The organism is Ammoniphilus soli (assembly GCF_040813775.1).
The window spans coordinates 115,343-173,013 of record NZ_JBEGDL010000010.1; the positions used below are offsets into that span (position 1 = coordinate 115,343).

General features: G+C 44.0%; 53 protein-coding genes and 2 pseudogenes (1 of these 55 cut by a window edge). 38 read left to right on the top strand and 17 right to left on the bottom strand.

The features are described from left to right. Positions 1 to 33 precede the first annotated feature (33 nt). The 6 genes from ABLT31_RS19475 (at position 34) to ABLT31_RS19500 (ending at position 7,534) form a co-directional block, all read left to right on the top strand. Positions 34 to 2,250, top strand: a complete 2,217-nt coding sequence (locus tag ABLT31_RS19475) for a septation ring formation regulator EzrA (protein ID WP_367754701.1) — start codon at positions 34 to 36, stop codon at positions 2,248 to 2,250. Between the two features lie 221 nt (positions 2,251 to 2,471). Further along, the gene (gene aceA, locus ABLT31_RS19480) at positions 2,472 to 3,749 is read left to right on the top strand and encodes an isocitrate lyase (RefSeq protein ID WP_367754703.1); all 1,278 of its coding nucleotides are present in this window, start codon (positions 2,472 to 2,474) and stop codon (positions 3,747 to 3,749) included. A 338-nt stretch (positions 3,750 to 4,087) separates the two neighbouring features. Continuing rightward, the gene (locus ABLT31_RS19485) at positions 4,088 to 4,915 is read left to right on the top strand and encodes an electron transfer flavoprotein subunit beta/FixA family protein (RefSeq protein WP_367754705.1); all 828 of its coding nucleotides are present in this window, start codon (positions 4,088 to 4,090) and stop codon (positions 4,913 to 4,915) included. Next, the gene (locus ABLT31_RS19490) at positions 4,916 to 5,947 is read left to right on the top strand and encodes an electron transfer flavoprotein subunit alpha/FixB family protein (protein WP_367754707.1); all 1,032 of its coding nucleotides are present in this window, start codon (positions 4,916 to 4,918) and stop codon (positions 5,945 to 5,947) included. After that, a complete protein-coding gene (locus tag ABLT31_RS19495; RefSeq protein ID WP_367754709.1) occupies positions 5,940 to 7,238 on the top strand; it encodes an FAD-dependent oxidoreductase in 1,299 nt (432 codons plus the stop codon). Before ABLT31_RS19490 ends, ABLT31_RS19495 begins: the two co-directional genes overlap by 8 nt. Then, positions 7,220 to 7,534: a ferredoxin family protein gene (locus ABLT31_RS19500; RefSeq protein WP_462976514.1), complete on the top strand. Its 315-nt coding sequence runs from the start codon at positions 7,220 to 7,222 to the stop codon at positions 7,532 to 7,534. Before ABLT31_RS19495 ends, ABLT31_RS19500 begins: the two co-directional genes overlap by 19 nt. 546 nt (positions 7,535 to 8,080) lie before the next feature. Here the strand turns inward: ABLT31_RS19500 and ABLT31_RS19505 are convergent. From ABLT31_RS19505 to ABLT31_RS19525, 5 genes and pseudogenes are all read right to left on the bottom strand, one after another. Then, positions 8,081 to 8,299: a helix-turn-helix domain-containing protein gene (locus tag ABLT31_RS19505; protein WP_367754713.1), complete on the bottom strand. Its 219-nt coding sequence runs from the start codon at positions 8,297 to 8,299 to the stop codon at positions 8,081 to 8,083. 356 nt (positions 8,300 to 8,655) lie between these two features. Beyond that, positions 8,656 to 8,847: pseudogene (locus tag ABLT31_RS19510) on the bottom strand (transposase); the annotation flags it as partial. Positions 8,848 to 8,948: 101 nt separating this feature from the next. Then, positions 8,949 to 9,080 carry a hypothetical protein gene (locus tag ABLT31_RS19515; RefSeq protein ID WP_367754715.1) on the bottom strand — a complete coding sequence of 44 codons (132 nt, stop codon included), beginning with the start codon at positions 9,078 to 9,080 and terminating at the stop codon, positions 8,949 to 8,951. A gap of 465 nt (positions 9,081 to 9,545) precedes the next feature. Beyond that, a complete protein-coding gene (locus ABLT31_RS19520; protein ID WP_367754717.1) occupies positions 9,546 to 10,010 on the bottom strand; it encodes a hypothetical protein in 465 nt (154 codons plus the stop codon). 110 nt (positions 10,011 to 10,120) lie between these two features. Beyond that, positions 10,121 to 11,143, bottom strand: a complete 1,023-nt coding sequence (locus ABLT31_RS19525; RefSeq protein ID WP_367754719.1) for a DUF3231 family protein — start codon at positions 11,141 to 11,143, stop codon at positions 10,121 to 10,123. 454 nt (positions 11,144 to 11,597) lie between these two features. Here ABLT31_RS19525 and ABLT31_RS19530 point away from each other — a divergent pair, with 454 nt between their 5' ends. From ABLT31_RS19530 to ABLT31_RS19545, 4 genes and pseudogenes are all read left to right on the top strand, one after another. Then, positions 11,598 to 11,798: a cold-shock protein gene (locus ABLT31_RS19530; protein ID WP_367754721.1), complete on the top strand. Its 201-nt coding sequence runs from the start codon at positions 11,598 to 11,600 to the stop codon at positions 11,796 to 11,798. A 190-nt stretch (positions 11,799 to 11,988) separates the two neighbouring features. Then, positions 11,989 to 12,471, top strand: coding sequence for a CarD family transcriptional regulator (locus ABLT31_RS19535; RefSeq protein WP_367754723.1), 483 nt, complete (start codon positions 11,989 to 11,991; stop codon positions 12,469 to 12,471). Between the two features lie 100 nt (positions 12,472 to 12,571). Beyond that, positions 12,572 to 13,984 carry a DEAD/DEAH box helicase gene (locus tag ABLT31_RS19540; protein ID WP_367754725.1) on the top strand — a complete coding sequence of 471 codons (1,413 nt, stop codon included), beginning with the start codon at positions 12,572 to 12,574 and terminating at the stop codon, positions 13,982 to 13,984. A 303-nt stretch (positions 13,985 to 14,287) separates the two neighbouring features. Further along, positions 14,288 to 14,395: pseudogene (locus ABLT31_RS19545) on the top strand (4Fe-4S ferredoxin); the annotation flags it as partial. A 1,258-nt stretch (positions 14,396 to 15,653) separates the two neighbouring features. Here the strand turns inward: ABLT31_RS19545 and ABLT31_RS19550 are convergent. Beyond that, positions 15,654 to 16,583, bottom strand: a complete 930-nt coding sequence (locus tag ABLT31_RS19550; protein WP_367754727.1) for a stalk domain-containing protein — start codon at positions 16,581 to 16,583, stop codon at positions 15,654 to 15,656. 458 nt (positions 16,584 to 17,041) lie between these two features. Here ABLT31_RS19550 and ABLT31_RS19555 point away from each other — a divergent pair, with 458 nt between their 5' ends. From ABLT31_RS19555 to ABLT31_RS19605, 11 genes are all read left to right on the top strand, one after another. Further along, complete coding sequence (locus ABLT31_RS19555; RefSeq protein ID WP_367754729.1) at positions 17,042 to 17,224, top strand: H-type small acid-soluble spore protein; 183 nt, start codon at positions 17,042 to 17,044, stop codon at positions 17,222 to 17,224. Between the two features lie 184 nt (positions 17,225 to 17,408). Beyond that, entirely contained in the window at positions 17,409 to 18,149 is a 741-nt protein-coding gene (gene fabG / locus ABLT31_RS19560) for a 3-oxoacyl-ACP reductase FabG (protein ID WP_367754732.1), read from the top strand. 94 nt (positions 18,150 to 18,243) lie between these two features. Continuing rightward, positions 18,244 to 18,456, top strand: a complete 213-nt coding sequence (locus ABLT31_RS19565; RefSeq protein ID WP_367754734.1) for a DUF1540 domain-containing protein — start codon at positions 18,244 to 18,246, stop codon at positions 18,454 to 18,456. Between the two features lie 123 nt (positions 18,457 to 18,579). After that, on the top strand, positions 18,580 to 18,939 hold the full coding sequence (locus ABLT31_RS19570; RefSeq protein WP_367754736.1) for a hypothetical protein: 360 nt from the start codon (positions 18,580 to 18,582) through the stop codon (positions 18,937 to 18,939). 220 nt (positions 18,940 to 19,159) lie between these two features. Continuing rightward, a complete protein-coding gene (locus ABLT31_RS19575) occupies positions 19,160 to 19,930 on the top strand; it encodes an ABC transporter ATP-binding protein (RefSeq protein WP_367754738.1) in 771 nt (256 codons plus the stop codon). 54 nt (positions 19,931 to 19,984) lie between these two features. Further along, on the top strand, positions 19,985 to 21,889 hold the full coding sequence (locus tag ABLT31_RS19580) for an AMP-binding protein (RefSeq protein ID WP_367754740.1): 1,905 nt from the start codon (positions 19,985 to 19,987) through the stop codon (positions 21,887 to 21,889). After that, positions 21,889 to 22,773, top strand: a complete 885-nt coding sequence (locus ABLT31_RS19585) for a branched-chain amino acid ABC transporter permease (RefSeq protein WP_367754742.1) — start codon at positions 21,889 to 21,891, stop codon at positions 22,771 to 22,773. Before ABLT31_RS19580 ends, ABLT31_RS19585 begins: the two co-directional genes overlap by 1 nt. A 7-nt stretch (positions 22,774 to 22,780) precedes the next feature. After that, positions 22,781 to 23,851: a branched-chain amino acid ABC transporter permease gene (locus ABLT31_RS19590; protein WP_367754744.1), complete on the top strand. Its 1,071-nt coding sequence runs from the start codon at positions 22,781 to 22,783 to the stop codon at positions 23,849 to 23,851. Between the two features lie 60 nt (positions 23,852 to 23,911). Further along, on the top strand, positions 23,912 to 25,147 hold the full coding sequence (locus ABLT31_RS19595; protein WP_367754746.1) for an ABC transporter substrate-binding protein: 1,236 nt from the start codon (positions 23,912 to 23,914) through the stop codon (positions 25,145 to 25,147). Positions 25,148 to 25,219: 72 nt separating this feature from the next. Continuing rightward, the gene (locus tag ABLT31_RS19600; RefSeq protein ID WP_367754748.1) at positions 25,220 to 26,008 is read left to right on the top strand and encodes an ABC transporter ATP-binding protein; all 789 of its coding nucleotides are present in this window, start codon (positions 25,220 to 25,222) and stop codon (positions 26,006 to 26,008) included. Next, the gene (locus ABLT31_RS19605; protein ID WP_367754750.1) at positions 26,008 to 27,186 is read left to right on the top strand and encodes a phenylacetate--CoA ligase family protein; all 1,179 of its coding nucleotides are present in this window, start codon (positions 26,008 to 26,010) and stop codon (positions 27,184 to 27,186) included. Before ABLT31_RS19600 ends, ABLT31_RS19605 begins: the two co-directional genes overlap by 1 nt. A gap of 293 nt (positions 27,187 to 27,479) precedes the next feature. Here ABLT31_RS19605 and ABLT31_RS19610 read toward each other — a convergent pair whose 3' ends face one another. Beyond that, positions 27,480 to 28,562, bottom strand: coding sequence for a tetraprenyl-beta-curcumene synthase family protein (locus ABLT31_RS19610; protein ID WP_367754752.1), 1,083 nt, complete (start codon positions 28,560 to 28,562; stop codon positions 27,480 to 27,482). 134 nt (positions 28,563 to 28,696) lie between these two features. Here ABLT31_RS19610 and ABLT31_RS19615 point away from each other — a divergent pair, with 134 nt between their 5' ends. Beyond that, positions 28,697 to 29,803: a site-2 protease family protein gene (locus tag ABLT31_RS19615; protein ID WP_367754754.1), complete on the top strand. Its 1,107-nt coding sequence runs from the start codon at positions 28,697 to 28,699 to the stop codon at positions 29,801 to 29,803. Positions 29,804 to 29,843: 40 nt separating this feature from the next. Here ABLT31_RS19615 and ABLT31_RS19620 read toward each other — a convergent pair whose 3' ends face one another. Then, positions 29,844 to 30,992, bottom strand: coding sequence for a CapA family protein (locus ABLT31_RS19620; RefSeq protein WP_367754756.1), 1,149 nt, complete (start codon positions 30,990 to 30,992; stop codon positions 29,844 to 29,846). A 189-nt stretch (positions 30,993 to 31,181) separates the two neighbouring features. Here ABLT31_RS19620 and ABLT31_RS19625 point away from each other — a divergent pair, with 189 nt between their 5' ends. Genes ABLT31_RS19625 through ABLT31_RS19645 form a run of 5 tightly spaced genes read left to right on the top strand, consistent with a single transcriptional unit; the run spans position 31,182 to position 36,827 of the window. Continuing rightward, positions 31,182 to 31,745 (top strand): RNA polymerase sigma factor, encoded by a 564-nt coding sequence (locus ABLT31_RS19625; protein ID WP_462976515.1) that lies wholly within the window; start codon positions 31,182 to 31,184, stop codon positions 31,743 to 31,745. Positions 31,746 to 31,749: 4 nt separating this feature from the next. Further along, positions 31,750 to 32,787, top strand: coding sequence for a TolB family protein (locus ABLT31_RS19630; RefSeq protein ID WP_367754758.1), 1,038 nt, complete (start codon positions 31,750 to 31,752; stop codon positions 32,785 to 32,787). Between the two features lie 29 nt (positions 32,788 to 32,816). After that, positions 32,817 to 35,075 carry a hypothetical protein gene (locus ABLT31_RS19635; protein WP_367754761.1) on the top strand — a complete coding sequence of 753 codons (2,259 nt, stop codon included), beginning with the start codon at positions 32,817 to 32,819 and terminating at the stop codon, positions 35,073 to 35,075. Beyond that, positions 35,068 to 35,994: an ABC transporter ATP-binding protein gene (locus tag ABLT31_RS19640; protein ID WP_367754763.1), complete on the top strand. Its 927-nt coding sequence runs from the start codon at positions 35,068 to 35,070 to the stop codon at positions 35,992 to 35,994. Before ABLT31_RS19635 ends, ABLT31_RS19640 begins: the two co-directional genes overlap by 8 nt. Further along, complete coding sequence (locus ABLT31_RS19645) at positions 35,994 to 36,827, top strand: ABC transporter permease (RefSeq protein WP_367754765.1); 834 nt, start codon at positions 35,994 to 35,996, stop codon at positions 36,825 to 36,827. The genes ABLT31_RS19640 and ABLT31_RS19645 overlap by 1 nt, the downstream gene beginning before the upstream one ends. Positions 36,828 to 36,977: 150 nt before the next feature. On the opposite strand, the gene ABLT31_RS19650 is transcribed toward ABLT31_RS19645, so the two are convergent. Both ABLT31_RS19650 and ABLT31_RS19655 read right to left on the bottom strand, forming a co-directional pair. Beyond that, the gene (locus ABLT31_RS19650; protein ID WP_367754767.1) at positions 36,978 to 38,780 is read right to left on the bottom strand and encodes an L-lactate permease; all 1,803 of its coding nucleotides are present in this window, start codon (positions 38,778 to 38,780) and stop codon (positions 36,978 to 36,980) included. A 212-nt stretch (positions 38,781 to 38,992) separates the two neighbouring features. Next, positions 38,993 to 39,679: a FadR/GntR family transcriptional regulator gene (locus ABLT31_RS19655; protein ID WP_367754769.1), complete on the bottom strand. Its 687-nt coding sequence runs from the start codon at positions 39,677 to 39,679 to the stop codon at positions 38,993 to 38,995. A 122-nt stretch (positions 39,680 to 39,801) separates the two neighbouring features. Between ABLT31_RS19655 and ABLT31_RS19660 the strand changes: the two genes are divergently transcribed. The 6 genes from ABLT31_RS19660 to ABLT31_RS19685 all read left to right on the top strand — a co-directional run bounded on the left by ABLT31_RS19660 (position 39,802) and on the right by ABLT31_RS19685 (position 46,454). Continuing rightward, positions 39,802 to 41,214, top strand: a complete 1,413-nt coding sequence (locus ABLT31_RS19660; protein WP_367754771.1) for an FAD-binding oxidoreductase — start codon at positions 39,802 to 39,804, stop codon at positions 41,212 to 41,214. A gap of 56 nt (positions 41,215 to 41,270) precedes the next feature. Beyond that, complete coding sequence (locus ABLT31_RS19665) at positions 41,271 to 42,563, top strand: (Fe-S)-binding protein (protein ID WP_367754922.1); 1,293 nt, start codon at positions 41,271 to 41,273, stop codon at positions 42,561 to 42,563. Between the two features lie 84 nt (positions 42,564 to 42,647). Then, positions 42,648 to 43,355 carry a FadR/GntR family transcriptional regulator gene (locus tag ABLT31_RS19670; protein WP_367754773.1) on the top strand — a complete coding sequence of 236 codons (708 nt, stop codon included), beginning with the start codon at positions 42,648 to 42,650 and terminating at the stop codon, positions 43,353 to 43,355. Positions 43,356 to 43,499: 144 nt separating this feature from the next. Then, positions 43,500 to 44,234 carry a (Fe-S)-binding protein gene (locus tag ABLT31_RS19675; protein WP_367754775.1) on the top strand — a complete coding sequence of 245 codons (735 nt, stop codon included), beginning with the start codon at positions 43,500 to 43,502 and terminating at the stop codon, positions 44,232 to 44,234. Continuing rightward, the gene (locus ABLT31_RS19680; RefSeq protein WP_367754777.1) at positions 44,231 to 45,739 is read left to right on the top strand and encodes a LutB/LldF family L-lactate oxidation iron-sulfur protein; all 1,509 of its coding nucleotides are present in this window, start codon (positions 44,231 to 44,233) and stop codon (positions 45,737 to 45,739) included. Before ABLT31_RS19675 ends, ABLT31_RS19680 begins: the two co-directional genes overlap by 4 nt. Beyond that, entirely contained in the window at positions 45,732 to 46,454 is a 723-nt protein-coding gene (locus ABLT31_RS19685) for a LutC/YkgG family protein (protein WP_367754779.1), read from the top strand. Before ABLT31_RS19680 ends, ABLT31_RS19685 begins: the two co-directional genes overlap by 8 nt. A 69-nt stretch (positions 46,455 to 46,523) precedes the next feature. Here the strand turns inward: ABLT31_RS19685 and ABLT31_RS19690 are convergent, their stop codons facing one another. Continuing rightward, positions 46,524 to 47,711 (bottom strand): LysM peptidoglycan-binding domain-containing protein, encoded by a 1,188-nt coding sequence (locus tag ABLT31_RS19690; protein WP_367754781.1) that lies wholly within the window; start codon positions 47,709 to 47,711, stop codon positions 46,524 to 46,526. Positions 47,712 to 47,877: 166 nt separating this feature from the next. After that, entirely contained in the window at positions 47,878 to 48,027 is a 150-nt protein-coding gene (locus tag ABLT31_RS19695) for a hypothetical protein (RefSeq protein WP_367754784.1), read from the bottom strand. A 273-nt stretch (positions 48,028 to 48,300) separates the two neighbouring features. On the opposite strand from ABLT31_RS19695, the gene ABLT31_RS19700 reads away from it, so the two are divergent. Together ABLT31_RS19700 and thiI are read left to right on the top strand one after the other, a co-directional pair. Beyond that, positions 48,301 to 49,446, top strand: a complete 1,146-nt coding sequence (locus ABLT31_RS19700; protein ID WP_367754786.1) for a cysteine desulfurase family protein — start codon at positions 48,301 to 48,303, stop codon at positions 49,444 to 49,446. 10 nt (positions 49,447 to 49,456) lie between these two features. Continuing rightward, on the top strand, positions 49,457 to 50,668 hold the full coding sequence (gene thiI / locus ABLT31_RS19705; protein WP_367754788.1) for a tRNA uracil 4-sulfurtransferase ThiI: 1,212 nt from the start codon (positions 49,457 to 49,459) through the stop codon (positions 50,666 to 50,668). A 131-nt stretch (positions 50,669 to 50,799) separates the two neighbouring features. Here thiI and phaC read toward each other — a convergent pair whose 3' ends face one another. The 3 genes from phaC to ABLT31_RS19720 form a co-directional block, all read right to left on the bottom strand. Beyond that, positions 50,800 to 51,885 carry a class III poly(R)-hydroxyalkanoic acid synthase subunit PhaC gene (gene phaC, locus ABLT31_RS19710; RefSeq protein WP_367754924.1) on the bottom strand — a complete coding sequence of 362 codons (1,086 nt, stop codon included), beginning with the start codon at positions 51,883 to 51,885 and terminating at the stop codon, positions 50,800 to 50,802. A gap of 48 nt (positions 51,886 to 51,933) precedes the next feature. Further along, the gene (gene fabG, locus ABLT31_RS19715) at positions 51,934 to 52,677 is read right to left on the bottom strand and encodes a 3-oxoacyl-[acyl-carrier-protein] reductase (RefSeq protein ID WP_367754790.1); all 744 of its coding nucleotides are present in this window, start codon (positions 52,675 to 52,677) and stop codon (positions 51,934 to 51,936) included. A gap of 64 nt (positions 52,678 to 52,741) precedes the next feature. Further along, entirely contained in the window at positions 52,742 to 53,200 is a 459-nt protein-coding gene (locus tag ABLT31_RS19720; RefSeq protein ID WP_367754792.1) for a poly(R)-hydroxyalkanoic acid synthase subunit PhaE, read from the bottom strand. A 468-nt stretch (positions 53,201 to 53,668) separates the two neighbouring features. Between ABLT31_RS19720 and phaQ the strand changes: the two genes are divergently transcribed. Beyond that, entirely contained in the window at positions 53,669 to 54,112 is a 444-nt protein-coding gene (phaQ, locus tag ABLT31_RS19725) for a poly-beta-hydroxybutyrate-responsive repressor (RefSeq protein ID WP_367754794.1), read from the top strand. 58 nt (positions 54,113 to 54,170) lie between these two features. Beyond that, positions 54,171 to 54,722 (top strand): hypothetical protein, encoded by a 552-nt coding sequence (locus ABLT31_RS19730; protein ID WP_367754796.1) that lies wholly within the window; start codon positions 54,171 to 54,173, stop codon positions 54,720 to 54,722. A gap of 47 nt (positions 54,723 to 54,769) precedes the next feature. Here ABLT31_RS19730 and ABLT31_RS19735 read toward each other — a convergent pair whose 3' ends face one another. Together ABLT31_RS19735 and ABLT31_RS19740 are read right to left on the bottom strand one after the other, a co-directional pair. Continuing rightward, positions 54,770 to 55,609 (bottom strand): metal ABC transporter permease, encoded by an 840-nt coding sequence (locus tag ABLT31_RS19735; RefSeq protein WP_367754798.1) that lies wholly within the window; start codon positions 55,607 to 55,609, stop codon positions 54,770 to 54,772. A gap of 17 nt (positions 55,610 to 55,626) precedes the next feature. After that, entirely contained in the window at positions 55,627 to 56,379 is a 753-nt protein-coding gene (locus ABLT31_RS19740; RefSeq protein WP_367754800.1) for a metal ABC transporter ATP-binding protein, read from the bottom strand. Positions 56,380 to 56,587: 208 nt separating this feature from the next. Here ABLT31_RS19740 and ABLT31_RS19745 point away from each other — a divergent pair, with 208 nt between their 5' ends. Further along, on the top strand, positions 56,588 to 57,671 hold the 5' portion of the coding sequence (locus tag ABLT31_RS19745; RefSeq protein ID WP_367754802.1) for a sensor histidine kinase. Its footprint extends 35 nt past the window's final position; the window shows 1,084 of its 1,119 coding nt (coding positions 1–1,084); its start codon is at positions 56,588 to 56,590; its stop codon lies off the right edge, out of view.

Consider the following 57,671-nt stretch of genomic DNA (forward strand, 5'->3'; position numbering starts at 1 on the left):
GAATTATTTACTTTGATTTAAGGAGAAATACCGATGGTTTCCATAATGCGCAGATCTCTAATTCTTCTATATACGAGTTTCGTTTTATTTACCTCTGCCGTAGCTGCAGAAACATTTCCCGAAAAGACAGATGCTGCAGTGCAAGACCAAGACAATGTCATGGATTCATCCCAGGTCCAGCAACTCGGGGACATTATCGTTAAGCTTCCAGAGAAATACAAGATCGTTATTATTCCATCAACGGAAGAGCTTTCAACACAGGAATATGCAACCCAGCTTTATGAGGAATACGGCATGGGACAAGATGAGATGCTGCTGGTATTTAACAAGCAGAAAGAAGAGCTTGGGGTTAAAGCCGGTTCATTCTTTTCATCTAAAGGTTTAAGCGATGAAACTATTCAAGATGTTACTGATCACTTCTTTACTCCTTACGTCAAACAAAAATCCTACATGACCGGGCTATCGACCGTCGTACAACAATTTAGTGAAACGGTACAAAAGGGTTCTGCTCCGGCTCAGGCTAGCGGGACGGCAGCAACGCAAGAGGAAAAGGAGTCAGGGGGCAGCTCCTCCTGGTTAGTCACAACTTTGCTGATACTTGCTGGAATTCTTACACTAGGAATATACGCCTACATCCAAAGGCGAAAACTCAACAGAGAAATGGATGAAATTGAGCTTTGGATGGATGCCATTGAAGAAAAACTGCAGAACTTGAAAGCGGAGGACGAGTCCCAAGCTGACGATAAAGTACACCCGGGTGCGAGTCTAGTGGAGAAAATCCGTAAAGATTCGCTGCCCGCTGCTGAATTCAGTTTGCTTGAGGCCGAATCCATGTGCGAACGTTTCCGCTTTAATAAAGCAGCCCGTCAAATTCAGCAAACCAAGGATTTATTGGCCCATATCGATCATGAAATTGGTCAACTGCAAAGTAAGCTGTTCCAGAATAAAATTGCCGAAGAAGAATGCACGAGGCTGTTGGACGAAATTAAGAAGACGTGTACACTCGTGGAAAGAAAGCTGGATGAGGCAAGGTTGCACTATGGCCTTACCTTCTATGAGCTGCGTGAGAAGCATGAGCAGGTGGCAAATTGGTTAGAAGCAATGCCAAAGGAAATTGAAAGTGAGCCTACCCTGTTTCTGAATCAATTGAAAGAGAAAAAGCAGATTCTAATAGATAGCTTGAACGCTGTCGATCGATTCCCTAGATTGAAGCAAGAGGTAGCAGTAGCCCTTGAACGAGAGATTTCTCAGCTCAAAGAAGGGATTCAGGAGATGCTGGCACATGGTTATCAAATCCCTCAGGAGCAATTTAATAATCATTTGGAGGAACTCGGGAGCGAACTGACCCAGTTACGGCACATGTTAGACGAAGGCAGAATCGAAGGAATGACGGAAAAAGTGAACGAGGTCAAAGAACAGATCGATTCAGTCTACGACCTAATGGAAGAGCTTGTGACGAAGAAAGGGATGGTAGATCACTACATGACAGAGATCCCTCCTATCTTATATACCCTTGATCAAGAAAGAAAGCAGTTAAAGGATGAATTGGAAGAATTGTCACTTCGATATCGAGTGCAAGAAGGTGCGATCTTCAGCTATTATCTCGAGCTGCAGAAAGTTTGCAAGCAAGCGGCAGATCAGCTTTTTATTGCGAAGCAGATGGATGGGGGAAATGATCTGGAGCTCATTCAGGCCGCCGATTTGCTAGCCGCCGTTCAGCAGGAAATTGAAGACTTGATCACCCTAAGGGATCAGGCTTACGAAGAATTAGAAGAACTGCGAAAGGGAGAGTTTGAGGCGAAGGACATAGTCATTTCTCTGCATGCTGAAATTGTCCGTGTAGAACAGCAGATTCGACGCGAAAACCTTCCTGGTGTTCCTCTAAGACTAGTAGAAATGATAGAGGAAGGTAAAAAGTCCCTCTTTGAAATTGAAGTGTCATTGAACGAAGTTCCTCTTGAGCTTCAGAGGGTTAATAATTTAGTAAAACTAGCTAGTGAATTTATTTCTCAGTTAGTCGAATATGCAGGATCTGTGTTTAAGTACAGTCGACTAGCGGAGGAAAAGATTCAGCTATCCAATCGCTATCGAAGTACAGTCAAAGAAGTAAATGAACTGCTGACTGAAGCAGAACAGGCTTTTAGAAATGCCGATTATGAGCAGTCTTACTTGTTAGCAGAAAAGGCTTATGAAATGGCAGTGGCGTACTCTGAAGGCTTAAGTCGACTCATACGAAAAAAGAAGGCATAAGGATAAGCAGTCCCTAGATAAGGGCCTGCTTTTTTTGTGCTAGTTGAAGAAGGTCCGGCATTCAAAAAAATTATATTCTACCCCTCATTATTTAATTACAATTCATAATAATAAAAATATATTGTTTATCTAACGGGTTAAGTGTTATAATACAAACACAAATAAATATCCTGTTACATAATAGTAATAGGAGAAGAATTTGTTAGGAGAGGATGATTCTAATGAGTAGAAAAGATGAAGTTCTCAAGCTGCAAGAAAGCTGGAAGGCAGAGCGTTGGAAAGGAATTGAAAGAACGTATTCTGCGGAAGATGTTATTCGTCTTCGAGGATCCGTACAAATTGAACATACACTTGCCCGTTTAGGTGCAGAGCGACTTTGGAACCTTGTGAATACGGAAGATTATATAAATGCCCTTGGCGCATTGACTGGCAATCAGGCTGTCCAGCAGGTGAAAGCAGGGCTAAAAGCGATTTATCTAAGCGGTTGGCAGGTAGCTGCGGATGCAAATCTTGCTGGCCATATGTATCCCGACCAAAGCTTATATCCAGCAAACAGCGTACCGCAAGTCGTAAAGCGGATCAATCAGGCCTTGCAGCGGGCTGATCAGATCCAACACTCGGAAGGCAAAGGGGATACTTACTGGTTTGCCCCCATTGTTGCAGATGCAGAAGCCGGATTTGGGGGTCCTCTTAATGTATTCGAATTAATGAAAGGTATGATTGAAGCCGGGGCAGCTGGCGTTCACTTCGAAGATCAGCTAGCATCGGAAAAAAAGTGCGGCCATATGGGAGGGAAGGTACTTATTCCAACGCAAGCCGCTGTGAGAAACTTGATCGCAGCTCGACTTGCTGCTGACGTTATGGGTGTGCCAACGGTGATCATTGCGAGAACAGATGCCAATGCCGCCAATCTGATTACGAGTGATGCTGACCCATATGATCATGCCTTTATAACCGGTGAGCGGACAGTAGAAGGTTTTTATCGGACCAGAGCAGGACTCGATCAAGCCATTGCCCGGGGTCTGGCCTATGCCCCTTATGCCGATTTAATTTGGTGCGAAACCTCAGAACCCAATCTTGAAGAAGCGAAGCGTTTCGCAGAAGCGATTCATAAAGAGTACCCAAATAAATTACTCGCATATAACTGCTCTCCCTCTTTTAACTGGAAAAAGAAGTTGGATGATGAGACCATTGCAAGCTTCCAAAAGGAATTGGGAAAAATGGGATATAAATTTCAATTTGTTACCTTGGCAGGCTTTCATTCCCTCAATCATAGTATGTTTGAATTGGCAAGAGGGTATAAGAAACGCGGCATGGCCGCATATTCGGAACTTCAGCAAGCGGAATTTGCTTCGGAAGAACATGGCTATACAGCAACACGACATCAGCGAGAAGTCGGTACGGGGTACTTTGATGAGATCTCCCAAGTCATTGCTGGAGGTAATTCCTCTACGACGGCTCTTAAGGGATCTACGGAAGAAGAGCAATTTACCCCATAAACAATACAGAGCGCACACTTTTTGGTGTGTGCTCTTTCATTAAGCTACCGAAAAAACCTAGAAAACTTGGCCGACGCCAAGCTGAAGTTCTGCGTCAACAAGTTTTCCTCGTGCTGTCCAAATAATAAAACGAAGTTATAAATTCTGACAGTGCGAATAAAACTTTGTGAATATTCATATACACTAGAAGGGCAAAAATTGTATAATAATTATATGTAAAATTCCGACTCATTATATTGTTGTGAAAATTATCACAACTGTTAGATGAATGCATATATATGCTGGAGTGAGTGGGGTTTTCAAATCCAGATGAGGAGAATAGGGAGGGAGTATAGTCTATGCATATCTTGGTCTGCATTAAGCAAGTTCCTGATACCAAGATCATCAAAGTTGATCCCAAAACGAATACGCTTGACCGAAGAGGGGTTCCGGCGATCCTCAATCCGTATGATGCCCATGCGGTAGAAGAAGCAGTCAGATTGAAACAAAAGTATGGCGGGAAAATTAGCGTACTTACCATGGGACCACCTCAGGCAGTAGCTGCCATTAAAAAGTGCATCCAGATTGGTGCGGATGAAGGCTATATGATCTCAGACCGGGCCTTTGCAGGGGCAGATACGCTAGCTACCAGCTATGCTTTGACCAAGGCGATTGAAAAAATGACCAAGCAAGAGCCAATTGACTTAATTCTGACAGGGAAAATGACGATTGATGGGGATACAGGACAGGTTGGACCAGGAATTGCCCGCAGGCTAGATATACCTCCTTTAACTTCCGTCAAAAAGATTGAAGCCGTCAATGAGACCGGAAGAGAGATTATTGTTCATCGGAAATTGCCCGATGGATATGAAGTCATCCAATCTACTCTACCATGTCTATTAGCTGTTGAAAAAGAGATAAATGAGGTTTCTTACTCCTCGCTTCCTAACATGATCCGTGCAGCCCGATATACGCCTACGATTTGGTCGGTCAATGATTTAGAGGATGTGGACCGAACTCAGCTAGGTTTAAAAGGCTCTCCAACCATTGTCGGTAAGATGTTCAGTCCGCCTAAACCAGAAGGAGGAAAAATGCTGGAAGGTTCCGCAGACGAACAAGTCAAGCAGATTATTGATGTCTTGCTGAAAGAGAAAAAAGAGCTGTTTGCAGTGAAGGGGGGAGCTTAAATGGCTGTTATTCTTGAGGATTATAAAGGAATATGGGTGTATATTGAACAAAATGAAGGTCAAATCGCTGGTGTTTCCTTAGAACTGTTAGGCGCCGGCCGACGTTTAGCGGATAAGCGAGGGGTCGAACTGGCGGGTATTTTGATAGGGCACCAAGTCAAGTCATTAGCTTCTACGATCTTTGAATATGGAGCCGATAAGGTTTATGTGATCGATAATCCCATATTAAAGGATTATCGTTCCGAAACCTACCGCGTAGGGTTTGCTTCCTTGGTCAATAAATACAAACCAGAGATTGTCTTGTACGGGGCGACCTCTAACGGAAAAGATTTAGCCAGTGCCGCTGCGACAGATTTGGAAACCGGCTTAACCGCAGATACAACATTGCTTGATGTCGATGTGGAAACAGGACTGTTAGAAGCCAGCCGACCAGCCTTCGGAGGCAATATTATGGCAACGATACTTTGCAAGAAGCACCGCCCTCAGATGGCGACCGTACGTTCGAAGGTCATGAAAGCCATCGACCCGATAAAAGGGCGTCGTGGGGAACTCATCGAAGAACAGATCCAAATGGATGAAGATCAAGTCCGCACGAAGGTTCTTAAGATTGTAAAAGACGTGGGGAAAAAGGTAAAGCTTGATGAGGCCCATATTATCATAGCCGGCGGGAAAGGGCTGAAGGATGAAAAAGGGTTTCAGCTTTGCCATAAGCTGGCGGAAGTCCTCGGAGCAAGTGTCGGTGCCAGCAGGGATGCTGTGGAGGCAGGTTGGATTGGTCACGCGCACCAGGTAGGGCAAACAGGGACAACAGTTACCCCTAAAATCTATTTTGCAATAGGGATCTCCGGTGCAGTGCAGCATATTGTTGGAATGCAAAATTCTGAATACATTATTGCCATTAACTCTGATCCCAATGCTCCTATTTTTGGCGTTGCAACATATGGCATTGTAGGGGATGCTTTTGAAATCGTTCCAAAGCTGATTGAACAATTCACTAAAGTAAAACAAGGGGGTGAATTAATGTATGGCTAATGAAAAATTTGACATGATTGTCGTCGGAGCAGGACCTGCAGGATCCTCTTGCGCTTTAACAGCCGCTAAGGCTGGTCTCAAGGTACTTTTGATTGAGAGGGGAGAGTACCCCGGATCCAAGAATGTCATGGGCGGAGTTCTTTACCGGAAACAAATGGAGGAAGTCGTCCCTGAATTTTGGAAGGAAGCTCCCTTAGAGCGACCAGTAGTAGAGCAACGATTCTGGGTTCTCGGCGAAGAGTCTTTGTTTAATGTCGGCTACAAGGGAATGGAATGGTCTAGGGAACCCTATAACAATTTCACGGTTCTTCGGGCTAAGTTTGACCAGTGGTTTGCCAACAAAGCGGTAGAAGCTGGGGCCTTACTCATCACGGAAACAGTTGTACTGGAGTGCATTGTTGAAGATAACCGTGTAGTAGGGGTGAGAACAGACCGTCCGGATGGTGATGTTTACGCTGATGTCGTGGTGTTGTGCGATGGCGTTAACTCCTTACTGGGAAAAAAGCTAGGGTTTCATAAAGAGTTGCGCCCCGATGAAGTAGCTCTTGCCGTAATGGAAGTCATGGACTTGCCTGCGGCAAAAATAGAGGAGCGATTTAATCTAGAACCAAATCAAGGCTGTACCATTGAAATATTTGGAGATGCAACGAAGGGGATTCTGGGTACAGCTTTCCTATATACCAACAAAGACAGTATCAATATTGGTGTCGGGACAACACTTTCGGGATTAATAAAGGCGAAGATCCGTCCTTATGACCTGCTTGATTATGTGAAGAACCATCAAATGATCAGACCCCTACTCAAGGAAGCAAAGCCGGCAGAGTACGCTGCTCACCTGATCCCAGAAGGCGGATATCATTCGATTCCTAAAATCGTAGGAAGCGGTGTCATCCTCTGTGGAGATGCTGCCCAATTGGTTAATGCCATTCATCGGGAAGGTTCCAATATGGCGATGACTTCGGGGCGATTAGCGGCAGAGACGGTTGCCCTCGCCAAACAAGCGAATGATTTCTCCGAAAATATGCTGGATACGTATCGGACGAAACTAATGGATAGCTTTGTTGGTCAGGACCTCAAGAAATATAAGGACGTTACTCATACGTTTGAGAGCTATCCGCAATATTTTAAGGAATATATGCCGTTTATAAACAAAGCAGCCAGCGATTTCTTTACTGTGGATGGAACACCAAAGAAAGAGAAACAAAAGAAAATCTTTACTTCCATGATGGAAGGAAGAGGCAAGTGGCAGACATTTCAAGACATATATCGCGCATGGAAGGTGATGAAATAATGAGCTTAGTGCCAAAATCGGATTCACTGGAGCAAAAGCAATACAGCATCCGCTTTAAGTGTGATACCCAGTCGCATTTGCATGTATTGGACTATGATACATGTGCCACCAAGTGTCCCGAGAAGCTGTGTACCTTGTTTTGTCCTGCAGAAGTGTATAAATGGGAAGAAGTGCGGATGCAAGTCGGCTATGAAGGCTGTCATGAGTGCGGAAGCTGTCGCATCGGGTGTCCGTACGATAATATTAAGTGGGAATATCCGAAGGGCGGGCATGGGATAGTATTTCGATTGGCATAGAGGTAAGAGGAACAAAAAGTATACTTTTCATTGAAAACTCGACCAAATTTCAATGGATGTGACCACCAATGTGACCAACAGCTCTAATAAATTTCTGGTGATTTTAGAGGGTGTAAACCCTCTTTTTTATGATTCGAAATACATATAATAAAAAGGCACCTGATCACTTAGGTGCTTTTAATTATGCTCATAAGGTCACTGTGGAGAAGCGTAGGGAAGTGCCCATGTTAATTGGCTTAAGTATAAAAAATAAGAACAACAGGGAACCTACTAAACCCTACTGCTCTCATTTCAAAACTTCTTAGGCATATGTACCTAACACAGATATTTTAATACGTTGATATCCTAATTGGAACCCCGACTTTATCGACAAAATTGCTATCTTTAGAGCTTAAGATCAACTATGTACTCTTGATACTACCTTTATATTGCCCTTTGACAATCTACCGGATATCAAATTTGTTACGGAGTAGCTTACTAGGTGCTTACGGGGTCTCACGGAGTACGAACAAATCGTCATTTTAAACCAACAAAAACCGCTATAATCTAGCGGTTGAATGACACACCGTAAAAATCAGAGAGTAACTTTAATTGGTCTGAGGTAGGGAGTCTCTCTCCACTTTCAAGAAAACCATATGAATGAAGGTTAAATCCGATTTTAATACAAAGATCAATTTGTGAAAGACAATATTCTTCTCTGAGTGCTTTCAATGCTTCGTGGAACAAAGTGCACCTCCATTTCTGTATTCTAATTATTTTACGCAACAGAATGGAATTTTATTCACAGTTCTTAAAAAAAACCGCTTATTTAGCGGTTCCTACAATATCATGACTTTTAATTTTAACAAACTGTCCTATGTGGGTTCTAACGATAAGGTGATCTTCGTACACGTCTTGAATGGTAGCTGGAGCATATTTCATTCCATGCATACGATCTAAAATAATCTTCTGACCTATGGTGTAAGTCTTGTTCAATGGAATCACCTCAGGACAATATATTCTGCTAACTACATTTAAGTACTAGAAATTCTACGGTTTGTATAAATGAGCCTTTTGCAAAATTAGATTTTGAACCTCAAGAAAAATGAAGACATCTTAACTCTTTACACCAAAAACGATTTTCACTTTACCAGACTAAAGTGAAAATGGCATACGGACAGAATTTCTAGTCTAAAGCCAAACTGATAACGAAATCTTAAATCCGTCTTCAGTCGTCGATGAAGAACGGTAAACTTTGAGATTTCCTCCATCGGTGCGGCTAAAAGAGCACGCAAGATGGCCTCTTTACAATAGCCTTTGGCTCCTTGGGGTGAAGTCCTTTTTTATGTCTTCGTAACCCTTGCGGTTCTAAGTCTCAAAAATATGCAAAAGGCTCAAATGAAAAACCGCTTATTAGGCGGTAATTTAATTTGAACTATTCATTCTCTTCATATGCGATAAGAACAATTTTTTCGTTCATAACTCGACGTAATTCTTCTTCCAAGGATTGAACTTTTTGCAATTGATCGGCTGGCAAGTTAGCCACAGGGAAAGTATTATTATCCATTTTAATCCTCCATATTTAGCGTTCTATATTGAAAGTATGGACAAGGATAACAATATTCAAACCAAATAAAAATCAAAATCTATTACAGATTGGAGGCTTGGTTATGAAAAAATTTGAATTTCAGTGGAGTTCCTGGAGCTGCATTAGGAGCTGCGGGAGGATACCCAATGGGAAGATTAGTTTGTGAAAATTGGTATAATAGAACACCATGTGATTAAGAAAAAAGCGACTGAGGGCAAAAAATCCTTAGTCGCCTTTTCTCGTTCTTGCTGCTTTCCATCTTTTTTTCATACAAATTTAAAATTGTATGGCGACAAATTCAAATCCATAAATTCTTTTAAAATTTTTTACTAGTATTTTCTAACGGGGTGCGATAGCACGGGGACGGGATCAACATCCGTCCCCTGCTTCATTGCTGCGCGAAAGGGCAGTTTACCGGAACAAAACACACAAAAAAGAGCGACCTCATGGGGCGCTCTTCTTCTTATTGGTCAATCTGATAAGAAGATAGTATCTTATCAATGAACCTATACCAAAGCCAAGGAAAATTCCTAAAATGCCTGACCAAACACCACCTAGCAGACTTGGTGAGTAAATAACACCAATGGTTCCAAAGTATGCCCCAAATACAAATGGAATGGCATCATATGGTGATATAAACCCCTCAGCATCTTTATATGCGTCCCAGATACCAAACATATAAATACAAGGGTAAAACATTAACCATTGATAATTTGTCCGGGTAATGGCTTCATTTATATGACCGATGAAACTTGAAATGATAACTTCATTTAAATTCGATTGGACATTAATCAGAAATTCTAAGCCAATCAGTAACAGACCTTTTAGGAACTTACCGTTCAGAATTTGTCCAAATCCGGGCAGAGCAATGCTCCATAACAGTACCTCAATACGGTGACACTTTCTCATTCCTTTCCCAACTTTACATTTGAATTAAATTAACGTTGACTATCATCCGGATTATCTTCATAGGGGAAGTACAACAAACGATACTCATTAAAAACGTAAGCAAACAACCTTTAACTGTATTCAGAACGCTTTGCCATCGAAATATTGTGTAAAGCGTGTGGCGCTTCTTCCAACCATTCATTTTCAATCATCAGATTTGCACCATCCTCTGCATAGGCAATGGCTGCGGTGAGAATCTTCATAAACAAACTTCCCAAATCACGTCTTGAAACTGTTCCTAAAGCGCTTCCATAAATACCAATCGATAGACCGCTAATTGCTGTTATATGAAACATTATTAATTTGTCTGAAAACGGCGGGATTGTGGAGTTAAGAACATCAGAATCCCATGTCGGTGATACGTTGATATTTTCTTCAGATAGTTTATGCGATAATTCCTGTATATTACTAAAAGCAATATCTATACCTCTCAAGCAATACTCCCGAACCTTTTTCGAACGAGCAACCTGACTGAACCCAAGAAGCAATGCTTTTCCAATGCCGTTCCTTTGGATATTGTAATAAATCTGGGTAATTTCTAATGCGTTCAAAGGTCTTCTATTTCCTAACCATCCTGTCAAATAACTCTGCTTTTGGATAAACTCGACTTTTTCAGGAATAGGGATATAGGCTGCTCGGCTATATAGTCCTTTGGATAATAGGCATTGTAAACTTTTTTCATATAAATCTCTAGCCGATATATATGCCTTTGAAAAAATATCCACTATATCTTTACGGGCAACCGATGACACGGCCAAACCATAGGTAGTCATAGCTAATTTAGACATATTATGTACGTAGTTTAAGAAGTAAGTATCGGAGTATAAAGCAGGAGCATTTATGTCAACGTCTTGTTCTCCGAACCCCACAGGAATGGGATGACCTTCTTGATTAAATATTTCAGTTATTACCTGTATATGTGTTTGGCTTATACCGAGAGCAAATTCCAAAACAGTTTGAATTTCCTTATCTTGTGTTTTAGCAATAAAATATTTAAGAACGCAGGCAGACATGCTATCGGTCATATAGGTTGACCATAGGTTACCAATTTCTGCAGAGGTTAGTCTGATATTGTGTTCTGTTTTTGTTTCCATTACTTACCACCCCTTACCAGATTTTTTCTTAGTTTCTCCGAAAAATTTGCAAATAATGTAGATTAACTCCTTAATGTGCTAACGGGATTCTAGTTGAAGAGCGGCGTTACATCGCTCTTCTTTTTTTGTTATTAAAGTATTGGGCAGCTAAATAAAACGATTGATATTTACTGTTGCTACATGGGGAAGCTAACTATGAACATTTAAAACTGGAGCTAAAAAGATGATATTTCACATATCCGTATCTTTAATTTCATTACTGGTTGCATGGAATAGGAATATATGGTATCATTGCTTAACGTTGTAAATAAGTTAATTCTATTGTCATGTTAAATTCACATGTTAAAAAGGGTTATCACTTCGTGGATGGTTACTCTTTTTAATATGTGAATTTTTTTATTTCCGTGAGTAAATAGGAATAGCATATTTAAATAAAAAGTTGGAGGTTTTGTTCATGCAAAAAGGAACTGTAAAATGGTTTAATTCGGAAAAGGGATTTGGTTTCATCGAAACAGAAAACGGTAATGACGTATTTGTACATTTTAGTGCCATTACAACTGATGGATTTAAATCATTAGATGAAGGCCAACGCGTACAATTCGAAGTGGTTCAAGGCCAACGCGGTGCGCAGGCTTCTAATGTTTCAAAGCTTTAAGATTTCGTAGGCAGGATCCCCTATAACAATAGGGGATTTCCCCTTTTTATGTAACCTCTTTAGATATTCAAATTACTTTTATCCCTTCCCATTATTCATTTTTCTACCTTAGGGTTTTCATTGGTTTGATATAACGGTTCGTCGTCTGTAAGAGTTTTGTGTAAACATAATCAATCCAGGAGGTGGACCTATGTTTCAAATTGGAGACAAGATTTTCTATCCGATGCATGGAGCAGGTACTGTTGAAGCTATTGAAGAAAAGGAAGTTCTTGGTGAAACTCAGTTATATTATATTTTAAATATGGCTTTGAGAAAGCTGAAAGTCATGATTCCCATGAGAAAAACCTCTCACTTACTCATTCGGGAGACTGTAGATATTGAGATAATAGAAAAACTCTTAGCTACTTTTCATCATGGGGAACCGAACACAACCATTAATCCGCATAAAGAAAGGCAGCGGATTAATATCGTCAAAATGAAGAGCGGCGATATTCATGAAGGGGTTCAAGTGATTCACGATCTAACCTACCTAAGTAAAAGTAAAAAACTCGGACTAGAGGATAAAACGATGTTGGACAATGCACGGCAAATGTTAATGAGTGAATTGATCCTTGTGAAGGGTCTGAGTGAAGTCCAGGCAGCGCAAATATTGAACTGCCCACCTCTCCATTAAGCAGAACGTATTCATTTTATATAGGTCCATCTGGATACTTCCTGTATGCAGGAGGATGTTCTGTCAGCAAAAAGTGTGAAATGAAAGAGGGAGTACGAGTATGACAACCTTTAATGAAATGGATCTTAGCAGACTCATTCAAGATGCGATTACCGATATGGGTTTCGAAGAAGCTTCTCCGATCCAAGAGAAAGCCATCCCCCTTGCTTTGTCTGGGAAGGATATCATTGGGCAAGCACAAACCGGAACTGGAAAAACAGCAGCATTTGCCATACCGATTTTGGAAAGAGTGGATAAAAGCAAAGAGTATGTACAGGCCATCGCTATTGCGCCGACTCGGGAATTAGCGATTCAGGTTTCAGAAGAAATTAATCGCCTGGCGAAATACACGGGAATTCGTTCCCTTCCTATTTACGGCGGGCAGTCTATCGATCGCCAAATCAATGCGCTACAAAAGGGGCCGCATATTATCACAGGAACCCCGGGCAGGCTTTTAGACCATATCCACCGAAAAACCCTGCGCTTAGATCGCGTAGCTATGGTTGTACTAGATGAAGCGGATGAAATGTTAGACATGGGTTTTCTTGCCGACATCGAGCAAATTCTCAAAGAGACTCCAGAGCAAAAACAAACGTTACTGTTTTCAGCAACGATGCCGGCACCGATTCAAAGTCTTGCTGAAAGATTTATGAGAGATCCAGAGCTAATTAAGATGAAGGCGAAGGAAGTGACTTCACCTTCCGTTAAGCAGGTTTATTATGAAGTGAGTGAACGAGATAAGTTTGATGTGCTTTGTCGTTTGCTGGACGTGGACAATCCGGAGTTATCAGTGATTTTCGGACGAACCAAGAGACGTGTGGATGAATTAACCGATGCTTTGAATAAAAGGGGATATCTTGCGGACGGGTTACATGGAGATTTAAATCAACGACAACGAGACGTTGTGATGAATAAATTTCGCGAGGGAAACATTGATATCTTAGTGGCCACTGATGTTGCCGCACGCGGGATTGATGTTTCAGGGGTAACCAATGTCTATAATTTCGACATTCCTCAAGATCCAGAAGGGTACGTTCACCGCATTGGACGAACAGGGCGAGCTGGAAAAACAGGGCTAGCTAGCACCTTTGTAACATCAAGAGAAATGGGAGCGCTTCGTGGGATTGAGAAAGCATCAAAAAGAAAAATTGATCGGCAATCGGTCCCGACTATTGCTGAGGCGGCGGAATCCAAACAGCGCATAGCGTCAGAAAAGCTGATACAGCTCGTTGAAGAGGGAAACTATTCTTCGTTTAAGCAAACAGCTAGCGAGTTGCTTGACCGATACGATTCCATTACGTTAGTTTCAGTTGCTTTACAGTTGTTGACAAAGGACCAGAAGGACATATCGATCCAGCTTACAACCGAAGAACCGCACTATGCTAAAAACTTACGGCTTAAGGTGGAAGGTAAAGCAGGAAGAAACTATAAAGGGAAGAAATTTGCTGGGAAAGAGAAAAAAAGTAAACGGTAACAGGCGGTACAACGAATTTTTAAAAAGAAGCAATACAGAGGATGATGATCGTAATGATCTTCATCTTTTTTATAAGGCTGAAATAGACAGGTGACTTCTTTGTTCCTTCAGGTTATAACAAGTGTGCTAATATGACATATTATAAGTCAATGAACAGCAGCCATAAAGAATAAAACAAGCGCTACATGAATGGTTAACGGAAGTTGTGAAGGTGGTCTGAAAGGAAGAATCCACTTGGCAGGTTCAATCGAAAGATAATAAAACCAACATGTGGTATTACGTCCTTGAACTTGGTCGAGATAAGAATGGGAAGAAGTACGGATGCAAGTCGGCTATGAGGGCTGTCATGAGTGCGGAAGCTGTCGCATCGGCTGCCCTCATGAGAATATTAAGCGGGAATATCCGAAGGGCGATAAGCCTTTTTTTTATATATCAATCGATTGGTATACCAAATACAAAGTGCTAAATATTTATAATATTCACAGTTTGTACATATCTTTTTTAATTTGTATATGATAGAATAAAAATACGGAAAATGAATTAAACAAATAAAGAAGAGGAGGTTATGGACATGATCGATCGTTGTGTTCGTTGCGAAGAGGAATTAGCTATTGTAGAAAGAAATAGGAGTGAGTGTTGGGAGTGTCAGGATGTCATGTCTGTGACTTACTCTGATGATCAAATGGAATAGTTTTCAAGATGTTTTTGAATAATTGATTGGATTGTTTACGGAAAAATGAATTAAACAATGAAGAAGAGGAGGTTATGGACATGATCGATCGTTGTGTTCGTTGTGATGAGGAGTTAGCTATTGTAGAAAGAAATAGGAGCGAGTGTTGGGAGTGTCAGGATGTCATGTCTGTGACTTACTCTGATGATCAAATGGAATAAAACGAAATAGATTCCTACGTGCTTTCTCCCTTTGCAAACTGCAAAGGGGATTTTTTTTCAAAAAATAGCAGCTTACCAAGCTGATGAAACATAAATTTTCATCAGGTTGAAATGTGGATGGTATTTTTTTACTGATCGGAATATATTTAAGAACTTGCTTGTTCCCAAAGGTATTGGAAGTGTCCCCTTACAAGATCTTTAGCAAACTCGTATATCATTGCCTCTGAATCAAACTGACGCAGTAGCTCCTCAAGATCGGACGGTAAACTTGGACTGGTGCTTTGAATTTTGTACCTGGACATCTAGAATCATCCTCCTTGAAAATCACTTACCTCTGACAGTATAGCATAGAATGATAAACTTTGTTAACGCTTACATTTCGACAAAAAAAGACACTATTGGCGATCTTTTAATATAAGCTGATTATACACTAAAAGTCCGCCAAGTTTACCCAGCGGACTTTTAGTGTATATATGATCAGTTTAGTTTTTAGTATTAAACAAAAGTTATTTTTCTGCAAGCAGGGTGATAATGAGTGTAATGAAGCATTTCATCTAGTTCACGCATCTTTTTAGCTGCTTGTTTCTGGGCAAATTTTCCATACAGATATTTGAACATTTCGTTCCATCTCCATTTTTTTTATAAATATTTAACTTACGTTGTACATGGTATACCGATTCCGGTGTTTAGTCAACATTTTTTTCATGTTTTCTATTGCAATTTATGTCGAATTGTGTTATCGGTTACATTTCAGATTTATCAGCTTATTATATACATCCTACGGAAGGGGAAGCAGCAGTTCAAATTGTCTTTTTCCATCCTTCGGGCTTTCCTCGTATAAAACTAAGGTTAAAGTAGAGTTGGGTCTCGCTTTACTCACATCAAGTCGAAACATAAACAAACCCCATTCAGGTGCGCCGCGACTGGTTGTGTCAAATCCCTTGGCCAGTTCATAGTGACCGTCTTCCACGACATATCCCATTACTCCTTCAAACACTCTTGCAACCCCCATAACCCAATAGCTTCCATCATGCTGGTAGATCTTGATTTTAGCAAATCGCTCATTCTCTGCCTGTTGGCTTGTTGAAGGCCCTTCTTCGATAATTTCCGTTATCATATTCCGTTTATGTTCATCCACATATGATTTAAATAATAAAATGGATCCTTCCTTCCACTGCTTCCCCAGTTTCATTACATCGTTTGAAAGCTGAAAAACCTGAGTACCATTTTTCGTTTCCAGTTCAATAGAGTGAGGATCGACCTGTCCGATGACCATTCCACCGGCTATCCCTTCCCATTGTTTAATTTTCATTTCAATGGTTTTCATCTCCGTTTTGACAATTACTTTTTTTTCTTGTCCGATCCATTCCACTTTAGCGCCGAACGTTTCACTAATAAAACGAAGAGGGACATAGGTGCGATCATTTCTGATGAGAGCTTTGGTGTCTAGCATTTCAGATCTTCCGTTTACTACCGCTTCAGCTTGGCCTATCGTTAAGACAATCGTGTTTCCGGCTGCTTTGAGGTGTACGGTCCTTGTTTGAGGATTCCATTTGACTGACGCTCCTAGCTCCTCACTTACAAACCGGACTGGAACCATGGTTCGTTTACTTTGTATTTCAATATAGGGCTCTGCATCCCAATCGGAGCTTTCGGCTTGGATGGGAAATGGGGTAAAGCACCATAAACCAACTAGTAATATTGCCATGAATCTAACAAGGTACAAAAAAATGCCTCCTCCCGTGACGATATTAATTAGTCTATTCGCCAGCGGGAAGGGGCATGCGCATCGTGAGTGCGATCTGCAAACAAAAGTTTGTGTATTGAGGGAATATATAAACGCTTGCGGACTACTTCGGCTCGAATTTTAGGCAAGGTTTTCCGGAAGACTGGAAAACCACCTGAGATGGGAGATGAGAGGTTTTAAATTCAAAAAATTTGCATCCTCTAGGGCTGTTTTTATCCCAAGTTATAAAGTAGTGTTTACATTTCAAACAATTTATACGCTGTTTCTCCAAGTTTCTTTCCTCCATAGCCAAAATTATACCTTGTCCAGACGAGATTGCGAAGATCCTCTGCGAGCAGCTTCGAGGAAGGGTATAAAATTCCTCGAATTGAAAAGAATAAGTTCATCTAATGAAATTACTAAATTTGGGAGGGATTGGAATGGATTTAAACCGTGCACAACAAATTGTTGAGGCCAAAGAAAAAATCGATGTGCAAGTAGATGGGACTTCGGTGTGGATTGAAGGAATTGATGCCCAAAGCAGAACAGCAAGGGTGCATCCAGAAGGAGAACCGAACGATAAGAGAACGGTAGCTATTGACGATTTACAGGAAATGCATTAATAGATAAAAGGAGTACCTGTTCGCTGCGGGTGCTCCTTTTTCTTTTCAAAAAAATATTCCATAGGTGATAAAAGTCGGTATCGACTAATAGACTATATTAAAATAAATTCCTTACAGTGATCACAGCCTGAACGCCATTACATATACCTATTCTATAGAAAAAAATGCAGAGGAGGAATGGAGTATGAGGTTAAAGGAGCAGGTGGCGATTGTAACGGGTGGAGGCAGTGGCTTAGGGAGAGAAGCAAGCCTCCTATTCGCTCAGGAAGGGGCTGCCATTGCTGTTTGGGATATCAATGCTGAACAAGGGGAAGAAACTGTAAAGCTGATTCAAGCCCGTGGAGGATCGGCACAATTTTACCAAGTGGATGTAGGGGATGAAAAGAAAGTACGGGAAACTGTAGAACAGGTACAGCATCAGCATTCCAAAATTGATATCTTAATTAATAACGCAGGTATTACACGCGATGCGATGATTCATAAAATGGCTCCAGAACAATGGGAACAAGTAATCAGAATTAATCTGACTGGTGTATTTAATTGTACGCATGCAGTCGTACCTTATATGAGGGAAAAGGGATACGGAAGGATTATTAGTACCTCATCCGTTGTCGGGATATACGGCAACATGGGTCAGACTAATTATGCAGCAGCAAAAGCAGGCGTCATCGCGATGACGAAAACGTGGGCAAAAGAATTGGGGCCAAAAGGCATAAATGTAAACGCTGTAGCCCCAGGATTTATCAAGACTCCAATGACCGACGCAGTACCTGAAAAGATTTTGAGGATGATGGAGGATAAAGTTCCTTTAAAACGGTTAGGCGAGGCAAAAGATATTGCGAATGCTTATCTATTTTTAGCTTCTGCCGAATCCGCCTATATTAACGGCTGTGTACTAAATGTTGACGGAGGCTTAGTCCTTTAGTTTGGAGTATCTCCCTTTTCCATCTTTACCCGTGATCGAATTTCCTTGAATGAAAGAAAGGAACAAGGTAACGATAAAGGTGGAGGTGATTGATATGCCAAATGTAGAAGTGAAATGTTCTGTAGCTAACTGCACTTACTGGGGAGAAGGAAATAATTGCGTAGCCCCTGCAATTATGGTTGAAGTTGATCGCCATGCAAATTATAACGCGGAAATGGCGGGGGAACTAGGTATTCAGACAGAGCATAAGGATCAAGCAGCAGACTCTGCTGAAACATGCTGTCGTACTTTTAAACCAAAACAGTAAACGTGTATTATAACACCTGACTGGAAATCAGTTAGGTGTTTTCCTTTTTTTCGACAACATATTGTATGGCAGATAAACTAATGCTAGTACTACCCTAAACAGCAAAGGGGGAACGATCTGAGTATGGAAAGGGAACGAATGTCCGATCAAAAGGCTTTCGAAGAGGAAACCGCTTCTGAGCTTTCACCGCGCTTACCCGCAACTCCTGTCCCTCGGGACATCAAGGAAGACGAGGATTCCTTAACCCAGTCCTCTCTCCATGATATCCAGGAGGGAGAAGGGAGCGGCACTGCACTGGGTATTGTCGGTTTGGTACTTTCCCTTGCTTCTCTGTTCACGCTTCCCTTTTTTCTGTCACTTCTAGGGATTGGAGCCGGTTTTGCAGCCTCAAGAAGAGGAGCCCGAAGTCTCGGAAAATGGGCCATCGGGGTGGGGGTTATCTCTATGATTGGCGCTGTCTTGTTCGCTCCATTAGTAAGTTAGGAAGCTCCATCCGGAGCTTCTTTTACGTTTGCCAGATACATTTGTTGGAATTCATAATTGATCACTCACAATTTATCGTTGAAATACAAAAGATAAAGGGTAGTCTTGTCAAAAAATACAAATGAAATTATTTTGAATATTTTGTTGACTAGTCCCGAATGGTAAATATATAATATTGACAACGCTTACAATAGGAGCTGGGGGATAGGGGGAATGGCGAGTGAAAATATTGGAGATAGAAGATCTCTCTCTACACTTCGGTGGAGTAGCAGCCTTATCAAAGGTCGGCTTCCATGTATTAAAAGGAGAGATTTTTTCCATTATTGGTCCTAATGGGGCTGGGAAAACAAGTATGTTGAATTGCATTAGCGGATTATATCATCCCTCTCAGGGAACGATTCGATTTGAAGGAAAAGAAATAACAAACATGAAACCCTTTAAAAGAGCCGAGTTAGGAATAGCCAGAGCATTTCAGAACATTGAATTGTTTAAACACATGACCGTTCTGGATAATTTATTGCTCGGCCGTTTTATACGCATGAAATCAGGTATTCTCTCTGGCGGGCTTTTCTGGGGAGCTGCGCAAAGGGAAGAAGTGGAGCATCGCAGGGCAGTGGAGGAGATCATTGACTTCCTTGAAATTCAAGACATTCGGAACAAGGCAGTCGGTACCCTTTCCTATGGGCTGCAGAAACGAGTAGAAATGGGACGTGCGTTGGCTTTAGAACCGGAATTGCTTTTGTTGGATGAACCCATGGCGGGTATGAACACAGAAGAGAAGGAAGACATGGCGCGCTTCATTCTGGATATCCATGAGGAAAAGAAAACAACAATCGTACTCATTGAACATGATATGGGCGTAATCATGGATCTATCCAATCATATTGCTGTTTTGGATTTTGGCCGATTAATCGGTTTCGGTACTCCGGAGGAAATTCAAAAGAATCCTAAGGTCATAGAAGCTTACTTAGGAGAAGAACATGTTAGTTAGCCAGGTTATGTTATACAAACGAGTGAATAAAGAAGCAGAGGAGGGAGGAGTAGCATGGAAAATAAAACCCTGCCGCAACTATTGAGAGATAAGAGGAATGAGATGGCAACTCGGGTAGCGTTACGGGAAAAAGACCTTGGCATTTGGAATGAGTACACATGGGAGGCTTTTTACCAGCTAGTCAAACATTTTGGATTAGGCATCCGAGCCTTAGGGTTTAGGCGTAAAGAAGCTTTAGCCATTATTGGCGATAACAGGCCTCAGTGGGTCATTTCTGAACTGAGCGCTCAGTCAGTAGGAGGGGTTTCAGTTGGAATTTATCAAGATTCGCTTCCCAATGAGATAGCTTACATACTTAACCATTCCCGAGCGCGGTTTGTTGTAGTTGAAGATCAAGAACAAGTGGATAAATTGTTTGAAGTTGAACACCAACTGGAGCACGTAGAAAAAATTATCTATTACGATCCCAAGGGAATGAGGGACTACCGGCATCCCAAACTGATGTATTTTGAAGAAGTTATAAAGATAGGTGAAGCAGAAGCTCAGAAGGAGCCTGATGTCTTTGAGCAACAGATCGACCAGGGAAAGTTCGAGGATATCGCTATCCTTTCCTATACGTCAGGAACAACCGGAAAACCAAAAGGAGCCATGCTCAGTCACCAAAACCTGGTATGTATGGGGCACAACCTAATGAAGCTGGATCCATTGGAGATAGGAGATGAATTTCTTTCGTTCCTTCCATTGGCATGGATTGGGGAACAGATGATGTCCGTCGCATCCTTTCTCGTGGTTGGATTTACAGTGAATTTCCCTGAGGAGCCTTCTACGATCCAGCAAGATTTGCGGGAAATAGGGCCTCATGTGATATTTTCTCCTCCACGAATTTGGGAGGACATGGTCTCCAAGGTTCAGGTACGCATCCAAGATGCAGGCTGGCTTAAGCGCAAAACCTATGAAGTGTTTAAAAAGATCGGCGACAAGGTAGCCGATGCTGAGTTCAGTGGCAGGTCTGTATCAACCATGACCAAATTGCTGTATAAGCTTGGAGACTACCTAGTATTCAGTGCACTTAAGGATCACTTAGGTCTGCTTCGCTTGAAACGTGCCTATACAGGTGGTGCAGCTCTAGGTCCTGATGTATTTCGATTCTTCCATAGCATGGGAGTCAATCTTAAACAGATTTATGGCCAGACCGAAGTCACAGGCATTGCTATCGTTCACCGGGACGGAGATATTAAGTTCGAAAGTGTAGGAGTGCCCATTCCTGGTACAGAGGTGAAAATTTCTGAAGAAGGAGAGATCCTGATCCATAGCCCAAGCGTCTTCGTTGGCTATTTTGAAAATGAAAAAGCTACCGCAGAAACGATCCAAAACTCTTGGCTTCATACCGGGGATGCTGGCTATTTGGATGAAGCAGGGCATCTTTATGTGATTGACCGTTTAAAGGATGTGATTCGTCTGGAAAGCGGAGAGATGTTCTCTCCCCAATTTATTGAGAACAAGCTGAAATTCAGCCCTTATATCCAGGAAGCCGTTGCTATCGGTAAAGAGCGGGAGTATGTAACAGCGATCTTAAACATTGATATGGGCAATGTAGGGAGATGGGCTGAAGAAAACCAAATCGCTTATACCACGTACACGGATCTATCCGCGAAGCCGGAGGTGCTGGATCTGATCCAAAGGGAAGTAGCTGAGATCAATCAAGACCTCCCTGAAAAAGCAAAAGTGAAAAAGTTTGTACTGCTCTGGAAAGAGCTTGACGCAGACGATGAGGAATTGACGCGCACGAAGAAAATCCGCCGCGGGTTTATTATTGAAAAGTATAAGGAAGTAATTGATGGAATGTACTCCGTCCAGAGTGAAATTAATGTGGAAGGAAAAATCCGCTATAGAGATGGAAAAGAACAGGTTATCAATACGCGTCTTCGGATCATGATGACCGATGGGGAGGTGGCTTAATGGACTTTCTTTTGCAGTTGGTAGTCAGCGGACTGGTCATTGGCAGTGTTTATTCTCTAGTCGCTCTAGGTTTTGTTCTTATCTATAAATCCAGCGATGCCATCAATATGGCCCAAGGCGAATTTTTGCTGGTCGGTACCTATATTTGTTTAACATTAATCACCACCTATAACGTACCCTTTTTGCCAGCCTTGTTCCTCACGCTAGTATTTAGTGCAGCTCTAGGCTTCCTGATTGAAAGGCTGGTTCTGCGTCCGTTTATCGGAGAGCCGGTCATCTCCATGATCATGGCAACCATTGGACTATCCAGCTTGATGGCAGGGATCATACACGTTTTGTGGGGCTTTGAGACACGAGTATATCCTCCCGTATTTTCTCAGGAACCAATCAAGCTTGGTGCGATTATCATCTCTCCCGTTTATTTATGGTCTCTCGTGATTGTGTTAGTTTTGCTGGCTCTTTTCACCCTTTTCTTTAAGTTCTCGAAGATGGGGATTGCCATGCGAGCGACTGCAGACGACCAGCAAGCGGCTCTTTCCATGGGAATTAGCGTAAAGGCAGTTTTTGCAGTCACTTGGGCGATCTCCGCCATTGTTTCCTCAGTTGGAGGCGTATTGCTAGGCAATATTAACGGGGTAAATTCCTCCCTGGCCCTCATTGGTTTAAAGGTTCTTCCTGTAGCATTGCTTGGCGGATTGGACAGTATACCAGGAGCGATTGTGGGCGGATTTATTATTGGCTTGCTGGAAAGCTTAGCGGGAGGCTACCTGGATCCGTTGGTTGGCGGTGGCTTAAAAGAAGTCGTTCCTTTCATTGTGCTTGTATTAATTCTCATGTTTAAGCCTTACGGTTTATTCGGTAAACGCGAAATAGAGAGGGTGTGAGAAAAATATGAGGAATCCTTTTGTTATGGAGTGCGGAGAGTTCCATGTGAATTACAAGCAGGAAACAGCATTATACAAGATTCCCCGCGTCAGGCGTCGCGTCATGCTGATCCTTGCTTTTTTTGCCGTCTTTCCGCTTATCTTCGGTGAATACTACGTAGGATTAGCTACGCTGTGCGGGATTGCAGCGGTCGGTGCCATCGGTCTGAATATCCTGACGGGCTTTACAGGGCAGATTCATATAGGAGTAGGCGCCTTTTTAGGTGTAGGGGGATACGCTTCGGCTATCATCACAACCAAATTGGGCCTTCCCTTCTGGATTGCTATGCCAATGGCAGGAATCGTAACGGCAGCGGTTGGAGCCCTGTTTGGAATTCCCTCTTTGCGGCTTAAAGGCCTTTATTTGGCCATGGCGACACTCGCTGCGCAGGTCATTATCTTGTTTGTGATCAGCCGCTGGGACAGCCTGACTGGAGGGACGTCTGGTCTCATACTTTCTCGCCCTAGTATTGGCTCTTTCACGTTTGCATCCGAAACCAGTTACTACTACTTGACGATGGCTGTCCTGTTTATAACGGCTTTATTTACCTTAAACCTTTTCCGTTCCCGCATGGGAAGAGCGTTTGTAGCCGTAAGAGACCGGGATATAGCAGCTGAAGTAATGGGGATTGACCTGTTTAAAACGAAACTCCTCTCCTTTGCCGTGAGTTCCTTTTTCGTCGGAGTGGCGGGGAGTTTGATGGGCCATTATACGATGGTGGTAAGCCCTGAATTGTACAGCATTGGAGTATCTATTGAGTATCTGGCCATGATCCTTATTGGGGGACTGGGCAGCGTTATGGGTTCGATCTATGGAGCCGTATTCATTACGTTACTGCCTGTCTTTTTGCGAGCTGCATTGGAAGTCATTGGTGCTTATTTCCCAGGGCTTGAGGGGATATTTGTTGGTTTTAGAGAACTCATTTTCGGTGCCATTGTTATCCTTTTCCTCGTTTATGAGCCAGACGGAATTGCGAAGATATGGAAGAACCTGAAAAACTACTTTAAGTTATGGCCTTTCTCCTACAACCGTTCATAAGAAACGGTGTGGGGGAAGTAAATATTTCTTTAAAATATCTATATAACTGGGGGAAGCAAAATGAAGAAAATGTGGAAAAAACTTGGTTTAAGTGCAGCAACACTTTCTCTTGCCCTTGGTCTAGTGGCATGCGGCGGTGGCGGAAGCAGCAGTACGCCAGCTTCTACGGGTGGAGGAGAAGCAAAACCGGTCGAATCCACAGCGAAGGGGACGGTAAAGCTTGGGGGGTTATTTGACATTACCGGAGGAACAGGGGATGTAGGTGCTCCCTATGCGGAAGGTGAAAAGGCATATGTGGAATATATCAATAGCAAGGGTGGAGTCAATGGGTACAAAATTGAGCTGATTGGAGAGGATTACGCTTATAAAATTCCAGAAGCCCAAAAGCTCTATACCAAGTTTAAATCCAAAGATCAAGTATCTGCGATATTGGGGTGGGGAACAGGGGATACCGAAGCTCTTCGCCAGCAAGTTGCAGCCGATAAACTTCCATTTTTCTCAGGATCTTTCTCTGAAAACTTAAAAAACATTGAAGAAAGCCCGTATAACTTCCTGATTGCAGCCACCTATTCCGACCAGGCAAGAACAGCGATCAAGTGGATGAAGGACAATTGGAAAGGATCCGGAAATCCAAAGCTAGCTTTAATCTATAACGATACGCCTTTTGGGAAGTCCCCAATCCAAGATGCTAAAGATTACGCAGCCCAAATCGGGGTGGATGTCGTAGATGAACAGGTGGTCGACCTTAAGGCATTAGATGTGACTTCCCAGCTTCTCAACCTGCAAAAAACAAACCCGGATTTTGCTATTATTCAGCAAACGTATGGAGCCACGGCTACAATCCTAAAAGATGCTAAAAAGCTGGGCTTGAAGACGCAATTCGTTGGACTGAACTGGACAACCGGAGAAGGATTGCTTCCTATAGCGGGTGATGCTGCAGAAGGATTCATTGGTGTAGTGACTCACGCGTTCCCATATGAAGACCTGCCAGGAATGGCTGAAATTAAAGAATACCTAGATAGCAAAGGCAAAAAGGTAGAAGATATCAACCAAAAGTACGTTCAGGGATGGGTTGCTGCGAAGGTCATGGTTGAAGGAGGAATTAAAAATGCCGGCGACAATGTAACAGGTGAAGGAATCCGTGCCGGACTCGAAAAGCTGAACAATTTTGATCTTGGCGGACTGGCTGCTCCCCTTACCTTCACGCCGGATAACCATGCAGGAACAAACATGATTCGCTTGGCTCAAGTGAAGAATGGCAAATTTGAAGCCATCACCGATTACATCGGTCACTAAACTCAAAATAAGGGCTGCTTGCCTTAAACACTAGCAGCCCTTCTCTTAAGGGAGAGGGGAGGAGAAGGTCAATTGCTAACGTTAAATAATGTAGAAGTCATGTATGATAAAGTGATCTTGGCCTTAAAAGGAATGTCCATGCATGTTCCGAAAGGCAAGATCACAGCTCTCCTAGGAAGCAATGGAGCCGGAAAGAGTACGACGCTCAAGGCCATCTCAGGCTTGCTTAAAAGTGAAAATGGGCAAGTGACGGACGGACATATCGAATTTGAGGGAAAAAAAATAGACGGAAACGACCCTGATGTGATTGTGAAAGGAGGCATCTTTCAATGTATGGAAGGACGCCGGGTATTCAAGCATCTGACGGTAGAAGACAACCTTATCGCTGGCGCGCATACACGCAAGGATCGATCCAACCTAAAGAATGACATTGAACGCGTCTACGCCTATTTTCCTAAATTAAAGATGCTGAAAGGCCGGACAGCAGGCTACCTGTCTGGAGGAGAGCAGCAGATGCTGGCGATAGGAAGAGGCATGATGGCTAAGCCAAAGGTATTGCTGCTGGATGAACCCTCTCTTGGTATTGCTCCGCTTTTGGTAAAAGAAATTTTTAGCATTATTAAGCAAATCAATCAACAAGAAGGAACAACCATACTTGTCGTCGAACAAAACGCCAATGTCGCTCTGTCTATCGCAGACTATGGCTATATCATGGAAAATGGACGGATCGTGCTGGAAGGGGAAGTTGCCTCTTTATTATCGAATGCGGATGTACGGGAATTTTACTTAGGAATGAAAGACGCCGGCAGAAAGAGTTTCCGTGACGTTAAACATTATAAACGAAGAAAGCGGTGGATGTAATGAAGGAACATCTTCTTCAAGAGGTCATCAGGCACGCTTATGAGAACTCCACGGGCTGGAAGCAGCGGCTGGATGAGGCCGGTGTCGGGCCTGCGGACATTGAGGAGGAAGAAGACCTGACTAAAATCCCTGTCCTGCGCAAGGAGAGTCTTCCGATGCTCCAAAAGGGCGCACTGCCCTTCGGCGGCCTTACGACGCTTGAGGCACAGCGAATGGTCCGAATCTTCATGTCCCCAGGTCCCATCTATGATCCTCAGGCTGAAGAGGGAGACTTTTGGCGGTTTGGAGAAGCCTTGCAAGCGGCTGGATTTGGAACAGGGGACATCGTCCAAAATACATTTTCCTATCACCTGTCTCCCGCCGGATTCATGTTTGATTCGGCCCTTCGTTCCTTGGGATGTACGGTAATCCCGGCGGGGGTCGGAAATACTGATTTGCAGCTTCAGCTGATACAGGATTGTGGTGTAACGGGGTACGTCGGAACCCCGAGCTTTCTCGCCACTCTTTTGGAAAAAGCGAAAGAAAAAGGGTTAGAAATAATAGAAAGCATGCGGCTAGAAAAGGCATTTTTCACAGCTGAACCGCTTTTGACGAGCTTACGGAAGCAATTTGAAAGCTACGGGATCCAGGTATCCGAGGGATATGGCACGGCCGATATCGGTTGTATTGCCTATCAGATGGGTAAAGACTCCGGACTCAAGGTCAGAGATACCATTTTCCTGCAGATTTGTGACCCGGAGACAGGTGTGCCAATTTGCAATTCGGATGTTGGTGAAATTGTCGTCACTTTGCTGGACAAATCCTATCCGCTCATCCGATTCGGTACCGGTGATTTATCGCGGTGGGTGGAAGGCCGACAAGGTGAAAGAATTGCGGGGGTAGTGGGACGAGTAGGCGACGGGGTGAAAGTAAGAGGCATGTTCGTCTATCAGCAGCAAATAGCAAGGGTATTGAGGGGCTTTGCAGAAATCGAGCATTTCGATGCTCTGGTTTCCAGAGAGGGATTGCGGGATACGCTCATGATTCGACTGGAGACTCGCAATGTTTCGCCATCATTTATGGAAATGCTGACTCGGCTTTTAAAGGAAGAGCTGAGAGTGACTCCAGAAGTGGAATTTGTTCCTATAGGGGCACTGGACCGTGGAGCAAAACAACTGAAGGATGTTCGAGTAGGCTAGAAAACTTGGCTGGCCAATGCCCTCCCTTAAAAAGGAGGGCATTATCCATGAGGTAAATATTGTAAATATGCAAATCAGAGGAGGATAATACATGCTGAATGGGTTGAAGGTATTAGACTTAAATGCTGCGGCAGGTAGTAAGCTATCAAATCTATGAAACCAGAGATAATCGGCATATGCCCTGGGAGCATTGGAGAAAAAGTTTTGGACTGCGTTCTGCAAGGCAGTTGGCAAAGAGGATTGGATCCCTTTTGGGGAAGCTCCCGCTATTCCCGGCAACGAAAGCCCCCGCCTTATCTGTGGGCTGGCGGGGGCTGCAGGATGGCTTTGCTTCCGCGATAGACCCGGCTGTTCCAGTAAAAGAACCGGGTTCTTAGTGCGGAGGAACGAATGAGTTTCTGGCCGATAGATTTCACCATCGGTTGCCGCTGTACCTTTCCGTCAGATAAATAGAGACCCAATAAGCCATCTACGATCATCTGGTGAAAGGATGCATCAGGAAGTCTTCGTACGGTCCATTTTGCTTTGCTGCTAATAAATTGGATTCTTTCATAGATGTCCTTCTGAGTCTGGTAATAAGCAATAAAATTTAAATCACCGCCAATTTGGTCCTCCTCTAGATCTATCAGATAATCAAGAAGGATATGCAAGGCACAGATCCAAGGAAAATAGGCCTGAAGAATCTTATCTACCCTTTCTTTAGTAAACAGCGGCAAGGAAGCCGCTTGGAATAAATGAAAAACCCCCAGGGTTGAACCGGTCGCCGCCGAGAACTCATGCCAGCCCAGCTCGGGGGCGAGAGACTTATGTTCTTCCCACCATGCAAGCAAGCGCGTTTCTCGCTCTGCTTCTTTTGCATGCTTATGGGTTTGTAGGTCACAATATAATGAAGTCAATGTTTGAACTGATTCTTGTATGTACTCATAATGGGGCAATTGTCTGATGGCCCTTTGGCATGTCTGTACAAGTTCACGAAGATAACCTCCGTCGTCCTTCTCATGGTTATGGACATAATAATCTCTTTCCCCCGACTGTAAGGTCACGGCATCATACATCGCTAGATGAAGGCAGGCGAAATTGCTAGGTTGACAAGAGGTAGACCGATCGCATAAGTTATCTAGATAGTCGCTTATTGTTTGATACGCGACTATCAGCGGAATAAGTGTATCCTTCATGGAAAGATTTGCTGCAGCATAAACACAGCCTCCCTCGCAGTGAAAGGTTTTGTTTTGGATACTATCCAATGCTTGCTTTCGAAGCTCCGCATCCGGGATAAGCAGAGCGCGGTCATGCCATTTTTTAAGCTCAACCCTCACTTGGGGAAAAATTTGACGATAAAGGATGTACATGAGATGCAGGGATCCTTTTGGATGCATTCGTAACACCTCCCTTGATTCTTGATGCTTACTCACATCATAGAAGAAACGAGTGGTGTTCTCAAGAGGACAAATGGCTTCGGTTTCTGATAAAATAATTCTATAGTAAAGTGGTTTTGCAGTAGGAGGTAGGTATGGATCATTCCAAGAAGGAAAAAACTTCAGGGAAATGGAAATCATTTGGCGGGATCATTGCCTTCCTTGCCTTGTTTGGAGGAAAGCTGAAATTTTTGCTGCCTTTGCTCAAATTAGGGAAATTTGGGGGGACCATATGGAGTATGGCTTTGATGGTCGGAGCCTATGCCATCATCTATCCTTGGTCGTTTGCCATTGGAATCGTTGTCATGATTTTCATCCATGAAATGGGCCATGTGTTAGCGGCAAAGAAAAAGGGGATTCCGGTTACAGCTCCCGCTTTTATTCCTTTTTTAGGAGCGCTTATTACATTGAAAAAGCAGCCAGTAGACGCTCAGACAGAGGCTTATTTAGCCTTCGGGGGCCCCTTGATCGGAACTATAGGAGCACTGGGGGCATTAGGCTTGGGAATGGCTCTGGATTCACCTGCCTTGTTATCGGTGGCACAAGTAGGCTTTTTCTTGAACCTCATTAACTTAATTCCGATCCATCCTTTGGATGGGGGGCGGATTGTGACCGCCATTTCCAGGTGGCTCTGGGTTGTAGGGCTAATCGGTGGCCTCATCGTCATTCTCTACCTTAAAGCGATTATCTTTTTGATTTTCTGGGCGATGTTTGCATGGGAGCTTTATAAAAAGTACGTAAGGAAAGATCAGCAGAAAGAAGTGCGGAAAGAAACGAACTTAACGGTTACGGTCGATGCCTATTGTTTTTTGGACAGCGGTCTGCCAGTTCCTGCTGAATCGCACCAACGAGAGCTATATTTCCTCCAATCCAGCGATATTGCCTTGCGGGAAGAATTCTGCCATCTCTATTACCCAGGCATAGGACGGATTGCTTCAGTTCCTTTCCAGCTAGGACTCGTGGAACGGGTGAAGCTCATCGCGACGAAAGTGGATGACGAGAAATTGAAAATGACCATGCAAGTTTCCTTTCTCATGTATCCTGAGAATCAATCGGCCATGATCCAAGAGGAAGGCTATTACCAAGTACCGAGTCGGACGAGACTTGCTTATGGACTATCTTATGTTGGATTGGCTGTATTTCTAGGGTGGATGATGATGATCACTTATTCCATGTTCACTCCTCCTCCCCTTGTTGGATGAAAAAAAGGTGTCCGGGCAACAATGACCCGAACACCTTTTTTCAGTTTCTTTCAAAGGTTTGATCCTCTCCCCAAGTTCCCCCGCTGGAAAGACGGGACAGGCGGTCCATGATCTGCCGGGAAATTTCCTCGTCGGCTAACCAAACAGCCCCTTGGTCAATATACATCGGAATGAATCGCGGAGTAATCTTGTCACCAGCTAAGGCAATCTGCAAAATCCCTGATTGGCGCCCTTCATTGACACGGCTGGTCGTAAAGACAAAATTCCCAAGACTATAAGCGATCAGTTTGTCCTTATACCATTCCAAGCCCTGCAACACATGAGGATGGCTGCCGATCACTAAGTCGACTCCAAGGTCGATCAAGCCGTGGGCCAATTGAACTTGATAGGGGAGCGGCTGTTCAGCCAGCTCTTGCCCCCAATGAAGGTAAACGACGGTATAATCACTTTGGTCAATGTAAGGCTGGACGGCACGATAAACGAGCTCAGGATCATAAGCACTCGACATTCCTGGATGATTTAGACCCGCATGCCAATTGGCCTCTGCCAGTACCCGGCTAAATCCAAAGACGGAAATTTTTTTCCCTTTCACCTCTACCTGAACGGGAGCGTAGGCCTCATCCTGATTTTTTCCACCCCCAACATAATGCACCCCCGCTTTTTTTAAGTGATCAAGGGTATCTAGAAATGCCTCTGTTCCATAATCGAGCGCATGGTTGTTGGCGACCGTAACGATATCAATTCCGGCTTGTCGGAGAGCCTCAGCCATCATCGGATCGCTTCGAAACGTATATTCTTTTTGTTTGGCTTCTCCACCCTTGCTGATAGCCGTTTCGAGATTCAGCATGGAGAGATCGCTTTCCTGGAAAATGGGCGCCGCGTCTGTAAAGGGGTAATGAGGTCCTTTTTGCTTTACAATGTCGGCTACCCTTCCCGCCATCATGGAATCACCGGCAAAGGTAAGCACGATGGGTGAAACAACTTCCTCTCTCATTTCGTCAGATACAGCGGGAGAAGCTGTTTCTTCTGTATGGGAAGTCGACTCCAACATTGGGTCCGACTTATCTTCTGACACAGGAGAGCTTACTTCTTGGGGAACGGGATATCCCGTCTCAGGGGCGGGGTCTTGAGCAGTGCAGGCAGCGAGCAATGCCACAAGGGAGAAGAGGATACCTGCGATTTTTTTCATTTTGTACCTCCGTCTACATGGTCTTTACCATTATGTAACAATTAAGACATGACGTAAATACATAGAAACTAAAAAAAATTTCTAACAGGTGTGACCTTACGGAATACAGTAACGTCCTTTTTACTAGATTAAGCCAATAACTTATCGAAAGCTGGCCAGTGGACGGAGTTAGAAGAAGGAGGTAACACGATGGGGATGGCTTTGCAAACAGAACTTCCCTCGGAGGACCCCGAAATGTCAAACATAGATTCCCAGGTAGAGGAAAGGGATTTCGGAGAACTATATGATGAATACTTCGACCGCGTAAACCGTTACTTGCGCTGCAGAGCAAATAACATATGGGATGCGGACGACTTAACAACAACCGTTTTTATCAAGGCGCTAGAGAAATTTCACCAATATGATCGCAAAAACCCTTTTGCTTCTTGGATCTTTCGGATTGCCCACAATGCTTTCATTGATTATTTGCGAAAAAAGAGGGAATTTCCGATGGAACCTAATTCATGGATGATGGACGAAGACGATGAAACTTGGCAACCGGAAAAGAAAGCACTCACGAAAGAAGAAATTCAATATCTCCATGAAAAAATGAATAGGCTCTCGCAAGACCAACGGGATGTGCTGACCCTTCGTTACTTCGGCGATTTAAAGATCAGCCAGATCGCTGAAGTGGTCGGGAAATCCGAATCAGCCGTGAAGATGATATCTTACCGAGGGCTTAGACAATTGCAGAAGCTTTACGAGGGGGAATGAAAAGATGAACGAAGATCGCTCACTTCATGAAGAAGAACGTGATCCTACGATATCCAGTCTGCTGAAGCATCTAAAAATCATGAGAGAAACCGTTCCGGTCAATTATCAGCTGAAGGCGGAATTGAAGAAAAAGCTGATGGCCCAAATGATGTCCATGAAGACGGCGCAGTCCGCGGGCCCCATTGAGCAGGAGCCCCGGAAAAAGCCCAAATGGCAGATATATAGTTGGCTATTGGGAGCAATAGGGTTAGCATGGTTCCTTGCTGTCGGATTAAAAAATGATGTGTCCATCCGACAAGTGGAGAATTTGCAGGATCGCGAATTAGAAAAAGCAGCAATCGTGCAGCTTGCCCCTAAGGAAGACCACCTGGCACTGCTTGTTGGTCATGAGATTATTGTGCTGGACGAAAATAGAAAACGATCCTATCGGATGTCCTTGCCTCTTCAACAAGAGAAAGTTACAAGCTTGGCTTGGTCTCCCCGAGGCGAAGAGTGGGCCTGGGTAAAAAGCACGCCCCAGTCTTCCCAGGTGTGGATTTCCCAGATGCAAGGGCCAGGCAGCCGATTAATGGCGGAATTCCCCGCAGAACAAATAGACGGGTTAGCTTGGTCTCCTGACGGAAAAGGGATCTATGCTTCTTTTGACAACCAAGTATGGCTGATAAGCACCGTTTCACCGAAAAACAAGGTTGTAACTGCTGGAAACCAACCCTCTCCCTCCCCGGATGGAAATCATCTTGCGGTAGTCGTTAATGGAAAAATTAAAATTGTTGACAAACTGGGGGAAAAGCTGGCGGCTGTAAGTGAAGGGTCTTTCCCGCAATGGATCGATGAAAAGAACTTGCTCTATCTTGATCCTCAGCGGAGAGTGATGGCAGTGAATCCTTTTTCTTCCGATGGGCCCAGGGAGACTCTCGACTTATCCCAAAATTCTTCTGATAGCATTACAGGTCTCCAGGTGTCTGGAGATGGTCAAAGAGTTTTAATAGAAAGGAGAACTCCCCAAGGGGAAATATGGAGTCAGGGAGAGGTTCGGAAATGAAAAATGAACGGACTAAGGAGATAAAAACGATGTACAGGTTATTAATGATAGGGTTCATACTCTGGTTTCTTTCACCCGGAGGACAGATTGCTGAAGCGGAAGAGAAGGCCTTAGACATGGATGTTTCCATAGAAGTTCCTTTCCATGGCATCTATAAGGGAGGCAAGATGGTCCGATTTTCCGTGCATGTGAAAAACCATGATGAACCATTTTCCGGTGAAATGATGGTGAAGCAATTGGATTTTGTCCAGCCCCAAACACTATCAAGTCCCAAGCAGTTTCAAATGGAGGCCAACGAAGAAAAGATCGTGACCATAGATGTAAATAGCGACCAATTAATGAACGGCGGTCGCCAGGTTGGGGTAAGCATCCTACAGGATGGAAAGGAAGTGGATTGGGTTCCAGTTCACGGTCTGGCCCCCCATCATGAGTGGCTCATTGGTGTAATCGCGAAGGATAGCAATGCTTTTCACTTTTTAAGTATGGCCCAGCCTGAGAATGGCAGAAACCTCTCTGTTAAACAGTTAGAGCCGGATGCTATCCCTGATGAGTCCATTCTCATGAATCATCTGGATCTCTTGGCAATAGGAGATCTTTCTGATGATCTGGAGGAAGACCAGATCAACGCTATCAAGGAATGGATAGGCAGTGGCGGCGTGTTGCTCGTTTCGGGAGGGAAGTCTTATGAGACAGTTTCGAAATCCTTTGGGGACTTGTTGCCCTATCGATCCAGCGAGACAACTCTTCGTGATATCTCTTCCGATTTAGAGCGTTTAACCGATTTGAAGGCTCCGGTCGAACCGGTGTCTGTTTTAAAGGAAGCGAAAAACCTGTTTCATACGGAGAAATTTGGTCAAGGGCTCATTTTGACAGTTGCTTACGATGTAACAGAAGAGCCCCTTGTATCCTGGCAAGGAAACAAGACTTTATGGCACCAGGCCCTTAATCAATGGTTGTTGGATGCCATGGTGAGAAAAGACATGAGGCCTTTGATCGACCACGGTTTGTTGGATGTAAGCTATATGACTCCAGGGGTAACCCCGCCGAAATTTCCCTTGATCGCTATCATTTGGGGAGTCTATCTCTTGGTCGTTACACCGGGACTTTATCTTTTCCTCAAAAGAAGGGATAAGAGGGAGTGGGCCTGGATTCTTATTCCTTCCTTGTCCATTCTGCTAACCGCGGGCATTTATATGCTAGGGAAGTATTGGGTGGCCAAAGAGGATTCCGTTCATACGGTATCTTCCATTCAAATCTTGGATGAACAGCAAGCAGAAGTGAGCAGCGCAGCTTCCTTCCTAATGGTTGAAGGAGGAACATATACCGTCGATAAAGCTGATGGTACAACGATCATTCCACTCCAAATAGGGAATCCCCAAATCGAAGAAAAGGCACTTTCTCTTGAATTGGGAGCTGTCCAATTCAAGAAAATTCCTTATTTATCGATGAAGGAAGTCTATTCGCATTCCATACGCAAGGATATAGGCCATATTGAAAACCAGCTCTATATTGAAGATGAGCGCATTCGAGGAAAAGTGGGCAATCTGACCTCCTTTGACTTAAAAAATGTGCTGCTTACGGTCGGGATGCAAGAAATTCCTTTAGGGGACCTGCCGATGGGAAAAGAAATGCAAATTGACAAGGAGCTGCAGCGCGTCTATGTACCCGAATCCTCCCTATTGGATTGGCAGAGAGAAGGACGATTTCTATCCCGCTGGGAGCGGATGGAAAGGCTGCAAAGGACCAGCTATGATTTAAACGGATCCTCCATCCCTGTAATGATATCAGGACTTAGTGAAGAAGGAATAGAAATCTTTAATGTACGTGATCGGGAAGAAGAAAAGTATTTCTCCACCATGATCAGACAAAGCGTAGCGCTGTCACCTTTGCCTAACGGCAAGCAAATATTCCCATATGGAACATTGCCCTTAAGGCTCGGGGAAACCAAGGGGAATTGGGAAGGGATGCTTGGCGGTTATTACCTCAGCAACGGTTTTATGAATTTTGCCTTAAAGGTCCAACCGAACGGGGTAGGTGTAAATCGCATTGTCGTTCCTTTAAATGAAGCCCCGTATAAGCCATTCACGAAAAATATTTATAATGTTAAGAAAGAGCAATGGGAGACGTTGCAATCCGATCAGCCATTTGTCTTATCAGGGGCTGAGAAGGATGCTTATATCACGCCGCAAGGCGAGATCGTTCTCCGCTTTATCCAAGATTCGGAGGAAAGAGTATTCCTGCCGCAACCCTATTTTCTAGTAGAGGGCGAGGTTAACAAGCATGATTAAAACACTAGGGTTATCAAAAAAGTATGGGAAGCTAGAGGCTTTAACGGACCTTAACTTGCATATCGAGAAAGGGAGAGTCTTCGGTTTTATCGGTCCCAATGGCGCAGGCAAATCAACAACGATGCTGATCCTGTCGACTTTGCTGCGGCAAACATCAGGGCAAGCCTTTGTAGGCGGTTATGACGTGGAGAAAAACCCTTCGGAGGTGCGCCGCTTAATTGGTTATATGCCAGATTTCTTTGGCGTTTATGATAATTTAAAAGCGACGGAGTACCTCGATTTTTACTGTGGGGCTTACCACATTCCAGACCGCAAAAGAAAGGCCCTCATTGCAGACTTGCTGGAATTAGTGAATCTGACTCAGAAAGCAGACAGCTACGTCGATTCCCTTTCGCGCGGTATGAAGCAACGGCTTGGACTAGCCCGCTGCCTGGTGCATAACCCAGAAGTCCTCATTCTTGACGAGCCGGCTTCCGGGCTGGACCCTCGCGCAAGGATTGAAATGAGGGAAATTCTGAAACAATTGCGGCACATGGGAAAGACGATCATCATCAGTTCCCATATCCTCCCCGAGCTTGCGGAGCTATGCGACGATATCGGTGTGATCGAGAAAGGAAAGCTGATCGCTTGCGGACCGGTTCAGGATATGACCGCAGGTTCAAGGGGGATCGTGGTAATGCAATTAAAAGTATTGGATGGAGAAGCGGAGACAGAGCATATTTTGGCTAATTCCCCATACGTCCAGCGAGTCGATAATAAAAACCGCTACTTTCGATTTCATTTCAACGGCACTGAACATCACCGAGCCGAGCTGCTTCAAAGCTTGCTTTCAGCTGGGGTTCCAGTAAGCAGTTTTTCTGAAGCCAAGGAAAACTTGGAAGATGTGTTTCTAACCATAACAGAGGGGGTGGGCAGCTAATGAAAGGGTTTCTTGCTAATCCAGTGATTATTAAAGAAGTCAGGGAAAGGTTTCGAACCGGTAAGACCGCCTGGATTCTAGGTGCCTACTTATTCATTATGGGGGCTATTCTATTAGGATTTATTTATCTGGGTCCTTATCAGCGATCGTTCTTCCGTCCAGGTGAAAGCAGGGAGCTGTTTATGATGCTGTCCGTTATCCAATTAGCCATGATCGGCTTCATCGCTCCGGCTCTAACAGCCGGCACAATAAGCGGGGAGAGAGAAAGGCAAACGCTAAACATCCTGCTGACGACTCACTTAACCCCATTTGAAATTGTAGCCAGCAAACTGTTGACCTCTCTATCCTTTATCGGATTGCTCTTGGTTTCATCCTTACCTTTATACAGTTTTGTATTTCTGTATGGGGGAATTTCGCCGGAGCAACTGGGGAAAGTCTTTTCTTTCTTTGCCGTTAATATGATTTTTTTTGGAAGTTTGGGGGCTTTTTGTTCGGCATGGTTTAAGAGAACCGGCGTCAGCACCATCGTAGCCTATTGTCTCACTTTCTTGACCGGAGTAGGAACCGGGTTTCTGGTATTCTTTCTTTGGGAATTCTACCGTATGATGGAGTGGGACCGTGAGAATTCGGCCTTATTGCAGATTCTAGCGGCTATCAATCCAGGTTTCGTATTAGGAGATATCCTTGGGGAACGGATCGCTCCTTTTCCTGCGTATGTCATTACGCCATGGATCCTATTCTGTATCACTTATTTGGTCTTGAGCGTCCTTCTCTTGCTTGCAGCCACTCAGATTGTGAATCCCGTGAGAAAAAGATGGTTTTTGAAGGGATAAAACAGAGGAAGCTTTTTCCCTAGCTTTACCCTTGATGGAAAGCTAGGGTTCACTTCAGTGCTACTGTGAACTTAAACTTTCCCATCCAGCAAGAAACAATGAAAGTCCTTGGCCATGCCTTCCGGCAAGTCCAAGGACTTTTTATTATTCTTATGAAGCAATATTCTTTCTGGTGCCAAAGTCAGCAGCTCTTTTATTATTTGTAGCAATTATCCAGATGGCAGCCAAACCGATCGCTACAGCAATGAAGGTACCGATGTTGAACAACCCTTTTTGAGAATACCAAACGATAGCATAACCGATCGACCCAAGCAGTAAAGCATAGTAAGTGAAAGGGAACACGGTTTTACGAATGATCTCCCCTTCACGTCCAACTAAACCGACGACTGCAGATGCAGCTACCACGTTATGCACACAAATCATGTTTCCAGCTGCACCGCCAATCGCTTGCAGCGCAACAACCCAAGTAGGATCTACTCCAATTCTTTCCCCCACTCCAAACTGGAACAATGAAAACATCATGTTGCTAATCGTATTGCTTCCGGCTACGAAAGCGCCTAGACCGCCAATAAAGGGAGCAAAGATGGGCCACGCTGATCCGGTCAAAGCGGCCACGCCATCCGCAAGAGCAATCGGCATTCTTTCGAATCCTGCCAAACCGCCGCCGCTGTTGATAAACACTTGTACCATCGGAACCGTAAAGATCAGGGCTACGGAAGCCGATAAAGTGGTTTTGAAGGAGCTGGATACGGCACGCTTATAGGCAGAACCATCCATCTGATGAAGGAAAAAGGTAATCAGCGATACGGCAATGAAAATTGTCCCTGGCAAATAAAGCGGCTGGAAGCTAGCGCTGATTTCCGTACCGAAGAGGTTCGGAAATTTAACGGTCCAAGCTTTCATCATATCCATGAAAGGAAGCTCTTTTAAACGGGTTAAAACTAGAAGCAACCCTACAAGAATATAGGGAACCCAGGCTCTGAACAAGCTGATATGGCCCTTGCGAGCTGCAACATCTTTAATTTCTATCGTGCCATTCCAGGAAACATCCCAGTTTTCTTTCTTATCAAAGTCCCAAACCTCAGCTTTAGGAGGCATAAGAAATCCAGTTTTTGCAGCGGTGATCACTATGGCGAGTCCGATTAATCCGCCAACCATCGATGGAAATTCCGGCCCGAGCGAAACCGCTACTAAATAGTAAGGTATAGTCATGGCGAAAGCAGAGAATAAGGCAAACTTCCACACTTTAAGACCCTCTGTAAAGGTCCTATTTTTCCCATAGAATTTCGTTAAGAAAGCAACTACTATTAAGGGTACTAGTGTTCCGCCGATCGCGTGAAGAAGAGCGACTTTTGCTCCCAGCATGTTCAGGAATTGGCTCCACTCCCCATAACCTAAGTTGGCGGCAAAAGTTTTGATAGCTTCATCGGATGATAGTCCGCTATTGACTCCTACGAGGATGGGGGTACCTACAGCCCCAAAGGAAACGGGAGTACTCTGAATAATCATACCCGCCACGACAGCTGCCATAGCCGGAAACCCTAACCCGACCAATAGCGGAACAGCAACAGCTGCAGGTGTCCCGAAACCCGCCGCTCCTTCGATGAAGGATCCGAACAGCCAAGCGATAATGATCACTTGAATGCGGCGGTCTTGAGTAATGTCAGTAAATCCTTGGCGGATGGTGCGCAACCCGCCGCTTTCCTGAAGGGTATTTAACAATAATATGGCTCCAAAGATGATGAACAGCAGGGTCCCAGCTGTCACTAAACCGTTTACAGAAGCAGCCGCAACTTGCGAGCCAGGAACCTTCCAAACAAAAAGAGCAAGTCCAGCTGCTACGATATAACAAATAGGCATGGCTCTACTTGCAGGCCATCGCAAGGCGACAAGAAATAGGGCTACTGAAAGAATCGGAAGCAATGAAAGAAATGCTAAAAGTCCAGTACTCATAAACGGTTAAACCCTCCCCCAAATAATGAAAACTTCTCCCATGACCTGAAATCGCTTACAGCATGTGCAGAATAACTGGCGATACCAATGTGCAGTTTGATGAGGTCATCAGATGACCTTATTATAAAAAGAGGTGTAGAGTTTGACAAGTACTATTTTAAAATTTTCCAGCCTTTTGAAGATTACCATAAGAGAGGCGCGCCTCTCTTCGATTAACTGTCTTTTAACACCGATTCGACTTGGGAGAGATGTTCTCTCATCACTAATGCGCCCCCTTCAGCATCCTGATTGATAATCGCTTGCAGCATTCTCTGGTGTTCTTCAAATAATCGGTCGGCAGACTCTTTCTTGCTATAGAGCCATAGCTTTCTCGTATCACGTATCGTCCGAGTCATGACAGTCGATATCCCCTCCATCATAGATTGCAATAGGGGGTTCTGAGTCGCTTTAGCTATAGCAAGGTGAAAATTAACGTCATATACCTGGCTAATTTCCTCGTTGCCGATGGCATCTTTCATCTGGAGGAGGATGCGTTCCAACTCTTCAATATGAGAAGGACCTCGTAACTGGGCAGCAAGCTCAATAGACCCCACCTCCAAAATTTTACGCACCTGAAGGAGTTGGGTGAGCTCCATCGCATTGGATATGGCATGATCCTGAAAAAGGGAGTCACTAGGAACTGGGCTGGTCACATAGGTCCCGCCGCCTTGACGAGACTCTACCAGTCCACGGGCTTTTAATTGACTTAACGCTTCCCGGATGGTTGAACGCCCCACGTGATATTCCTTAGCCAGGTTTTCAATCGTATCCAGCTTTTCTCCTGGTTTGATTAGTCCTGAATCGATGATGCGCTGCAGCTCTTCGGCAATGATTTCATAGCTTTTTTTCGAAAGGCTCATGATTTTTCCTCCGGGTAATTAATATAAATACTCTACACAATTTCCTGAACTTATGATAGAGTTAAAATACAAAATTCGTCTGATGACCTGCTAACATGATTTAACTTGGGGGAGGATCTTTCATGATTAGTCAAGATTTGAAAAATCAATTGATCTCTATTGTGGGAAGTAAGTATTATCTGGACAGTCCAAATGAATTGTATTCGTATTCATATGATGCAACTCCGATTTATCAATCGATGCCCGATGCCGTCATTCTTCCGGGGAGCACCCAGGAAGTATCGGAGATTCTTAAAATCGCGAATGAGAACTTGATTCCCATCGTTCCTCGCGGATCAGGGACGAACTTGGCAGGAGGCACGATTCCTGTACAAGGCGGCATTGTCTTAAATATGAACCGGTTTAATAAAATTTATGAAATTGATCAAAAGAACCTCACCGCTACCATTGGTACGGGAGTGGTAACAGCAGATTTGCATAAAGCGGTAGAAGCTGTAGGGCTATTTTATCCTCCTGATCCTGGAAGTATGAGAATCTCAACCGTTGGCGGAAATATGGCTCAATGTGCAGGTGGGATGCGCGGGCTGAAATATGGCGTAACAAAGGATTATATCATGGGCTTGGAATATGTGTTACCCTCCGGAGAAATCCTTCGTTGCGGGGGGAAAAACGTGAAAGATGTAGCTGGTTATGATATGACCCGCCTTATGGTTGGATCGGAAGGCACGCTTGGCGTCATTACCGAGATTATCGTCAAGCTCGTGCCTCTGCCGGAAACCAAACGAACTTTAGTGGCATATTTTCGAAATCTAGTGGATGCTGCGCGCACTGTAGAGAAGGTCATTGCCTCAAAAATTATCCCGGCAACGATGGAGTTCATGGATCAGTCAACCATGAAGGTGGTCGACGACTTTGCTAAGCTGGGCTTGCCGCTGGATATGAAATCGATGCTGCTTATTGAACAGGACGGAGTGGAGGATCAAGTGGTTCTTGATATTGAACGCATTGCCGCAATCGCTCGGCAAGAGGGAGCCGCTCTAGTCGAGGTAGCAAGAACACCGGAAGAAGGGGCGAAGCTATTAGCAGCCAGAAGGTCCGCTTTGGCCGCTTTATCCCGCCTTCGTCCAACCACAATATTGGAAGATGCTACCGTTCCACGCTCTCGTTTGGCGGAGATTGTGGAAGAAGTAGAACGAGTGTCAGAAAAATATCAGGTCCAGATTTGTACGTTCGGGCACGCAGGGGATGGGAACCTTCATCCTACTTGTATGACGGATGAGCGGAACAAAGAGGAGATCCACCGTGTAGAGCAAGCTTTTGACGAGATTTTCCGTGCTGCCATCCGCATGGGAGGAACCATTACGGGGGAACACGGAGTCGGAATGGCCAAGATGAATTATCTTAGCCTAAAAGTCGGCGATGGGGGCGTCGAGCTCATGAAAAGGCTCAAGGCGGCATTTGACCCCAATAATATCATGAATCCTGGAAAAATGTTTGCTAATAGCGAAAGACGCAGAGTGGTGGTGAAACAGTAATGAGTGTCATGGTAAAAACGTCAGAGGGACAGAAGCCTGCATGCGATTCGGATCAGATGATAAAGTCTAACAATGGGCTTTTAGCCAAGTTTAATATGGATGAGATCATGAATTGCATGCATTGCGGGTTTTGTTTGCCAGCTTGCCCTACATACCGTGAAACGGGAATGGAGTATGCCAGCCCTCGCGGTCGAATTGCGCTGATGAAGGGCGTTGCCAAGGAACAGCTGGCTCTTGAAGAAGAATTTGAAAAAAATATGTACCTTTGCTTAGGATGCAGAGCTTGTGAAACGGCTTGTCCGGCTGGAGTCCCTTATGGAAGCCTAGTGGAAACGGCTCGTGAAGTGATTGAGGAAAATAAGAAGACCAAAGAAAAGCCATCCATCATTCGCACCATTGTTTTTGACCAATTATTTACCAAGCCGACACGAATGAAGCTTTTAGGTACCGCCTTATGGGCGGCTCAAGCGACCGGTATGCAAAAGCTTGCGGATAAAACCGGATTAATTCACATTCTCCCTAAGCCGATGGCTGAAATGCAGAAAGCCGTGAAAACCATAGCTTCCCCGTGGGAAAGGAAGAAAAGAGAGCCGGTGGTGAAGGCAGAGAAGGAAACCTGTTATACGGTTGGTTTGTTTACAGGCTGCATACAAGATGTGATGTTCTACGAAACCAACCAGGCCACGGCTCGCCTTCTCCAAAAAGCAGGATGTGACGTGGTGTTTGTGGAGAACCAATCTTGCTGCGGTGCTTTGCATGCTCACTCGGGTGAAAAGGAAGGGGCAAAGGATTTAGCGAAACGCAATATTGAAGCTTTTGAACGGGTAAATGCAGACTTTATCGTTAACAATGCCGGCGGTTGCGGTGCTGCCTTGAAGGAGTATCATCATTGGTTCCATGACGACCCAGCGTGGAAAGAACGTGCCATGGCCTTTGTCACGAAGATGCGTGATGCCAATGAGCTCCTCGCTGAGCTTCCGCCCATCACATTCAGTAAGTCATTGAATGCTCGGGTCACTTATCAAGACTCCTGCCATTTGGCTCATGGGCAAGGTGTACGGAATCAGCCGCGTCAGCTGCTGCGCAGCATCCCGGGAGTAGAGTATGTAGAGCTGGCAAATGCCGACAGCTGCTGCGGCTCTGCCGGGATTTATAATATTACGAATTATGATATGTCCATGCAAATCTTAGATGGAAAAATGGAACATGTGAAAGACACGAAGGCCCACTTCGTGGTCACTTCGAATCCTGGCTGCCTGCTGCAAATGAAGAATGGAATAATAAGGGCGGGAATGGAAGGAAAGATGGAAGCCATTCATATTATGGATCTCTTGGACCGCGCTTTATAAATCCTTCATCAGACACCGGATGGGAAAATGAAGTTTTGTATGATATAATTTTTCCCATATCATAAATCAGCATTGAGGTGTCGAATGAAGCCGCAGTTTAAAGTGCGTAAAACCTACGAAGAGGTAGCTGATTATCTACGCGATCAGATCATCTCAGGTGTTTATAAGTCAGGTGAACGTCTGCCGTCATTAAGAGAGCTTGGGGAAAATCTCGGTGTGGGGCAATCCACGATCCGCGAAGCCATAGGTTCATTAAAGACAATGGGACTGGTCACCATTCGGCAAGGCGAAGGAACCTTTGTCACCCGCTTTGAGCCAGAAGAGCTAAAAACAACGCTAGAGTCGATCAGGCCTGTCACCAAGCAGGATATAAGCTCCCTATATGAGGTTCGCAAAGTGATAGAATCTGGAATTGTTCTCCTGGCTGCGGAAAGAAGAACCACTGATGATTTGCGTGCGATCGGGGAAGCGCTAGACAAAATGGAAGAAGCTCACCATGGAAACCTAAGGGAGCAAGGAGACGAGGCGGACTGGAGTTTTCATTTTGCCATTGCCCGAGCTTCTCATAATGAAATGCTGGTTTCGGTGATGCATTCCATCTCCGAGATGATGGAAAGAACCATGAAAGCCTCCCGGCAGCAGATGTACGATAGGGAAGGCGTAGGGGAAAAGCTTCTTGAGGACCATCGGAATATTTATGAGGCAATACGCATGCAAAACGTAGAGCAGGCACAAGAAGCGATGCTTAACCATCTGCGCGGTGTCGAAGAATTTATGCTAAAGGATTCCTAGAAAGGTTCATGGTGATTACCTGAACCTTTTTCTTTTCCAAAAAAACGCTGTTCATCTTCTAGAAAATGCAGTATACTTTTCACAACACACATCTGATGACCTGAAGGGCATTTGATCAGGTCAGTTAAAAGGGAGGTTAACGGAATGAAAGTTTCCCTGTTCGTTACCTGTTTGGTAGATGGCATCTATCCTGGAGTGGGGGAAGCCATGACCAAAATCTTGGCAAAGTATGGGGTGAAGCTAAGTTTCCCGGAGGTTCAAACGTGCTGTGGCCAGCCAGCCTTTAACAGCGGTTACTGGGAAGATGCAAGAGGGGCTGCGATAACCTTATTGGATGCTTTTGAAGATAGCGATTTTGTTGTTTCTCCGTCTGGATCCTGTGTGGGCATGATTCATCACAACTATGAAAAGTTGTTTGAGAATGACCCGATTCAGCTAAAAAGAGCGAAAAAATTTATAGATAAAACCTACGAATTCTCCCAGTTCCTCGTTCAAGTATTAGAAGTAAAAGACTTGGGAGCTTATTTTCCGCATAAAGTCACCTATCATCCCTCCTGTCATGGAACTCGGCTGCTCGGAGTGAAAGATGAGCCATTAGAGCTTTTGAAGCATGTTCAAGGGCTTGAATTGGTACCGCTGCCATCAGGAGAAGATTGCTGTGGATTCGGCGGAACATTCGCGGTGAAAATGTCAGAGATCTCTGGAGCAATGGTCGAAGAAAAAGCACAGCATGTTCTCGAAACCGAAGCTGAGGTCTTAGTCGGAATGGATATGGGCTGTCTGATGAATATCGGGGGGCACCTTCACTATAAAGGCACGCCTATACGGGTGATGCACCTCATCGAACTTTTATATGAAGGGGTGAAAGCTAAGGTATGAGTACACCCACATTAAATAGTGTTGTAGCACGTGCAAAAGTTGCCTTAAATGATCAATTTCTTAGAAATGCCGTAAGGTTTACCACGGAGAAGCTAAGAACAGGCCGAAAAACAGCGGCAGAAGAGCAAGGAAATTGGCAGGAGTGGAGGGAACGGGGCAGACAGATCCGGCTGCACACCATTGCCCATCTAGACTATTATTTGACCCAGTTTATCGAAAATGCCAGAGCTCAAGGAACTCATATCCATTTTGCTTCCACGAGTGAAGAAGCAGTGGAAATTGCGATGAAGATCGCTGAAGCGAAGCAAGCGAAATCTGTGGTGAAGTCCAAGTCCATGGTTTCGGAAGAAATTCATATGAACCATGCGCTTGAGGATGCAGGAATCGAAGCGGTGGAAACCGATTTGGGCGAATATATTATTCAACTGGCGGGGGAAACGCCTTCCCATATCATTATTCCAGCCATCCATAAAAATAAGCAGCAGGTGGCCGACCTATTTTCCAAGGAAGCTGGCCAGCAGCTTCCCGCGGATACATCGGTATTGGCCGGTTTTGCCCGAGCCAAGCTGCGGGAGAAGTTTTTGGAAGCGGAAATAGGCATGACAGGGTGTAACTTTGCCATTGCGGAAACCGGATCAATCTCCCTTTTTTCCAATGAAGGGAATGCTAGGATGGTTAGTACCGTACCGAAGACGCAGATTACGTTTATGGGGATGGAGAGGATCATACCGACACTTGATGACCTGGAGGTCATGGCTACGCTGTTGCCGCGCTCCGCTACCGGACAAAAGCTGACCGTTTACATGTCCGTGATTACGGGCCCAAGGCGTTCGGAGGACAGTGACGGACCAGAAGAAATGCATATAATTATTTTAGATAATGGCAGGTCTTTGCAGCTTGGTGATCCGGAATTCCAAGAATTGCTTAATTGCATTCGCTGCGGAGCATGTTTGAATGCGTGTCCGGTCTATCGCCATATTGGAGGTCATTCCTATGGCAAGGTTTATAGCGGCCCCATAGGGGCAGTATTGACGCCAGCTTTAAACGGCAATGTCGCGGAATGGGACGATATCGCCAACGCCTCTAGCTTATGCGGTGCTTGCTGGGAAGCCTGCCCGGTCAAAATTCCGCTGCACGATATGCTCGTTTACCTGCGCAGGAAAAAAGCAGAGCAGGGCTACACCGCCCCATCAGAGAGGGCTGCGTTTAAAGGTTACCGATATGTAATGTCCAGCCATAAACGTTACCATCTTTCCTTGAAAGTAGGTAGTATTGGTCAGTTGCCTCTCGTTAACAAGGGAATGATCAAGTCTAAAGTAGGTCCGCTAAAAGGATGGACCTCGAAACGGTTCGCGCCAAGCATAGCCAAACGGTCTTTTAGAGACTCCTGGAAAGCCCTGGATTTGGATGTTCAGGCTGAACTTCAAGAGATGGACCCTAAAATGAAAAAAAGAATGGAACAGATTCTAGCTTCACGCGGAAAGGGTGAAAAGAACGATGGCTAAATCCGATTACTTAGCTGAGCTTGAGCAAGTGTCCAAACAAAGACAAGAAGCGTTTATGAAAAACATCGCAGGTCGTCTTGGGCGAGAGCGTTGCACAAAGCCACCGGAGCATCCTTTCCGAGGAGCTCCACCATTTTGGGCAAGTTATGATCTTTCCTTGGAAGAAAAAATTAGTTTGTTTATGGAAAATTGGCAGAAGGTAGGCGGGGAAGCCACACGGGTTTCTAATATGGAGGAAGCGAAGGCTTATATCAGAAACGTCGTGAAGTCCATGGAAGCACGATACTTACTTTGTTTTGATCAACCAGAACTGTCAAGCATGGAGTTAGAGGACCAAGGTCCAGACGTGGAAGTGACCTATTGGAATCCGGAACGAGAAGAAGAGCTGTTGGCCAAAGCAGCGGGGAGTGACATCGGAATTGGGGTGGTAGATTATGCTGTGGCGCACACCGGCACCATCCTTGTCATGTCAAGTCCATTCAAGGGAAGAGCGACCAGCTTGCTGCCTACGGCATTCATGGCCATTATCAAAGCCGATCGCTTAAAAACACGATTGGGAGAAGCGCTGAAGGAAGTGAGCCAACTCAATCAACAGGGAGAAATGCCGGCTGGCGTCCATTTTGTAACCGGTCCTAGCCGATCGGCGGATATTGAAAACGATCTGACTATTGGTGTCCATGGTCCTGGGGTTATGTATGCGGTGATCGTGGGGTAAGAGTATTTAGGAGGGGATTGGGCAAGTCGTGAGAACGCGAGTTGCCCAATCTCTTTTTTCAAAAAAATCCTATTGTACTCCCGCAGCCACCTTCACAGCCGCTTGATGTTTAGGATCCATTTGGCCGTCCACATGCTTTAAACTGTTCAAAAAGTGGACGTCGAAATGACCATTAAAGTTATTGTCTGTAATGTACTGAATATCGTGAGGCATAGAGCTCATGGATGCGGCTAGTCGTCGGCCATTAACTTCGAGAATAACCGGACGAACCGACCAAGAGTAATTGCCTCCCCAAACCGCTTTCATTGTTTCAGCATCGCTTGATGTAAGCGGCTCGCAATCCGCATGGAAAGCACCGATAGTCCGCTTAATATTCCAATTCTTCCCGGTTGCAATATCCGTCACTCTGGCTGTTGCTCCAATTGGGAATACATATTGAGCTTCGGTGCTCCAATCGAGCAATTCTCCTGCTTGAGGACTGACAGCGGGCTTTACGGGTACATGATGAATGGCTACCTTCACTTGCTGGCCAATGGATAGTATGCTTTTCTCTGTCATATTATTCAGTTGAAGAAACTCGGAAAAAGGAATCCCGAATTTCAAGGATATGGTCCAGCCCGTTTCTCCTTTTTGTACCGTGTAGGTTTGATATTCGATCCATGGACCTTCTTTGACCTCAGGTGCGGGTTGAGGAGCTGGCTGAGCAGGCGCTGGTGCTGTGGGACTAGGTATTTTTAAGGCTTGTCCCACCTCTATGTAATCGTTGCTTAGATTATTGGCTTGCTTGATGGCCTCCACTGTTGTATTGTGCACCTGAGCAATTTTCCAAAGCATATCACCCGATTTTACGATATAGGCTGTTCCGTTATTGATTCGGCTTGGGGCCGCAGACTCGGGAATCTGCAGCTTCTGTCCAACGAGCAGACCTGTAGAATTTAAGCTATTGAGCTGAATCAATGCATCAATCGTCGTTTGAAAACGCTGACTGAGAAGATAAAGCGTATCTCCAGCCTGTACGGTATAGGTGAATTGTTTAGGCGGAATAGTGAGTGTCGTTCCCACCCATATTTCATCACTCGTTAGCTGATTCGCTGTTTTCAATTGGTCTACTGTAATTCCGTATTTCTGAGAAATCAAAAACAAGGTATCCCCACGCTGTACAGTATAGCTTTGTGCATAGGCAGCTTGCGTGCCGCCCAGAAGCAAAGCAGCCACTAAACCTTTTCCTACCCATCTCTTCCATCGGTGTTGAATCATGGTGAAAAACCCCTTCCCATCCATTTTGATCTAAAGATTGAAATTCCTACCTCTATTGTAATGGGGGAAGGAGCTGGCATCATTGGATAAATATTGGAAAAGGGCCTGATGCCAAGGTAACGAATCTTTACCCTGCAATCAAGCCCCTTTAACTTTTTTGAATCAGCTATCCATTATATACTTCCATTAAATAATAATCGCTATCCAGGCAATCAAACCCTTCTTCTTGTTGGTTCAATTGCTGCAATTGGATTTGCAGCGATAGGACCTGCTCTTCTAGTTGCTTTAAAACTTCTGACTTCACTGTAACTGTCATGATGGAACCCTCCAGCTCATTCATGGATTAAGTTTTCTCTCTGCATCACCGCGGTATGGTAATAACCATTTGTAATTTATTGATAATTCTAACAAGTTAAAAGGGATTTGTAAATAGAATTTAAAGGGACTTTTTGTCATTATGGAAGGTGTTATGGAGTTGTCCGCTTCGGTTGGGATAAGTTATAATGTGAGTTAGCTTTTTCTTCCATACTATCGGGTAATAATAATTTTAAAAGTACATATAGGTCTGAAATCCAGAAAGGAGGTGCCTATGATTTATTTTGATAATGGAGCCACGACAGCGCCTTATCCAGAAGTCGTGGAAGCCATGACATCGGTTATGCAAAAGTATTACGGAAACCCGTCTTCGCTCCACCATCTTGGTGTAGAATCCGAGAAAATCTTAAATCAATCACGAAGTTTAGCTGCCAAGTTTCTCGGCGTACAGCCGGGGGAGATTGCGTTTACATCAGGGGCGACAGAAAGCAATAATATGGCAATCAAAGGGGTCTCCTTCCAATATCAGAATCGGGGAAAACATATCATTACGACGGCTATCGAGCATCCTGCCGTTTTTGATGTTTGCAAGCAATTAGAGGACTTTGGGTTTCAATTAACGGTTTTGCCGGTAAATGAAGCAGGAGTGATTGATCCGGATGACGTGGAATCAGCGATCCGCCCTGACACTATTTTAGTTTCCATCATGCATGTGAACAATGAAGTAGGCAGTGTACAGCCCATAGAGGAAATTGGGAATCGATTAAAGAAATATCCAAAGCTTTTTTTCCATGTAGACGCCGTTCAGGGCTTTGGGAAGCTGCCTGTCGAGCCGAACCGGTGGGGGGCTGATCTGGTATCCTTATCCGCCCATAAATTTCACGGGCCAAAAGGGACGGGTCTTCTCTTCGTCAGAAAAGGAATAGAGCTTTCGCCAATAATGGTAGGCGGGGGACAAGAGGGCGGGTTGCGTTCCGGTACCGAAAATTTGGCTGCCATTGTAGGTATGGTGAAAGCAATGAGAATGGCCAAAGAAAAGCTGGATTCAAATCCTCAAACCCTATTTGAAATGCGGAATCGGATTTGGGAAAGCTTGAATCAATGGGAGGGGTGCCGCATGAACACCCCGCGTGAAGGGGCACCTCACATCGTTAATATTTCTCTGCCTGGCTTGAAATCAGAAGTTATTCTCCATGCGCTGGAAGATAAGCAGATCTTTGTCTCGACGAAATCCGCTTGCTCTTCTAAAGTAGACCGACCTAGCCGTGTACTCATGGCCATGAACGCAGGAGAGGCGAATGCAAGGAGCAGTCTTCGGATCAGCCTTTCATATATGAATACCATGACTGAAGTCGAACAGTTTCTCACCATTTTCTATGATGTCGTGCCTCAATTAAAACAGATGTTAAAGGTAACATAAAGGAGTTTCTATGGTAAATTACGATGATATACTAATCCGTTACGGCGAAATGGCCCTTAAGGGTAAAAATAGAGGGATGTTTGAAAAACAGCTGATATCAAATATCAAACGAAGCTTGGTAGACTTTCCGCAGGCCGAAATTGAGAAAGCCTATGGAAGAATGTATATTTCACTCAATGGGGCCCCTTACAGCGAAATCGAACCGAAAATCAAGAAGATCTTTGGCATCACATCGTTTAGCCCAACCAAAAGAATAGACAGCTTTGAGCTGGAGACTATCCAACAGGCAGCATTAAGCGTCATGCAGGATGTCAGCCCTCAGCCCAAAACCTTTAAGGTAGAAACGAATCGCTCGAATAAGCGCTTTCCGCATCGATCTATGGAGATGAATAACTTCATCGGCGGATATGTGCTGAAGAACATGCCGGGTCTTAAGGTAGATGTTCGGCAGCCAGAGGTCCTGCTTAAAGTAGAAATTCGAAATGAAGGAACCTTCATCAATTGCTTAGATGTACCCGCCAATGGGGGATTGCCGGTTGGAAGCAGCGGAAAGGCCATGCTTATGCTATCCGGAGGGATAGATAGCCCTGTAGCCGGATGGATGACCATGAAGAGGGGTGTACGCATAGAAGGCATCCACTTTGAAAGCCCCCCATTTACAAGCGAAAGGGCTCGCCAGAAGGTGCTGGATTTAGCAGGAATCGTCAGTCAATATGGAGCAGGGGAAATGAGGGTTCATATGGTACCCTTTACCAAGATCCAGACTGAGATTCGCCAGAAATGCCCGGAACATTACCTGATTACGATTATGCGGCGCTTTATGATGCGGATAGCAGAGAGAATTGCCCACAAGAGAAAAGCTCTGGCAATTGCAACAGGAGAAAGTTTAGGTCAAGTGGCCAGCCAAACGATGGAAAGCATGTATACGATTAATAACGTAACGAGAATGCCCGTGATTCGTCCCCTAGTCGCCATGGACAAGTCGGACATCATTCGGATCGCCCATCAAATCGGAACCTATGAAACATCCATTCTTCCTTTTGAAGATTGTTGCACCATTTTTGTTCCGAAGTCACCTGTTACTCGTCCTAATGTGGAAAAGGCTGAAAAATTTGAAGCAGATCTCGATATTGAGGGCTTGGTGGAAGAGGCCGTTCAAAATACGGAATTGGTGGTCGCTTCTGCATATGCTAAGGAAGAAGAAAGTCTAGATTTGTTTTAGAAATGCAAAAAAGCCTTGAACTTGCGTAGAGCAAATTCAAGGCTTTTTTATACTGTTAGAATTTACAACTTTGTTACGTCATTTGGACAGCACGAGGAAAACTTGTAGCTTGTCGCAGCCAAGTTTTCTTGCTATCTCGAACGCTCAGCTAACCAATCTCCGATAGTCGGATAGGTATGCTTCAAGGCTTGACGTCCAAACACGATCGATACATGGCCAGTAGGCATAAGCGATAATGTTTTGTCTTGACTTGAAATAGCATCCATCAGCGGTTCTAATTGTTTTGGTTGAGCAATATGGTCACGAGTCGCTCCAATATTCAGCACGCTGGCTTTAATATTCTTTAAATCGACACGTTGGCCGCGAATAACTAACTCACCTTTAATAAGCTTATTATTCTGGTAGAAATCACGGATCCACTGGCGGAAAGCTTCTCCAGGGAATGGGATTCCGTCGCCAACCCACTTTTGCATCAACTTCCAGCTATCAACGAAGGATTTATTTTCCACACGTTCAGCCAAACTGACATAAGGGCCATAGAAGTTGACAAGAGGCTTCAACATTTTGTTCCCCAAGTCAATCATTTCTGGGGGAACATTGCCTAGCGTATCTACCATCTTATCAAGATTGAAATATCGTTCATCTAACCAGTTTGTAAACAAACCAAGTTCAGAGAAGTCAATTGGGGCCGTCATGAATATAAGATTCTTTATTGGCAAATGGGAATGAAGAGCAGAGAAAATCGCTGTCATCGTTCCTCCCATGCAATAACCCAGTACAGAGACTTCATCCGCACCACTATGACGAAGCACTTTTTTCACAGCAAGCGGCATATAGTCCATGATATAGTCATCGAGCTTCATGTAACGATCTTCAGGACCAGGTGTACCCCAATCCATGAGATAAACATCAAAGCCACGATTCACTAGATACTCAATCAAGCTGTTGCCAGGAGCTAAGTCAAGAATGTAGGGCTTATTGATTAACGCGTAAAACATAAGCAATGGTACGCGCTGGGTTTTTGGCAAGTGAGACGCAAAACGATAGAGCGTCGCCTTATTTTTAGTCCAGATGACTTCCTTTGGAGTTTGGTAGACTTGAGGCTCGGGCTCAACAAACATCACTTCATTAAAGCGTTTCGCGCGATTCATTTGGCTCTTTAACTCTTCGGGAACCATACCCAAAATATCTTCCCATTCTTTAATTGGGGAAATGATCATTTTTATGTTACCCTCCACTTTTTTCTGTTGATTTACAACAGATTATTACATGTAAAGTCCACCGTTAATGTTTAACTGTTGTCCAGTGATGTAGTCTCCATCAGTTACGAGATAGCATACTGCACGAGCAATTTCACTTGGTTGCCCAAGGCGGCGTTGAGGGATCTTAGATACGATTTTTTCTAGGATTTCAGCTGGAATTTCAGCAACCATTTCTGTTTCGATAAATCCTGGGCAGATGGCGTTAACAGTAACACCTTTGTTAGCCATTTCTAGAGCAAGGGACTTCGTGAATCCGATAAGACCTGCTTTAGAAGCGGCATAGTTGGTTTGCCCAACGTTTCCGGATTGTCCAATGATGGAGCTAATATTAATGATACGTCCGTATTTTTGCTCTACCATAAGAGGAAGAACGGCACTTGTTGTATTGAAAGCACTGTTTAGGTTAACGTCAATAACTTTTCTCCAAGCTTCTTCGGTAAGCTTAAGGAAAGAACGGTCGCGAGTAATCCCTGCATTGTTAACAAGGATATCTACTTTACCAAAACGGTTGATTGTTTCTTCTACTAATACTTTTGCTTGAGCGTTATCAGAAACGTCTGCTTGGCTTGCGAAAGCTTCAGATCCTAAAGCTTCGATTTCTTTTACTACTTCGTTTGCAGCATCTGCGTTGCTGTTATAGTTAATGACAACTTTAGCGCCATTGCGAGCTAATTCTAATGCGATAGTCTTTCCAATTCCACGAGATCCTCCGGTAACGATAGCTACTTTATTGTCGAGTGTTTTCATCTTCATACATCCTCTCAGGTTGTTTTTTTATATTGATATTTATATATCTAGTAAAGTTATAAGTTTATTTGGATTTAGGTTCAGCCGTTTCTGGGGATTTGCTTTCCTTTGTAGCAGCAATCTCCGATTTGGCTTCCAAAATATCAAATAATTGATCTAAACGCTTCGATAGTTTTGCCATATCAGCTTTCAAGGTCTTAACTTCCTTTGACAAATCGCTTTGATTAAGGGCATCAATGACCTCTTCTTCTAACTTATCAAGCTTGGATTCAACATTCACGATTAAGGATGCCACGTTAGCGACGTCTTGCCGTGAAGGCATATTGGCCTGCTCGAGGTATTTTTCAGCAGATTGACGGGCTACGTTCTGATACTGCAAGTAGCTGTTTAAGCTTTGCCCCATCAATTTGGAAAACTCTTCCTTGTGCATAGCTTCATCCATCGTCTGACTCCATTGTTCCTCTGCCTTGTCATAGAATTGCTTCCATAACGCAAAAGGATCAAAGGGCATTTGCTGGCTCATGGTTTCATCTCCTTCTTCTTCTTTTTGTAAAAAAAGCTTCGTTGTAGCATCTCAGACTAGCCAGACCACCTTTAGAGGAAGCTTTTTTTGGTGCAACTATTTTTTTCTGTCGAAAAATGGGACCCTTTTTGCTTACATTGAAAATTATAGTAAATGCTTCTTCGGAACACAATCGAAAACCTTCGACAATTCTATGAATAATCCATCGTTCGTTATCAAAAATTGTCGAATAAAATCAGTTTTAACTTTTGATACTGTCAGATTTTATACCTTAGATAAATGTAAAATGTATAGTATTAGATAAGTTCATAAATTATATAGGGCTTTATCCAAACTAAGAGTTTACCCTTGATGACAAGGCTCGGAATGGACATGAATCAAATTTTCTTGTGGCAATACTTGACAGATCTGACCACATAGGTGTAAATTACACATAGAAGCAAATTACAATTTTTGTAGGTGATGCAAATGTCGGCCAGTAAGGATAAAGGGAAGGATGTCAAAGAAGACGAAAAGTGGAATATTCCCGGCGGGCCGCCTAAAAATATGATGGTTCCCGTTCTACTGCTGAGCTTAAAAGGTTGGAATGCACATGGCTATGAGTTAATCCAGCAGTTGGTCAAATTTGGGTTTCACTCTATAGATCAAGGAAATGTATATCGAACCCTTCGCCAATTGGAGAAAGAGAATATTGTCAAGTCGGAATGGGATACCACCTCAGGAGGTCCGGCAAAGAGGGTATATTCCCTTACAGATGCAGGTACACAATATTTGGAATCTTGGGCTGAAGCATTAGGCCAATACCAGAGCATGCTTGATCAGTTCTTCAATATGTATACTCAGTTCTTTATGGGACTTCCTAATGTCCCCAACCCAAGGAAAAATAAAAATAACGACGACGACCTGGAATGATTCAGCAATTGCTGTGTCATATAAAAAAAAATTACTTATTTTTTAGGAGGATGTAAAAATGGCAACTGCACAAGCAAAAAAGAATGAACTTACTAATCCGGTAAATGTATTCGACACAATGTGGGATGGATGGTTAAACAGCGTAAAATTAATGTATGGATATCAGCGCGAAATGGAAGCTGTAACTATTCAAGCGATTGAGCGCCAAAAGGAAGCATGGCAGCAAACGAAGGATAATATCGAAAAGCTTGAGAGCGAGTTAAGCAAGTTTGTTTCCGACGTAAAGGCTAACGTATTGGATAATGTGAAAAACGTAAATGGCGAAGCCGTTTCTAAAAATGTTGAAGATTGGAACAAGCGTGCAGAAGATGTGCTTAATAAAGTTCAACAGCTTTATGGAACTCCTGGCAAAGCCAGCAACAGCATGTTTGGCAAGTCTTTGGAGCAATTGGAATCTACTTTGCTCAGCTTGATTGAGCAACAGCAAAAGACTCGTGCTGAAGTTCAAGGCTTGCTGGAGAACTTAACTGATCAAGTGAAGCACACCAACAAGGGTTTGATGGAGTCTTGGGAAACTAGCCGAACTTCTGCATTCAATATGTTTAAATAATATAAAGAGACAATCCCCCTAGCCGCTCAACGGAAAGGGGGATTTTTCTAATCTGCTTTTAGAATCACTTTTTTGAACAGAAGCACTGATAAAAGCAAGAAAACAGAGAACAAGACAATCGTTCCGCCAGTCGCCCAGTCTAAGTAGAAAGCCGCTGTTAACCCCCCAAGTACGGAAATCTCCGCAAAGAGGATGGATAGCCAAAGGGTTTGCCTAAAGCTATGAGAAATCTGCAAAGCAGCTGCAACAGGTAAAGTGATAAGGGCAGAAACAAGCAGAATACCCACGATTCTCATGGAAATGGCAATGGTAAGAGCTACCATGACTGTAAAGATAAGATTGACAAGCCCGCGTTTAATCCCCGATATTCTCGCATACTCTTCGTCAAAGGAAAGAGCAAATAATTCTTTATAAAGCAAGAAGATAGAACACAATACAGCTAAGCCTATGATAATGATCGTCCATAAATCACCGCTTCCTACGGCGACGACACTGCCAAAAAGGTAAGAGAACAAGTCCACATTAAAACCTTTTGCAATACTGATCAGAACAACTCCCAGGCCTATGCCTGTAGATAGGATGATAGGAATGGCCAACTCTTGATAAAAACGATAGGCCTTCCTTAACTGTTCTACTAATAAGGATCCAACAACAGAAAAAATCATCCCCATATACATAGGGTTTATCCCTTGAAAAAGGCTTACCTTCTTACCTAGCAGGATTCCAGCAGCAATCCCGGCAAGCGTAATGTGAGAAAGGGCATCGGCCATGAGGGATAATCGGCGAACGACCAAGAAAACCCCGATTGCGGGACAGATGACTCCGACAATCATACCAGCAAAAAGGGCATTTCGCATGAATTCGTATTGAAAAATGAGATCGAGCATGATTATTTACATTCCTCCTAGTGACGGTGCTCCACTAAATTCATATGTGAGCCATATGCATTTTCCAAAATCGCTTTCTGATTGGCTTGAAAGTCACTAGGATTTCCATGAAAATGGATACGCTTATTGAGACAGGCCACCTTGTTAACATGGTGGGTCATCATGCCAATATCGTGCGTGACCATAAGCAGCGTTAAGCGGTGCTCCTGATGCAGTTTTCCCAATAGGTGATAGAAACGGTCAACCGATTCGGTGTCGACTCCGACGGTTGGCTCATCCAAGATCAGCAAACTGGGCTTAGAGACCAGGGCACGGGCAATGAAGGCACGTTGCTGTTGGCCTCCAGAAAGCTTACCAATATTTCGGGCTGCAAAAGAAGCAAGCCCGACTTGGTCGATAGCTTCCATAATAATATCCCTATGTTGGCGAGTTAACCTTTTGAACAATCCCATTTTCCCATAAAGTCCCATCGAAACGACTTCGAATACGGTGGCAGGAAAACCGCTATTGAAGCTGTTTGCTTTTTGGGAAACATAACCGATCTTATGCCATTCTCTAAAGGAAGAGACAGGGACGTTGAATAGCTTTACCTCACCTTCCTTAGGCTGAACGAGACCGAGGATGATTTTTAGAAGGGTAGACTTGCCCGAACCGTTTGGCCCGACTAATCCCACATAATCTCCTTGCTCCACAATGAAATTGACATCCTTTAAGACCTCATTTTGACTATAATTGAAATTTATATTTTTACACTGAATAATTGGCTGCATGGGTCTTCACCAGGTCTGGTGTCACCCTCCTGTCTTTTTCATATTAGTGCTAATCATTACGATTTACACGTTATAAAGCCATTTTATCATAGGGGAATCAGAAACGTAAGTCAACAACGGAATACTTGGGTATAGAAGTAAAAAAGGAAGGAATTTAATCTGTTTTGTAGAAATAGATTACTCATATCTTTTTAAGGAGTAACCCTGTATGCTATCAACAGACCGTAAAATGCGTGAGCAGTTGCTTGCCTTTGTAAATGAATATGTCACCGATGTATTTGGAAAATCCATAAATTATGAAATTCTTTTTCAGGAAAAGAAAGAAGAATTGGTGGAAACCCTCCAGCAAGCTCTCTTGTTTGTCATTGAGGCAATTGAGGACGAAACGGTCTCTTTCGAATCCGTCAAGCATTTTGCAGGGCAGTATGCGGAGCATCACATCATTTACTTTCACGATGGAGAAACGTTAATAAAAGACTGTTCAGAGCTAAAGAATCGTTTTTTGGAACAGGTTGTCCATTCCCATTTCGGCGGGCAATTGCACTCCAGGGCTGTAAATATCATCAGCAGTTTTGTAGATGAATACATGATTCGGCTGTTTAAAGAAAAGCAATGGGAGCTAGAGCAGATGGAAAGGGAGAAGTTCAATGCTATCGGGAACATGGCATCTGGTATGGCTCATGAATTGAGAAACCCCATTACGAGCATTAAGGGATTTCTCAAGCTGATCTATGAGATGCATCCCCATCCGCAAGAGATCCATCATTACTATACGATTATCGATGATGAAGTGAAGCGGCTAGATTATATATTAGAAAGATTCCTTTCCCTTACAAAGAGGAGGAACCTCCCTCTAAATAGAGAGTTTGAGGAAGTTAACTTATGTCGGGTCATTGAGCGATGCGTCTCCCTCTTTGAATTTGAATTTCTTCGCTTGGGCATTGAGACGATCGTCCAGCTGGAGTCCCATGCGACCATTAAGGGAAACAGCAAGGAATTGGAGCAAACCTTCATTAACATTATTAAAAATGCTTGCGAAGAATTCCAAGCCCATCCCGATCAGCGGGAGAAGATTCTGAGAATTGCCTGCAGGGATAGCGACGAGAAGGTTTTTGTTCTCTTTTTTAATAATGGAAATCCGATCAGCTCCAATGACATTAAGAAAATTTTTAGTCCTTTTTACTCTACTAAAGAAAATGGAACGGGTCTCGGCTTAGCCATCTGTAAACAAATCATCGAGGCTCATGGCGGAAAAATTAAGATTTATCCTGAAATTGATGGTACGATGGTTC

Excerpts from the sequence above, each read along its gene's own strand:
- ABLT31_RS19550 (WP_367754727.1), bottom strand. The coding sequence starts at position 16,583 with ATGGCAATATTACTAGTTGGTTTATGGTGCTTTACCCCATTTCCCATC.
- ABLT31_RS19670 (WP_367754773.1), top strand. The coding sequence starts at position 42,648 with ATGAAGCCGCAGTTTAAAGTGCGTAAAACCTACGAAGAGGTAGCTGAT.
- ABLT31_RS19635 (WP_367754761.1), top strand. The coding sequence starts at position 32,817 with ATGTACAGGTTATTAATGATAGGGTTCATACTCTGGTTTCTTTCACCC.
- phaQ (WP_367754794.1), top strand. The coding sequence starts at position 53,669 with ATGTCGGCCAGTAAGGATAAAGGGAAGGATGTCAAAGAAGACGAAAAG.
- ABLT31_RS19740 (WP_367754800.1), bottom strand. The coding sequence starts at position 56,379 with ATGCAGCCAATTATTCAGTGTAAAAATATAAATTTCAATTATAGTCAA.
- ABLT31_RS19685 (WP_367754779.1), top strand. The coding sequence starts at position 45,732 with ATGGCTAAATCCGATTACTTAGCTGAGCTTGAGCAAGTGTCCAAACAA.
- ABLT31_RS19610 (WP_367754752.1), bottom strand. The coding sequence starts at position 28,562 with ATGCATCCAAAAGGATCCCTGCATCTCATGTACATCCTTTATCGTCAA.
- ABLT31_RS19735 (WP_367754798.1), bottom strand. The coding sequence starts at position 55,609 with ATGCTCGATCTCATTTTTCAATACGAATTCATGCGAAATGCCCTTTTT.
- ABLT31_RS19535 (WP_367754723.1), top strand. The coding sequence starts at position 11,989 with ATGTTTCAAATTGGAGACAAGATTTTCTATCCGATGCATGGAGCAGGT.
- ABLT31_RS19640 (WP_367754763.1), top strand. The coding sequence starts at position 35,068 with ATGATTAAAACACTAGGGTTATCAAAAAAGTATGGGAAGCTAGAGGCT.
- ABLT31_RS19485 (WP_367754705.1), top strand. The coding sequence starts at position 4,088 with ATGCATATCTTGGTCTGCATTAAGCAAGTTCCTGATACCAAGATCATC.
- ABLT31_RS19540 (WP_367754725.1), top strand. The coding sequence starts at position 12,572 with ATGACAACCTTTAATGAAATGGATCTTAGCAGACTCATTCAAGATGCG.
- ABLT31_RS19570 (WP_367754736.1), top strand. The coding sequence starts at position 18,580 with ATGGAAAGGGAACGAATGTCCGATCAAAAGGCTTTCGAAGAGGAAACC.
- ABLT31_RS19520 (WP_367754717.1), bottom strand. The coding sequence starts at position 10,010 with ATGAGAAAGTGTCACCGTATTGAGGTACTGTTATGGAGCATTGCTCTG.
- fabG (WP_367754790.1), bottom strand. The coding sequence starts at position 52,677 with ATGAAAACACTCGACAATAAAGTAGCTATCGTTACCGGAGGATCTCGT.
- ABLT31_RS19665 (WP_367754922.1), top strand. The coding sequence starts at position 41,271 with ATGATAAAGTCTAACAATGGGCTTTTAGCCAAGTTTAATATGGATGAG.
- ABLT31_RS19625 (WP_462976515.1), top strand. The coding sequence starts at position 31,182 with ATGGGGATGGCTTTGCAAACAGAACTTCCCTCGGAGGACCCCGAAATG.
- ABLT31_RS19475 (WP_367754701.1), top strand. The coding sequence starts at position 34 with ATGGTTTCCATAATGCGCAGATCTCTAATTCTTCTATATACGAGTTTC.
- ABLT31_RS19595 (WP_367754746.1), top strand. The coding sequence starts at position 23,912 with ATGAAGAAAATGTGGAAAAAACTTGGTTTAAGTGCAGCAACACTTTCT.
- ABLT31_RS19500 (WP_462976514.1), top strand. The coding sequence starts at position 7,220 with ATGGAAGGTGATGAAATAATGAGCTTAGTGCCAAAATCGGATTCACTG.
- ABLT31_RS19630 (WP_367754758.1), top strand. The coding sequence starts at position 31,750 with ATGAACGAAGATCGCTCACTTCATGAAGAAGAACGTGATCCTACGATA.
- ABLT31_RS19700 (WP_367754786.1), top strand. The coding sequence starts at position 48,301 with ATGATTTATTTTGATAATGGAGCCACGACAGCGCCTTATCCAGAAGTC.
- ABLT31_RS19525 (WP_367754719.1), bottom strand. The coding sequence starts at position 11,143 with ATGGAAACAAAAACAGAACACAATATCAGACTAACCTCTGCAGAAATT.
- ABLT31_RS19555 (WP_367754729.1), top strand. The coding sequence starts at position 17,042 with ATGGATTTAAACCGTGCACAACAAATTGTTGAGGCCAAAGAAAAAATC.
- ABLT31_RS19615 (WP_367754754.1), top strand. The coding sequence starts at position 28,697 with ATGGATCATTCCAAGAAGGAAAAAACTTCAGGGAAATGGAAATCATTT.
- ABLT31_RS19515 (WP_367754715.1), bottom strand. The coding sequence starts at position 9,080 with ATGGATAATAATACTTTCCCTGTGGCTAACTTGCCAGCCGATCAATTG.
- ABLT31_RS19720 (WP_367754792.1), bottom strand. The coding sequence starts at position 53,200 with ATGAGCCAGCAAATGCCCTTTGATCCTTTTGCGTTATGGAAGCAATTC.
- ABLT31_RS19605 (WP_367754750.1), top strand. The coding sequence starts at position 26,008 with ATGAAGGAACATCTTCTTCAAGAGGTCATCAGGCACGCTTATGAGAAC.
- ABLT31_RS19655 (WP_367754769.1), bottom strand. The coding sequence starts at position 39,679 with ATGAGCCTTTCGAAAAAAAGCTATGAAATCATTGCCGAAGAGCTGCAG.
- ABLT31_RS19530 (WP_367754721.1), top strand. The coding sequence starts at position 11,598 with ATGCAAAAAGGAACTGTAAAATGGTTTAATTCGGAAAAGGGATTTGGT.
- ABLT31_RS19490 (WP_367754707.1), top strand. The coding sequence starts at position 4,916 with ATGGCTGTTATTCTTGAGGATTATAAAGGAATATGGGTGTATATTGAA.
- ABLT31_RS19620 (WP_367754756.1), bottom strand. The coding sequence starts at position 30,992 with ATGAAAAAAATCGCAGGTATCCTCTTCTCCCTTGTGGCATTGCTCGCT.
- ABLT31_RS19645 (WP_367754765.1), top strand. The coding sequence starts at position 35,994 with ATGAAAGGGTTTCTTGCTAATCCAGTGATTATTAAAGAAGTCAGGGAA.
- ABLT31_RS19650 (WP_367754767.1), bottom strand. The coding sequence starts at position 38,780 with ATGAGTACTGGACTTTTAGCATTTCTTTCATTGCTTCCGATTCTTTCA.
- ABLT31_RS19695 (WP_367754784.1), bottom strand. The coding sequence starts at position 48,027 with ATGACAGTTACAGTGAAGTCAGAAGTTTTAAAGCAACTAGAAGAGCAG.
- ABLT31_RS19690 (WP_367754781.1), bottom strand. The coding sequence starts at position 47,711 with ATGATTCAACACCGATGGAAGAGATGGGTAGGAAAAGGTTTAGTGGCT.
- ABLT31_RS19565 (WP_367754734.1), top strand. The coding sequence starts at position 18,244 with ATGCCAAATGTAGAAGTGAAATGTTCTGTAGCTAACTGCACTTACTGG.
- thiI (WP_367754788.1), top strand. The coding sequence starts at position 49,457 with ATGGTAAATTACGATGATATACTAATCCGTTACGGCGAAATGGCCCTT.
- ABLT31_RS19730 (WP_367754796.1), top strand. The coding sequence starts at position 54,171 with ATGGCAACTGCACAAGCAAAAAAGAATGAACTTACTAATCCGGTAAAT.
- ABLT31_RS19495 (WP_367754709.1), top strand. The coding sequence starts at position 5,940 with ATGGCTAATGAAAAATTTGACATGATTGTCGTCGGAGCAGGACCTGCA.
- ABLT31_RS19660 (WP_367754771.1), top strand. The coding sequence starts at position 39,802 with ATGATTAGTCAAGATTTGAAAAATCAATTGATCTCTATTGTGGGAAGT.
- fabG (WP_367754732.1), top strand. The coding sequence starts at position 17,409 with ATGAGGTTAAAGGAGCAGGTGGCGATTGTAACGGGTGGAGGCAGTGGC.
- ABLT31_RS19675 (WP_367754775.1), top strand. The coding sequence starts at position 43,500 with ATGAAAGTTTCCCTGTTCGTTACCTGTTTGGTAGATGGCATCTATCCT.
- ABLT31_RS19680 (WP_367754777.1), top strand. The coding sequence starts at position 44,231 with ATGAGTACACCCACATTAAATAGTGTTGTAGCACGTGCAAAAGTTGCC.
- aceA (WP_367754703.1), top strand. The coding sequence starts at position 2,472 with ATGAGTAGAAAAGATGAAGTTCTCAAGCTGCAAGAAAGCTGGAAGGCA.
- ABLT31_RS19585 (WP_367754742.1), top strand. The coding sequence starts at position 21,889 with ATGGACTTTCTTTTGCAGTTGGTAGTCAGCGGACTGGTCATTGGCAGT.
- ABLT31_RS19590 (WP_367754744.1), top strand. The coding sequence starts at position 22,781 with ATGAGGAATCCTTTTGTTATGGAGTGCGGAGAGTTCCATGTGAATTAC.
- ABLT31_RS19580 (WP_367754740.1), top strand. The coding sequence starts at position 19,985 with ATGGAAAATAAAACCCTGCCGCAACTATTGAGAGATAAGAGGAATGAG.